The 57,671-nt window shown below is 58.9% G+C and carries 38 protein-coding genes and 13 pseudogenes (1 of these 51 running past the window's edge); 22 read left to right on the plus strand and 29 right to left on the minus strand.

Going from position 1 to position 57,671, the window contains the following annotated elements; all coding sequences use genetic code 11:
- Both LCM4577_RS17580 and istB (LCM4577_RS17585) read left to right on the plus strand, forming a co-directional pair.
- Positions 1–791, plus strand: a 791-nt coding sequence (locus tag LCM4577_RS17580; RefSeq protein WP_071072556.1) for an IS21 family transposase, incomplete at its 5' end; no start/stop codon positions are given.
- The gene (gene istB, locus LCM4577_RS17585; protein WP_071072558.1) at positions 791–1,648 is read left to right on the plus strand and encodes an IS21-like element helper ATPase IstB; all 858 of its coding nucleotides are present in this window, start codon (positions 791–793) and stop codon (positions 1,646–1,648) included. The genes LCM4577_RS17580 and istB (LCM4577_RS17585), both read left to right, overlap by 1 nt.
- 610 nt (positions 1,649–2,258) lie before the next feature.
- Here istB (LCM4577_RS17585) and ltrA read toward each other — a convergent pair.
- Positions 2,259–2,975: a group II intron reverse transcriptase/maturase gene (ltrA, locus tag LCM4577_RS17590; RefSeq protein WP_116390089.1), complete on the minus strand. Its 717-nt coding sequence runs from the start codon at positions 2,973–2,975 to the stop codon at positions 2,259–2,261.
- Between the two features lie 725 nt (positions 2,976–3,700).
- On the opposite strand from ltrA, the gene LCM4577_RS17595 reads away from it, so the two are divergent.
- The 4 genes and pseudogenes from LCM4577_RS17595 to LCM4577_RS17610 all read left to right on the plus strand — a co-directional run.
- On the plus strand, positions 3,701–4,561 hold the full coding sequence (locus LCM4577_RS17595) for a site-specific integrase (RefSeq protein WP_071072560.1): 861 nt from the start codon (positions 3,701–3,703) through the stop codon (positions 4,559–4,561).
- Positions 4,562–4,573: 12 nt separating this feature from the next.
- Positions 4,574–5,157: pseudogene (locus LCM4577_RS17600) on the plus strand (transposase zinc-binding domain-containing protein); the annotation flags it as partial.
- A gap of 308 nt (positions 5,158–5,465) precedes the next feature.
- A pseudogene (locus LCM4577_RS17605) lies at positions 5,466–6,267 on the plus strand (IS630 family transposase).
- Between the two features lie 253 nt (positions 6,268–6,520).
- Positions 6,521–6,770 (plus strand): annotated as a pseudogene (locus tag LCM4577_RS17610) (amidophosphoribosyltransferase); the annotation flags it as partial.
- A 49-nt stretch (positions 6,771–6,819) separates the two neighbouring features.
- Here LCM4577_RS17610 and LCM4577_RS17615 read toward each other — a convergent pair.
- The 5 genes and pseudogenes from LCM4577_RS17615 to LCM4577_RS17635 all read right to left on the minus strand — a co-directional run bounded on the left by LCM4577_RS17615 (position 6,820) and on the right by LCM4577_RS17635 (position 14,046).
- Positions 6,820–6,978: a hypothetical protein gene (locus tag LCM4577_RS17615; protein ID WP_338012036.1), complete on the minus strand. Its 159-nt coding sequence runs from the start codon at positions 6,976–6,978 to the stop codon at positions 6,820–6,822.
- A 6-nt stretch (positions 6,979–6,984) separates the two neighbouring features.
- Entirely contained in the window at positions 6,985–7,770 is a 786-nt protein-coding gene (locus LCM4577_RS17620; RefSeq protein ID WP_071072562.1) for a lyase family protein, read from the minus strand.
- A gap of 156 nt (positions 7,771–7,926) precedes the next feature.
- Positions 7,927–10,401 (minus strand): FAD-dependent oxidoreductase, encoded by a 2,475-nt coding sequence (locus LCM4577_RS17625; protein WP_071072564.1) that lies wholly within the window; start codon positions 10,399–10,401, stop codon positions 7,927–7,929.
- 705 nt (positions 10,402–11,106) lie between these two features.
- Positions 11,107–12,306: pseudogene (locus tag LCM4577_RS17630) on the minus strand (IS256 family transposase).
- A 525-nt stretch (positions 12,307–12,831) separates the two neighbouring features.
- Positions 12,832–14,046: a M24 family metallopeptidase gene (locus tag LCM4577_RS17635; protein WP_371410055.1), complete on the minus strand. Its 1,215-nt coding sequence runs from the start codon at positions 14,044–14,046 to the stop codon at positions 12,832–12,834.
- A 636-nt stretch (positions 14,047–14,682) separates the two neighbouring features.
- Between LCM4577_RS17635 and LCM4577_RS17640 the strand changes: the two genes are divergently transcribed.
- The 5 genes and pseudogenes from LCM4577_RS17640 to LCM4577_RS17660 all read left to right on the plus strand — a co-directional run bounded on the left by LCM4577_RS17640 (position 14,683) and on the right by LCM4577_RS17660 (position 20,777).
- Positions 14,683–16,161: an NAD-dependent succinate-semialdehyde dehydrogenase gene (locus LCM4577_RS17640; RefSeq protein WP_071072657.1), complete on the plus strand. Its 1,479-nt coding sequence runs from the start codon at positions 14,683–14,685 to the stop codon at positions 16,159–16,161.
- Between the two features lie 12 nt (positions 16,162–16,173).
- On the plus strand, positions 16,174–17,577 hold the full coding sequence (locus LCM4577_RS17645; protein WP_071072566.1) for an aspartate aminotransferase family protein: 1,404 nt from the start codon (positions 16,174–16,176) through the stop codon (positions 17,575–17,577).
- A gap of 304 nt (positions 17,578–17,881) precedes the next feature.
- On the plus strand, positions 17,882–18,952 hold the full coding sequence (locus LCM4577_RS17650) for a GlxA family transcriptional regulator (RefSeq protein WP_083354756.1): 1,071 nt from the start codon (positions 17,882–17,884) through the stop codon (positions 18,950–18,952).
- A 287-nt stretch (positions 18,953–19,239) separates the two neighbouring features.
- Positions 19,240–20,262 (plus strand): annotated as a pseudogene (locus tag LCM4577_RS17655) (M24 family metallopeptidase).
- A 284-nt stretch (positions 20,263–20,546) separates the two neighbouring features.
- Positions 20,547–20,777, plus strand: coding sequence for a hypothetical protein (locus LCM4577_RS17660; RefSeq protein ID WP_338012038.1), 231 nt, complete (start codon positions 20,547–20,549; stop codon positions 20,775–20,777).
- Here the strand turns inward: LCM4577_RS17660 and istB (LCM4577_RS17665) are convergent.
- Positions 20,731–21,497 (minus strand): annotated as a pseudogene (gene istB, locus LCM4577_RS17665) (IS21-like element helper ATPase IstB). The gene LCM4577_RS17660 and the pseudogene istB (LCM4577_RS17665) sit on opposite strands and share 47 nt — an antisense overlap.
- Positions 21,475–23,223 (minus strand): annotated as a pseudogene (gene istA, locus LCM4577_RS17670) (IS21 family transposase). The pseudogenes istB (LCM4577_RS17665) and istA overlap by 23 nt, the downstream one beginning before the upstream one ends.
- A gap of 147 nt (positions 23,224–23,370) precedes the next feature.
- On the opposite strand from istA, the gene LCM4577_RS17675 reads away from it, so the two are divergent.
- Entirely contained in the window at positions 23,371–23,751 is a 381-nt protein-coding gene (locus LCM4577_RS17675; RefSeq protein ID WP_338012039.1) for a M20/M25/M40 family metallo-hydrolase, read from the plus strand.
- Here the strand turns inward: LCM4577_RS17675 and LCM4577_RS17680 are convergent.
- The 7 genes and pseudogenes from LCM4577_RS17680 to LCM4577_RS17710 all read right to left on the minus strand — a co-directional run bounded on the left by LCM4577_RS17680 (position 23,729) and on the right by LCM4577_RS17710 (position 30,514).
- Positions 23,729–24,580 carry an alpha/beta fold hydrolase gene (locus LCM4577_RS17680; protein WP_071072571.1) on the minus strand — a complete coding sequence of 284 codons (852 nt, stop codon included), beginning with the start codon at positions 24,578–24,580 and terminating at the stop codon, positions 23,729–23,731. The two genes, LCM4577_RS17675 and LCM4577_RS17680, sit on opposite strands and share 23 nt — an antisense overlap.
- An 889-nt stretch (positions 24,581–25,469) precedes the next feature.
- A pseudogene (locus LCM4577_RS17685) lies at positions 25,470–26,488 on the minus strand (IS110 family transposase).
- A 123-nt stretch (positions 26,489–26,611) separates the two neighbouring features.
- Positions 26,612–27,388 (minus strand): ectoine/hydroxyectoine ABC transporter ATP-binding protein EhuA, encoded by a 777-nt coding sequence (ehuA, locus tag LCM4577_RS17690; RefSeq protein WP_071072672.1) that lies wholly within the window; start codon positions 27,386–27,388, stop codon positions 26,612–26,614.
- A gap of 106 nt (positions 27,389–27,494) precedes the next feature.
- Positions 27,495–28,163 carry an ectoine/hydroxyectoine ABC transporter permease subunit EhuD gene (gene ehuD, locus LCM4577_RS17695; protein WP_071072573.1) on the minus strand — a complete coding sequence of 223 codons (669 nt, stop codon included), beginning with the start codon at positions 28,161–28,163 and terminating at the stop codon, positions 27,495–27,497.
- The gene (gene ehuC / locus LCM4577_RS17700) at positions 28,160–28,831 is read right to left on the minus strand and encodes an ectoine/hydroxyectoine ABC transporter permease subunit EhuC (protein ID WP_071072575.1); all 672 of its coding nucleotides are present in this window, start codon (positions 28,829–28,831) and stop codon (positions 28,160–28,162) included. The genes ehuD and ehuC overlap by 4 nt, the downstream gene beginning before the upstream one ends.
- Positions 28,832–28,909: 78 nt before the next feature.
- Complete coding sequence (gene ehuB, locus LCM4577_RS17705) at positions 28,910–29,794, minus strand: ectoine/hydroxyectoine ABC transporter substrate-binding protein EhuB (RefSeq protein WP_244508357.1); 885 nt, start codon at positions 29,792–29,794, stop codon at positions 28,910–28,912.
- A 402-nt stretch (positions 29,795–30,196) separates the two neighbouring features.
- A complete protein-coding gene (locus LCM4577_RS17710; protein ID WP_131803468.1) occupies positions 30,197–30,514 on the minus strand; it encodes a hypothetical protein in 318 nt (105 codons plus the stop codon).
- On the opposite strand from LCM4577_RS17710, the pseudogene LCM4577_RS17715 reads away from it, so the two are divergent.
- Positions 30,507–31,866 (plus strand): annotated as a pseudogene (locus LCM4577_RS17715) (IS30 family transposase). The gene LCM4577_RS17710 and the pseudogene LCM4577_RS17715 sit on opposite strands and share 8 nt — an antisense overlap.
- 571 nt (positions 31,867–32,437) lie before the next feature.
- Here LCM4577_RS17715 and LCM4577_RS17720 read toward each other — a convergent pair.
- The 4 genes from LCM4577_RS17720 to LCM4577_RS17735 form a co-directional block, all read right to left on the minus strand.
- Positions 32,438–33,454 (minus strand): IS110 family transposase, encoded by a 1,017-nt coding sequence (locus LCM4577_RS17720; RefSeq protein ID WP_071072673.1) that lies wholly within the window; start codon positions 33,452–33,454, stop codon positions 32,438–32,440.
- Positions 33,455–33,620: 166 nt separating this feature from the next.
- A complete protein-coding gene (locus LCM4577_RS17725) occupies positions 33,621–34,790 on the minus strand; it encodes a Xaa-Pro peptidase family protein (RefSeq protein ID WP_071072674.1) in 1,170 nt (389 codons plus the stop codon).
- Between the two features lie 189 nt (positions 34,791–34,979).
- Positions 34,980–36,458 carry an aldehyde dehydrogenase family protein gene (locus tag LCM4577_RS17730; protein ID WP_071072579.1) on the minus strand — a complete coding sequence of 493 codons (1,479 nt, stop codon included), beginning with the start codon at positions 36,456–36,458 and terminating at the stop codon, positions 34,980–34,982.
- 223 nt (positions 36,459–36,681) lie between these two features.
- Complete coding sequence (locus LCM4577_RS17735) at positions 36,682–37,107, minus strand: SET domain-containing protein-lysine N-methyltransferase (protein ID WP_083354757.1); 426 nt, start codon at positions 37,105–37,107, stop codon at positions 36,682–36,684.
- 517 nt (positions 37,108–37,624) lie between these two features.
- On the opposite strand from LCM4577_RS17735, the gene LCM4577_RS17740 reads away from it, so the two are divergent.
- Positions 37,625–38,323, plus strand: coding sequence for a hypothetical protein (locus LCM4577_RS17740; RefSeq protein WP_083354758.1), 699 nt, complete (start codon positions 37,625–37,627; stop codon positions 38,321–38,323).
- 184 nt (positions 38,324–38,507) lie between these two features.
- Here the strand turns inward: LCM4577_RS17740 and LCM4577_RS17745 are convergent.
- From LCM4577_RS17745 to LCM4577_RS17760, 4 genes and pseudogenes are all read right to left on the minus strand, one after another.
- Positions 38,508–39,510: pseudogene (locus tag LCM4577_RS17745) on the minus strand (prephenate/arogenate dehydrogenase family protein).
- Positions 39,511–39,661: 151 nt separating this feature from the next.
- Positions 39,662–40,444, minus strand: a pseudogene (locus tag LCM4577_RS17750) (ATP-grasp domain-containing protein); the annotation flags it as partial.
- Between the two features lie 69 nt (positions 40,445–40,513).
- Positions 40,514–41,713: an IS256 family transposase gene (locus tag LCM4577_RS17755; RefSeq protein WP_071072582.1), complete on the minus strand. Its 1,200-nt coding sequence runs from the start codon at positions 41,711–41,713 to the stop codon at positions 40,514–40,516.
- A gap of 155 nt (positions 41,714–41,868) precedes the next feature.
- Positions 41,869–42,428 (minus strand): annotated as a pseudogene (locus LCM4577_RS17760) (acetyl-CoA carboxylase biotin carboxylase subunit family protein); the annotation flags it as partial.
- 248 nt (positions 42,429–42,676) lie between these two features.
- Here LCM4577_RS17760 and LCM4577_RS17765 point away from each other — a divergent pair.
- Both LCM4577_RS17765 and LCM4577_RS17770 read left to right on the plus strand, forming a co-directional pair.
- Positions 42,677–42,832 (plus strand): hypothetical protein, encoded by a 156-nt coding sequence (locus tag LCM4577_RS17765; RefSeq protein ID WP_157900469.1) that lies wholly within the window; start codon positions 42,677–42,679, stop codon positions 42,830–42,832.
- A gap of 396 nt (positions 42,833–43,228) precedes the next feature.
- Positions 43,229–44,908: a GMC family oxidoreductase gene (locus tag LCM4577_RS17770; protein ID WP_083354759.1), complete on the plus strand. Its 1,680-nt coding sequence runs from the start codon at positions 43,229–43,231 to the stop codon at positions 44,906–44,908.
- Positions 44,909–45,113: 205 nt separating this feature from the next.
- Here the strand turns inward: LCM4577_RS17770 and LCM4577_RS17775 are convergent, their stop codons facing one another.
- Positions 45,114–45,533 carry a DUF2267 domain-containing protein gene (locus tag LCM4577_RS17775; protein WP_071072587.1) on the minus strand — a complete coding sequence of 140 codons (420 nt, stop codon included), beginning with the start codon at positions 45,531–45,533 and terminating at the stop codon, positions 45,114–45,116.
- 180 nt (positions 45,534–45,713) lie between these two features.
- Entirely contained in the window at positions 45,714–46,643 is a 930-nt protein-coding gene (locus tag LCM4577_RS17780) for a 2-oxoglutarate and iron-dependent oxygenase domain-containing protein (RefSeq protein ID WP_071072589.1), read from the minus strand.
- A gap of 808 nt (positions 46,644–47,451) precedes the next feature.
- Between LCM4577_RS17780 and LCM4577_RS17785 the strand changes: the two genes are divergently transcribed.
- Both LCM4577_RS17785 and LCM4577_RS17790 read left to right on the plus strand, forming a co-directional pair.
- On the plus strand, positions 47,452–47,922 hold the full coding sequence (locus LCM4577_RS17785; protein WP_371410057.1) for a transposase: 471 nt from the start codon (positions 47,452–47,454) through the stop codon (positions 47,920–47,922).
- A complete protein-coding gene (locus LCM4577_RS17790; RefSeq protein ID WP_083354761.1) occupies positions 47,840–48,178 on the plus strand; it encodes a transposase in 339 nt (112 codons plus the stop codon). The genes LCM4577_RS17785 and LCM4577_RS17790 overlap by 83 nt, the downstream gene beginning before the upstream one ends.
- 78 nt (positions 48,179–48,256) lie before the next feature.
- On the opposite strand, the gene LCM4577_RS17795 is transcribed toward LCM4577_RS17790, so the two are convergent.
- The 3 genes from LCM4577_RS17795 to ectB form a co-directional block, all read right to left on the minus strand.
- A complete protein-coding gene (locus LCM4577_RS17795) occupies positions 48,257–49,018 on the minus strand; it encodes a LuxR family transcriptional regulator (protein WP_071072675.1) in 762 nt (253 codons plus the stop codon).
- A 605-nt stretch (positions 49,019–49,623) separates the two neighbouring features.
- Positions 49,624–50,466, minus strand: a complete 843-nt coding sequence (locus LCM4577_RS17800) for a hypothetical protein (protein WP_071072594.1) — start codon at positions 50,464–50,466, stop codon at positions 49,624–49,626.
- Positions 50,456–51,715, minus strand: a complete 1,260-nt coding sequence (gene ectB / locus LCM4577_RS17805) for a diaminobutyrate--2-oxoglutarate transaminase (RefSeq protein WP_071072596.1) — start codon at positions 51,713–51,715, stop codon at positions 50,456–50,458. Before ectB ends, LCM4577_RS17800 begins: the two co-directional genes overlap by 11 nt.
- Before the next feature lie 719 nt (positions 51,716–52,434).
- On the opposite strand from ectB, the gene LCM4577_RS17810 reads away from it, so the two are divergent.
- From LCM4577_RS17810 to LCM4577_RS17825, 4 genes and pseudogenes are all read left to right on the plus strand, one after another.
- Positions 52,435–52,608 carry a hypothetical protein gene (locus LCM4577_RS17810; protein WP_244508358.1) on the plus strand — a complete coding sequence of 58 codons (174 nt, stop codon included), beginning with the start codon at positions 52,435–52,437 and terminating at the stop codon, positions 52,606–52,608.
- Positions 52,609–53,588: 980 nt separating this feature from the next.
- The gene (locus LCM4577_RS17815) at positions 53,589–54,386 is read left to right on the plus strand and encodes a glycosyl hydrolase (protein ID WP_071072598.1); all 798 of its coding nucleotides are present in this window, start codon (positions 53,589–53,591) and stop codon (positions 54,384–54,386) included.
- Between the two features lie 204 nt (positions 54,387–54,590).
- Positions 54,591–55,314, plus strand: a pseudogene (locus LCM4577_RS17820) (RNA polymerase sigma-54 factor); the annotation flags it as partial.
- Between the two features lie 294 nt (positions 55,315–55,608).
- A complete protein-coding gene (locus LCM4577_RS17825; RefSeq protein WP_116390091.1) occupies positions 55,609–55,806 on the plus strand; it encodes an ROK family protein in 198 nt (65 codons plus the stop codon).
- 195 nt (positions 55,807–56,001) lie between these two features.
- Here LCM4577_RS17825 and LCM4577_RS17830 read toward each other — a convergent pair whose 3' ends face one another.
- On the minus strand, positions 56,002–57,671 hold the 3' portion of the coding sequence (locus LCM4577_RS17830; protein ID WP_071072600.1) for a molybdopterin-dependent oxidoreductase. 1,651 nt of this gene lie beyond the right edge of the window; 1,670 of the gene's 3,321 nt are visible here — the last part of the coding sequence; the start codon falls outside the window, past its right edge; it ends in the stop codon at positions 56,002–56,004.

A 57,671-nucleotide genomic window follows, 5' to 3' on the forward strand; every position in this document is an offset into this window, starting at 1 on the left:
TGCGTGCGTTCCGGGCCGAGAAGCAGGAGCACTGGTTCGCCGGGATCGAGAGCGCGTTCACGACCTTCGGCGGCGTGCCGGAGGAGGTTCTGATGGACAATCCGCGCGCGCTCGTCGTGCGCCACGACGCGGCGAGCCGGTCGGTTGAGTTCAACGACAAGCTCATCGCGTTCGCAAAGCATTGGGGCTTCCGTCCTCGCGCCTGCGCGCCGTATCGGGCGCGCACAAAGGGCAAGACCGAGAGCGGCGTCGGCTATGTGAAGAAGAACGCAATCGCGGGTCATTCCTTCACGAGCTGGGAGGCATTCGAGGCGCATCTCGCCAGGTGGGAGCGCGAGGTGGCAAACGCGCGTATCCACGGCAYGACCGGCGAGGCGCCGATGGTCCGCTTCGAGCGTGACGAGGCGCACCGTCTGAAGCCGCTCAGCGGGCGGCCGTCGTTCGGATTGTTGCGCGAACTGAGYCGCATCGTCGGCAACGATTGCGCCGTCGAGGTCGATACCAACAGCTACTCGGTGCCGTGGCGGTTGATCGGCGAGCGCGTCGCAGTGACGGTCGCGGCTGGCGAGGTGYRCATCCGTCATGGCATGYGCGAGGTTGCGGTCCACAGGCWATCGCAGGGCCGCCGTCTGCGGATCGTCGATTCCACCCACCTCGACGGGGTTGCCGGTCGCAATGGCGCTGTCTGCCGAGCGGAGATTGCGGCATCGGTGGTGCCGGCGTCGTCGCAAGCGCCCTCGTTGTTGCGTCCTCTTGCCGAATACGAAGCAGCGATCGGAGGGGGCTTCTGATGGCGCGCGCAAACAAAGCAACCGAAGCACCGATCGATCCGCTCGACGCTATGCTGATGCGATTGCAGCTCTTCGGCATCCGCGACCAGCTCGACAGCTTGCTCGACGAGGCGGCGCGCGCGAACCTATCGATGCGCGAGACGCTGATGCTGCTGTGCGAGCGTGAGATCGCGCGCAAGGATCACCGCCGCATCGAGATGGCGCTGAAGCTCGCACACTTCSCGGCCGTGAAGGAGCTTGCGGGCTTCGACTTCGAGGCACAGCCGTCGATCGATCCCAAGCAGATCCGCGACCTGGCCGCGTCCCGCTGGATCGCCAACGGGGAGAACGTGCTGCTGCTTGGCCCGCCGGGCGTCGGCAAGACGCACTTGGCGATCGCGCTCGGGCGAGAGGCGATCCTGGCCGGATATACAGCGCAGTTCACGACGGCGACGACGCTGGTCGCTGGCCTCGCCAAGGCGCAYGGCGAGCGGCGCCTAGACGAGAAACTGCTGGCGCTGTCGAAACCAAAGCTGCTGATCGTCGACGAGCTCGGCTACCTGCCGCTGGAGCCCGACGCGGCGCACCTGTTCTTCCAGCTGGTCAGCCGGYGCTATGAAACCGGCGCCATGCTGATCACGTCGAACCGCAGCGTAGCCGAATGGGGCACCGTGTTCGCCGATCCGGTGGTCGCGACCGCGATCCTCGACCGGCTCTTGCACCACAGCCACGTGCTGACCATCCGCGGCGACAGCTACCGGCTCCGCGCCAAGCGAAACAGCGGCCTCATCAGGCCGCCCGTCGGTGACAGGCCTCCGGTCGGCTCCGCCTCCCTTCGGCCCGTCACCGACGGAACTAACCTTCAACCGACATCATGAACCCGAAGGTGGGGGCAGTTCTTCATGACGCAAAGGGGGCAGTTCCGGATGGCGTTTGACACTGACCCTTTTATAGGCTTCCCACACCTCCCTTTTCGGAATGTCGAACGGCTTTGCTCTATCCATGAAGCTCCTCCCGTTTCCGGTTGGCTCCTGTCCAGAGCTGAACAACGCAACCCCTTCGCTCCAGCGTCATTACAACGCCTTCATCACTACTACGGGTTGCTCCGTCCCTGTGCCCCGCATCGGTACTTTCGTCCTCGCAGGGACCCCCTGCTTGGATTTTTCCCTTCGCATCGGGGCGACAGGTTCCCACGTTCCACCCAAGAGCCTGGCTCCGAGTCACGCCGCCTTCATGCCGGATGCCGTCTGGGCAGCAATCAGGCCATCCCCCAGACTGATCCCGGGGTAACGACTTCCCCCCGGTTTCGACATCATCCATACGCTTTCGACACGTCATCAGCGGTTCGCTTTCGCTCGTCTCTCTGAGCCCTACCTGACGGGATCACGTCCCGCCTTTTCCGCAACGCTCACCACCACGGCTTTTGACCGAAGCAGCTTGCGGTGGTTTGAAGCCTGCCCCTGACGGCCGGCTTCGAGGGACCTGCCCTCATCTCTTGTGCAGTTCCGCACCTCCATCGCTGTCAGTGCGTTCGTGGCACACAGTCGTCGCGTAGCGGCAAAAGCAGTGACCCCGTCGGGCCAGTTCCTTGTCGAGGTCGTCGAGCACGAGGTTACTTAGGAGGGGCGAGAGCGGACCCCCTTGCGGGGTCCCCTCGTCCACCGGACGGACCAAACCGTCCTCCATCACCCCCGCATTGAGGAATGCCCGGATGAGTTTGAGCACACGCTTGTCGGACACCCTTGCGGCGACGCGCGCCATCAGGCTGTCATGATTAACTCGATCGAAAAATCTTTCGAGATCGAGGTCAACCACATAGCTGTAGCCCTCGGCAATGTAGCATTGCGCTTGGGCTACTGCCTGATGGGCGGAGCGTCCCGGGCGGAAGCCGTAGCTGTGCTCGGAGAACGTCGGGTCCCACTGCTCCTGGAGAACCTGCAGCAGGGCTTGCTGGATCAGCCTGTCGACGACACAAGGCACGCCGAGTTTTCTGATCCCGCCGTCCGGCTTGGGGATTTCGACCCGCTTGACCGGTTGCGGCTGGTAGGTTCCCTTGAGCAATCGAGACCGGATGCTTGGCCACTGCTCACGCAGGTAGTCCTTGGCGTCGTCGATGGTCATCCCATCCACGCCCGGACTGCCCTTGTTGCTTCGAACGCGTTTCCACGCTGTTTCCAGATTCTCTCGGTTACACACCTTCTCCATTAGTTGTTCTGTCCAAGCCGGGCTTTCGGGTGTTGGCTTCGCCACGAGTTGGTTCGGCCCCTTGGTATCCGCTGACAGGGGCTTCACCCCGGTCCATCGGTTCCAGAGCCAGTGAATACTGGGTCTTCTGCCGCTTTCCACTCATGAGTTGCCAGTCCTACTTGCCACTTCCAATCGTTCGGGCCTTCGGTCATCGTTCCCGGCTCGGCCTATCCGTTTGCTCCGCCTTTCGGCCTTGGAGTGCCTCACTAGCCTTGCCGACGGCTTGACCTAATACGCCCTCTGCTGACTCCTGCGCCGCGGTCAGGTCACCTTGCGGTTCCCTCAGTTCCAAATTCGGAACATGACGCAGGCCTCCCCAGGTAAGTTCAATCGCCTTCCCCGCGCACCTGCCGGATCTACAGCCCTGCCCCTTGATGGATATGGACTTCGCGACTCGTTGCCCGCTCGTCCGGCCAGGGATGCCTCATATCCGGTTTCTGTTCGTCAGATCGCGGTTTTGCTCCACGCTTCCTTCAGACACCACCTCGCGGTGATACCCTTGCGCTTTGCTAAGCCTTCACCTCCATCAGGTTGGCTAGGGGACTTTCACCCCCAAGCGGTTGAACATGCTGGGCACACAACGAACCCGCTGACGCGGCATTTGGCGGGTCGGTTTGCGGTTGAGGCTTCTGTTTTGAAGGATTGCGGCTGTTGAAGCGCAATCTTGGAACAGGAGCACTGAGATGGCCGAGTTGAGCCCTCTTCGCCGGCGCATGATCGAAGATATGACGATCCGCAATCTGTCGCCGGCCACGCAACGATCCTACGTGCACGCGGTGGCGAAGTTTTCCCGCCATTTCGGCCGATCCCCTGACCGCCTTGGCCTTGAAGATGTCCGCGCCTTTCAGGTGCATCTGGTCTCGACCGGGATCTCGTGGCCGGCGCTGAACCAGACGGTGTGCGCGTTGCGGTTCTTCTACGGCGTGACGCTCGGCCATGCCGAGATTCCGGAACGGATCGTCTATGCCCGCTCGCCACGCACGCTGCCGGTGGTTCTCAGCGCCGACGAGGTCGTCCACTTCCTGGAGGCAGTGCCGAGCCTGAAGACGCGCACTGCGCTGACGACGGCCTACGCAGCGGGTCTTCGCGCCTCGGAGACCGTCGGGCTGAAGGTCGGCGATATCGACAGCGGCCGCGGCGTCATACTCGTTCGTCACGGCAAGGGCGGCAAGGACCGCACCGTGATGCTGTCGGCGCAGCTTCTTCGGATCCTGCGGGTCTACTGGCGACTGGCGAAGCCGCAGGGCTGGCTGTTTCCCGGCCGCGACCCCAATCGCCCCATCGACGTTCAGGTGCTGTATTCGGCCTGCCGCTCGGCGCGCGCCGCCGCCGGCATCGACAAGCGGGTGACGGTGCACACGCTCAGGCACTCCTTCGCCACGCATCTGCTCGAGAACGGCACCGATATCCGCATCATCCAGGTGCTGCTTGGCCACAACAATCTTTCCTCGACAGCACGCTACACCAAGGTCTCGAACGGCCTCATCCGGCGCACGACGAGCCCGCTCGACAGGCTGAACATTGAAGTGGTGCCGCCGGGCTGACCGGTTCCGCCCATGTCGGCGAGACTGGAGGTGGCGGATATCTTCCGCCGCCACGGCGAGGCGTATCGGCAGGTTCATGACGGCCATCTCGGACGTGTCGAGCGGCGTGTGATGAGCGCGATCGAGCTCTGCCGGACGGCCGCGCTCGGCGGCCATGTCGAGGGTTGCCGATCCTGCGGGGCGATCCGCGTGGCCTACAACTCCTGTCGCAACCGGCATTGCCCAAAATGCCAGGGACAGGCCTGCCGCGACTGGCTCGCCGCACGCGAGGCCGAACTCCTGCCGGTTCCCTACACGTCGTGTTCACGTTGCCGGCCGAGGTCGCCGCGATCACCTTCCAGAACAAGGCGGTGGTTTATGCCATCCTGTTCAGGACTGCGGCCGAGACGCTACGCACGATCGCCGCCGATTCCAAACATCTCGGCGCCGAGATCGGCCTCATCGCGGTGCTGCACAGCTGGGGGCAGAACCTGCACTACCATCCGCACATCCATTGCATCGTGCCGGGCGGTGGCGTCTCGCCCGACGGCTCGCGCTGGGTCTCCTGTCGGCCAGGGTTCTTCCTTCCGGTGCGCGTCCTGTCACGCCTGTTTCGCCAGCCTCATAGAAGGCACCACAGCCTGTCCGACGGCACCCGCCATCAAGATGCCGCCCCCCGTCGCAGCGTCCTTTGCCGTCATTGCATCCCGACGGCCCTTGATCATTCCGGCGAAGACTATCCCGGCCACAGCTCCGGGCTACAATCCCCATAGCGCCAGTCCTGCCCGCGACTCCGTTCAATCCGGCTTGCAATGAGGTCCGACAGCCAACCCGGCCGCTCCGTCGTGCCCGCGGACCTCACAGAAGCCTCCAGATTCCGGTAAGGGCTGATTCGTGATTCACTCCCGCCAGGAGGTGATTTGCGATGCCCAAGCCCTATACGCTCGATCTGCGTGAACGCGTAGTGCGGTTTGTAGAGGGCGGTCATTCGCGGCACGCGGCTGCGGCACATTTCGGGGTATCGGTGTCGTTCGTCGTTATCCTGATGAGGAACTACCATGCGACGGCAGCTTGGCGCCCAAGCGGAGTGGTGGGCGTCGCCATTCCAAGCTCGACCCGCATCGTGCGTTTCTGTCGGGCCGCGTGGCCGAGAAGGACGACATCACCATGCCTGAGCTGGCGGCCGAACTGGCCGCTGCTGCCGGCGTCGAGGTGGCTCCCGCCTCGATCTCGCGGTGGTTGATCAGGAATGGCTACAGCTTCAAAAAAACGCTTCTGGCCGGCGAGCAAGATCGTCCCGACATCAGCAAGGCGCGGCAAGAATGGCGCACCAAGCGCCAGCCCCGGATGCGAGTTGAGCCGCATAGGCTGGTATTCATCGATGAGACCGGAACCACGACCAAGATGACACGCCTGCGCGGGCGTTGCCGCAAGGGTCGACGGCTGCGCTCGAAGGCGCCGTTCGGACATTGGAAGACCCAGACCTTCATCGCCGGGCTACGCTGTCATGGGCTCACCGCACCGTCGTCGACGCCCCGATGAACCGGCGCATCTTCGAGACCTATGTCGTGACACAGCTTGCCCCGCTGGCAAAGGGCGATGTTGTCATCCTCGACAACCTCGCCGCCCACAACGCCCTTTGGAAGGCCATCGGCGACATCTGCAATCTGTTCTCCCCAACAGAATGCAGAAATTACTTCTCAGCCGCCGGATATGGACTCACATGAACGTCCGATGCTCTAGATATTACCTAGCAGATGCCGGATGATCATCTCTGACCTCCGATGCGGCAAGAGGCTGATGCATTGGACGGATTTGCCGGCAGAGGAACTTCGCAGCCAACTTCGGCGCCCATGGTCCGATTCAGGCGAAGACGACAGCTTACCTCATCTTGTGCTTCCGATAATGATCATGACAAATGTTTGAGGCAGATGAACTCTTCTATGCGGAGCCGACGATCATTTTCATGACGAATGCGGCATATTCGGATTCTTTGGCCCCTTGGATGCGGCCACTATCGTCACCCTCGGCTTGCATGCCCTGCAGCACCGGGGTCAGGAGGCGGCGGGCATTGTCCTCCTATGACGGCAGGCAGTTCCACGTCGAACGTCATGTCGGCCTGATCGGCGACACCTTTACCAAGCAGCCGGTCCTCGACCGGCTGAAGGGCACGCGCGCCATCGGCCACACCCGCTACGCCACCGCGGGCGGACCAGGGCTGAGCAACGTGGATCGTCTTACCCGAGGACAAGACCTGCTTGGCAAGCTCCGCTGCCCGCTCACAGCACGGCGGTGCTGGCTTCGAGATGTCTGTGGCAATTCTCTGCATTGGCTGTAATGCCCACGACGCACTTCGTGCGCAGCACATCGACGGCATTGGTGAGAAGCTCAAGCGAGTGCAGTATTTTGTGGGCGATCACCGGCTCCATCACGTTCAACTGCAGCTACCCTGCTTCGGAGGCAAGAGTGATCGTGAGATCGTAACCGATGATCTGGAAGGCGACCTGATTGACCACCTCCGGCACCACAGGGTTGACCTTTCCGGGCATGATAGAGGAGCCGAGCTGAAGGGCTGGCAAATTGATTTCGTTGAAGCCCCCACGCGGCCCGCTGGAAAGCAGCCGCAGATCGTTGCAGATCTTCGACAGTTTCGTGGCCGTCCGTTTCAGCATTCCCGAGAAGAGCACGAAAGCGCCGGTATCCCAGCAGGCTTTGATCAAATTACCGGCCGAGACGATGGGCAGGCCGGCAATCGCACGCAACTCCGCGACAGCTGCCGGCTGATAGTCGGGGTTCGTATTGATGCCCGTGCCAATCGCCGTGCCTCCGAGGTTGATTTCATGGAAGAAGCTGGCAATCTCACCGTGCCGGGCTACATCTTCCCGCAGCATCGGATGTTCATGTTGGTCGAGGTACCGGCACCGCCCTGAAATACATCGAGGGGGAATTCGCCAAGATGCATGCCTGTCGCGATTTCGTCGCAGACCTGACAGATTGATGTCTGCCTTCTGCTTGTCCAGATCGTCGAGCGCGGCGTTGGCGCGGGCCGCTGCCATTTTCACATAGGCAAGCGCCTTGATGAGGTTCGGGAAATGGCTGATCCGCATCCCCGAAATCGGGAAGTTGGCAATGCCCCGCGCCGTCCGCGGGCCGTAGTAGGCATCGACCGGAATGCCCACCGACCCGAGCGGATCTTTCTCAATGCGCTCGATTTGTGAACCTTTCGTCACGATGATTACCTCGTCATTTCACCGCCGCATCTGGTCGAAGGTGCGTGTCAGTTGAAGCTCCACGCCAGAATGAGAGTGAGCTCGCCCGGCTTCGAAAGTGGTTGCGGGGCGGAACTACCTGGGATGGGGGGCTTCCGCTTCCATAGCTGCGCACACCTATTGCTTTGCCCGATCCCCATTTGGATCGAAAAACGCCCGCAGAGATGCGTCTGCTTCGTAGAGCTTGCCGGCGATCTCGATTTCCCACCGACTGTTCTCGATCAAGTCCTTCGTGACACCGGCGGGATGGTTCACATAGCCCAGTCCGATTGAAGTTCCGATTGTAAAGCTCTTCACGCCAGAGGAAATATACCCGACGATCTTGCCGTCGCAGCGGATAAGCTCTTCATGGAAGAGAACCGGATTCGGATCGCGAAGCTTGAATGATACCAGTCGTTTTTTTAGCGGCCCGGCATTTTTCTGAGACGTCAACGCCTCTTTTCCGATAAATCCGCCTTGTTTATTCCAGTCAACTGTAAATCCAAGGCCAGCTTCAAGCAACGTGTCAACTGGTGTAAGGTCAAGCTGATATTCTCGGTAGGCACGCTCAGACCGCAGATGTTCAAGCGCGTGGTATCCTGCGGCTTTGAGGCCATACGCTCGGCCGGCCTCCCAAACAACGTCAAACACGTGCTGTGCCATCTCGGTTGGAATATGAAACTCCCAACCAAGCTCTCCGACGTAAGTCAGTCGATTGGCTATTACGCGAGCATACCCGATGTCAATTTCCTGACTGGTGGCGAATGGGAAGGCCGAGTTGGCCAGATCTGTATCCGTTACCAGGGATAGGATTTCGCGCGATCGCGGGCCTTGCAATGAAAGGACCGCGTACCCGGATGTCAGATCAGTTACCGTGACGTTCCATTCATCGGTAATATGCTTTGAAATCCATGCCTTATCCCTGGGATGGACGGTCGCTGAGGAGATAACTAGGAACTCCGTCTGCGACAAGCGGTTTACGGTGATATCCGTTTCTATCCCGGCCCTTTCATTGAGCATGTGGGTATACACCAGTTTCCCCACAGCAACATCTACATTGCCGGCGCAAAGCCACTGGAGGAAGCGGCAGGCGTCGCGACCCTGAACCAGATGTTTGCCGAAAGAGCTTTGGTCCAACAAGATAGCATCGTTGCGGGCAGCCTTGCACTCCTGACTGACATACTTGAACCAGTTCGGCTCGTCGTAGGAGTAGATGTTTTTGGTCGACTCCCCCTCGCCTGCGAACCACATGGGACGCTCCCATCCCATTCCTTCACCAAAGCTGGCTCCAAGCCTCGCCCACCGGTCGTGAAGCGCGCTTTTGCGAACCCCTCGGGATGTCTCAGGCTGGTAGGCTGGCCAGTGCATCTTGTAGTGAAGGCCCAGCACTTCGGCTGTGCGATCGTGCAAATATCGCTTGTTGACCTGGAAGGGATGAAATCGGGCGACATCAACGAAGCTGATGTCCATTTGAGGCTCGCCCGCGATGATCCACTCTGCCAGAGCTCGCCCGGCTCCTGCGCCGAATTCAATGCCCTCTGAGTTATAACCCGTAGAAACGTAAAGGTTTTTCAATCCAGGAACTTCACCGATCATGAACAGAAGGTCGGGGGTGAAACTTTCCGGACCGTTGAAAAATTTAGCAATGCCGGCGTTCGCGAGATCAGGGACAATTTCTATCGCCTTGGTCATCGGCAGTTCAAAGTGCTCCCAGTCTTCCGGAAGCTCGATGAAGGCGGTGTCCTTCGGAAGCTTCCCCATCGGCAAAGGTTTTCCCCAAGGCTCGAAGGCACCAACCAAGAGCTTTCCTGTATCTTCCTTAAGATACACATGCCCATCGGTGTCGCGCAGCACTGGCAAGGTGGGCGTCACGAAATCCATGGCTTCGGTCACTACATAAAAGTGCTCTGCCGCGTATATCGGAATTCGTGCCCCCAACTTCGACGCAAGTTCTCTGGTCCAAAGCCCACACGCAAGTACGAGAATTTCAGCTTCAACAACTCCGTCATTAGTCCGAACTTGGTAGTGCCCATCTGCTGTACACCAGAGGTCGGTCACTTCCGCTTTTTCGGCGATTTTTACGCCGTTTTTCTTGGCACCAAGTGCTAGCGCCATGCAAGTGTCAACAGGATTGGTTTGGCCGTCGCCCGGAATAAAGACTGCACCTTCGATGATCGAGGCGTTAAGCGCCGGATAGAGCTTTTTCGCCTCGCTCGGCGAGATAATATTGGCCTCAAGGCCAAAACTCTTGGCGATCGATGCGTTGCGAGCGGTTTCGTATAGGCGCTCTTTGGTTCTGGCGACCCCGAGCGTGCCATTTCGTTTGAATCCGGTAGCTTGCCCGGTCTCGGCCTCCAGAGCGGAGTAGAGTTCTGCATTATACTTTGCGATCTCCGTTAGCGCGTGGGTGCCACGCGTCTGCATGATCAAACCAGCAGCGTGCCAAGTTGTTCCGGACGTAAGGCTGTTGCGCTCCAGAAGCGCAACGTCCTTCTTACCGTTCTTTGCAAGGTGAAAGGCAATACTTGCTCCCGCAATGCCTCCACCAACTATGAGAATCTCGTGGTGGCGAGTGGGTACCTCATGAGGACGGAAGGGCGGATTCGTAATCATATGTATCCTTTTTCGGTTTCACTCGATGCAAGCGGCAAGGGGTCAACCTGTTTAGCCAGATTGAGCTTCTATGGCAGCGTTTCCGCGCATTTCCGGCCCACGATTCAGATATCGATTATTTTGGAACAGACTAAGGGGCGGAGCTCGCGGAGAGCCTGCTAATGGGACGCAAAAACGGTGCCATTCTGCATATTACTCAAGTTCAGCGCTGAATTATTGCGCCCGTGGGCGGCGCGGCGGCAATCAAACCCAGTATAATGCCTTGCACGGCATGTCCAATCGTATCCTGCACCTTCTTCCCGACTCGGTCCTCGACGCAGACGGTTGGGGACCACCCTCGCCGCTTGGCCGAGCCTCCGGAAGCTCTAGAACGAGCCGACCAGTCGGCGGATCTATTGAGGGTAGTAGCGACGCGGTCTTTGCAGATGGTACATTAGGTCCGCATTTGAATTTCGCTTGCTCTGCGTTGACGCGGTCTGGGTGCAGATCAGAAATGAAGGTCTCGTCCGCAATGGGCTATCAAATCCAGCCGGGCACCTTAACCGGCGGCGCCAAAGGAGGTGGAGCAACTGAGGAATGAAGGGGCGAGCAGACTGCCACATGAGCGGCTTAATACCAACACACCCAACGCGCTCGGATCATGTCCCGCGGGGTGGTGTAGCTGGCGGCATTGGTCGCCGCGCACTCCGGCATGGGCCGGGCTGATCAGCGCGCCACGGCTGGCAGGCTGATCAGGGGATCATCGCTCATCTGGCTGATCGTCTCAAGGGTCATATAGCGGGCTCGCTGGACGGCCCATTCATCATTCTGTTCGAGCAGCAGCGCCCCGACGAGGCGCACGATCGCATCGTCGTTCGGGAAGATTCCGACGACCTCGGTGCGTGGCTTGATCTCGCCGTTGAGATGCTCGATCGGATTCGTCGAGTGGAGCTTGGCGCGATGTTCCTTCGGGAAGGTCATATAGGCCAGCACGTCGGGCTCGGCGTCATCCATGATTGTCGCCAGCTTAGGGACCTTGGGCCGGATCTGATCAGCGACGGCGCGCCATTGGGTGCTCGCGGCCTCGGGCGTTTCCTGGGCGAAGGCGGTGGCGATGAAGGCCGAGACGACCCTGCGGCCGCTCTTGCCGGCGTGCGCCAGCACGTTCCTCATGAAGTGGACGCGGCATCTCTGCCAAGTGGCGCACAGCACCTTGGTGACGGCCGCCTTGAGACCTTCATGTGCGTCTGAGACGACGAGCTTGACGCCGCGCAGGCCGCGACGTGTCAGCTTGCGCAGGAACTCGGTCCAGATCGGCTCGGCCTCCGAGGCGCCGATCTCCATGCCAAGCACCTCGCGCCGGCCGTCTGCGTTGACGCCGACGGCGATGATGACGGCGACCGATACGATGCGCCCACCGCGGCGCACCTTTAGGTAAGTGGCATCGATCCACAAGTATGGCTAATCGCCCTCGATCGGCCGCTCGAGGAAGGCTTTCACCTTGCCGTCGATCTCCTCGCACAGCCGCGAGACCTGGCTCTTGGAGATGCCGCTCATGCCCATCGCCTTGACCAGGTCGTCAACCGACCGGGTCGAGATGCCTTGCACATAGGCTTCCTGGATGACGGCGGTCAGCGCCTTCTCGGCCATGCGGCGCGGTTGGAGGAAACCCGGGAAGTAGCTTCCCTTCCTGAGCTTCGGGATGCGCAGTTCGACCGTGCCGGCCCGCGTCTCCCAGTCCCGGTCGCGGTAGCCGTTGCGTTGAGCGAGCCGCAGCGGGGTCTTCTCGCCATAGCCGGCACCGGTGGCCGCGCCCACCTCCAACTCCATCAGCCGCTCGGCGGCAAAGCCGATCATCTCGCGCAGCAGATCGGCATCCGGGGTCTTCTCCACGAGCGTGCGCAGGTTCATCATGTCGTCGGTCATCGGTGGTCCTTCCGAAATGGGTTGGCGTCAACAACCAAACCCTACCGGAAAGCGCCGATGACCACCGACAGGCCGCTCACTCGCTACGGCGCTACTAACGGCGCGCTCGCGAGCGGCTTCATAACCCGCAGCTACACCACCTAATGGGACACGACCCGCGCTCCTCTTCAAGTGGAAGCTTCGACAGGCCGGGAAGAGCCGCCTTGCGCACAAATTCTCGACGGCCCGCCTGTCGAGCGCGACGACTGTCCCCGGCGACAAATATACCCATCTGTCCGTTAATCGGCCTTGGTCTGCGCAGAGGCAAATCAATGCGGTCTTCGACTCGCCGGCCCGTAGCGCTTGCTGGATAGGTGGACGGCGACGAACAGCGCGGGCGGCTCGCGTCTCCCAGGTTGCTCGGCGCCGCGCCTACTGCGGAAACTCAGCGCCTGAAACCGCTGGGAGAGATGGGACGAGGATTGGGAAGCAGAGCACAAAAGCACATCAGTGAAACTTCCCAATCCGATTATGCTAAGCTGTCAGCTAGTTCACGACTATCAACTCGCGGGCAACATCAGCTAGCCGCTCGCCACCTTTTTCGGTAACAACAATCGACTCCGATATTGCGGCTCCGAACGCAGGCGGCYTGACCCCAGATTGGAAATGGAAGCACATGCCCGCCTGGAGCACAGTCTTTTCTCCGGCGCGAATGCTCACGGTACGTTCGCCCCAGTCCGGCGGAAAATTCATGCCAATTGAGTACCCGGAGCGGCCTTTCTTGGTGTACCCATGGCGGTTGAGAACGCTATGCCAGACGGCATTCACCTCGTCGACGACTACACCGGGCTTTGCCATTTCGAGTACAGCGTCGCCACCTTCCACTATGGCATTGGCAAGATGCCTGACCTCTGCGGGTGGCTTTCCCATATAAATGGTACGCGTTAGCGGCGCATGATAATGACGTCTCGCTGCCGCAACTTCCAAGAGAATCAGTCCCGATGACGGCAATGGTTCATCCGACCACGTGAGGTGCGGAGCGTTCGTCTTTTCGCCAACCTGAATCAACGGACAAAGGCTAGTATAATCGCCGTATTTTCCGCCAACACCTCTTGTTTGAGAGGCGTAAATCTGAGCGACGATTTCGTACTCCGGGACTCCCGGCTTCAGATTTTCGATCGCCGTTCGCATGGTGTGGCTGACAATCAGGCCCGCTTCTCTCATATAAACGAGTTCAGCGTCGGATTTAACTAGTCTCGCCCAATTAACCAGTCCGCGGCTGTCGGAGAACTTTGCATTTGGAAGCCCTTTAACAAGGTGCTGGTGTGCTCGCGCAGTATAGAAATGCGCATCGAGTTCGACCCCTATGCGATCGGATCCCCATCCACGTAATTTTATGATTTCGCTGACTTCGTCGTAGGGATGCAGCTCCACATGATGGAGTCGGTCATCGGAAAAATTGATGATGTTCTCAGCAGGCAGATCCGTCGTAGCATGAGCACCGTTTACGTCAACCAGCCGTCCAATCCACATCGGCGATTCTGATTGCAGGTGCAGTAGGACAACTTGGGGCGTGTAGAAGGACCAGGCGTCGTAACCGGTCAGCCAACACATATTTGCGGGATCTTGGCAGATTAATAGGTCCAGTCCTGCTTGCTCCATCCGTGTCTTCACGTCATGAACACGGCGTTGGTACTCCGCAGGCAGAAAGGGTTTCTGATACGTCATTTCGTAGTCGTCCTCTGCACCTAGATCGGCCAAGCATTCTGCTAATGCCATCCGTACTAATCGAAACAACATAGCATGCCTCCCAGGACTACTTGGCGCGTACCCAGCGGGCCAGCCGCAGAAAACCTGCGTTTTTGGCGTCTTGCGCGCAGTTTGGCTTCCCGTTGTGAGAGACTTTGGCGCCGCGACCGCGGCTCTTCTTGCGCCGGCAGCAAGGGAGGAGGTGCGAGCGTAGGTTTGGCACCTCAGATTTCCAGATCCATCGCGACGATCGCTCAGAGCGACCTCTCGAATGAAGTTCACTCACCGGGTCGCCCGGATCGTTCTTTGAGTGATGCACTCTTGGATGACGAAGCGCCACTACAACTGGGCCGTGCATACTGCGGAATATACGTGTCCGGCACACCCGGCCACAGCGCGGTCGACGAAACTTACCAGCTACGCCGCGCTCGAGACTTGACGCGTCGCTGTCGTCGCCCATGCGTAGACTGGTACGAATGCCACCTCCTTTGATGGTCCATAAAAGCAAGCGGGGAGAGCAGACGGCGAAAAACTCAGCAGAACCTCATTATTCGCAGGAGAACGTCCTGGCAGCGCAACACAGCGCTGCCAATCCTCGCAGTCGTGGCACTAGTTTGGTGAAGACGAGCAGCCGATATGGAGTTACACATGAAAGGTTCCGCGACCGCAGCATTAAAGAGGCTCAAACGGCAGAACCTTCTGCAAAAATGCGCCTATGTGAATGGCGCTTGGCTATCAAAGGTTGAAACAATCTCGGTCGTGGACCCGGCTACTGGCGAGGAACTGGCCCAGGTGGCAGCCTGTGAGAGATCCGATGTAGATACTGCAGTCAGCTTCGCGATCACCGCATTTCAACGATGGCGCGATGTTCTTCCTTCGGAACGCGGCGCGCACCTGCGGAAATGGGCCGCAGGTATGCGCGAGAATGCGGAAGACCTTGCCGCGATCATGACTGCCGAGCAAGGCAAGCCATTGACCGAGGCGCGCAGTGAGATTTCATATGCCGCTAGTTTTCTTGACTGGTTTGCAGCGGAGGGTGAGCGGGCATATGGCGAGACCATCCCGAGCCATCTTGCGAGAAGCCGACTCTCTGTGCAGATGCAGCCGGTCGGAGTGACGGTCGCTATCACCCCTTGGAACTTTCCGTCGGCGATGATCACCAGAAAAGCAGGAGCCGCGCTGGCTGCCGGCTGCACCATGATTGTCAAGCCGGCCCCGGAAACGCCCTTGTCAGCTCTGGCGCTTGCTCGTCTTGCCGAGGACGCGGGAGTTCCCGCCGGCGTGTTTCAAGTGATCACGGGAGAGGCTGCCCCGCTCGCAAAACGGCTATTGGATCACAGCGATGTGCGGGCATTCTCCTTCACTGGCTCGACCGAGGTCGGTCGGGTCTTGCTCGAGCAGTCGGCAAAAACCCTGAGGAAGGCTTCACTTGAGCTCGGCGGCAATGCTCCTTTTATCGTTTTCGATGACGCCCCTTTGGAGACTGCCGTAGCTGGATGCATGGCAGCCAAATTCGCCACGTCCGGTCAGGACTGCCTGGCAGCCAACAGGATCTATGTCCAGGGGGGAAGTTATCAGCGCTTTGTGCACGAATTCGCGAAGGCCACCAGCAAACTGAAAGTCGGGAACGGATTCGAACCCGGTGTCCACATTGGCCCAATGACTAAACCATCTGTCGTCGAAAAGTGCAGGCGACAGATTTCTGAAGCTCTTTGTGCCGGAGCCCGCATCGTTGTTGGTGGACAGGACAGTCCTCTCGGGGGAAATTTCGTGACCCCGACTGTTCTCGCCGACGTCACGGACGGCATGCTGATCGCCAAGGAAGAGACCTTTGGGCCGGTGGCTGCAGTCCTTCCGTTCGATAGAGAGGCGGAAGTGGTTGCGCGAGCTAACAATTCGGAAATGGGCCTTGCGGCTTACGTTTACACAAGAGATCTGAACCGCGCCATGCGGGTGACCGATCAGTTGGAGTACGGCATGGTCGCGGTCAACACCCCGAAATTCACCGGCGCTCCCATACCGTTCGGCGGGTGGAAGCAATCTGGCCTCGGCCGCGAGGGCTCAAGACATGGTATCACCGAATATCTCGAACCCAAATACGTGTGCATCAGTAACATCGCAGACTAAAAGGAAAGCCGTATGACTATCGACATCAAGGATATCAGCGAGAAGGATAGAAACGCTGTCCTGCATCCTTTCACGCAACTGAAGGATTTTGCCACCGGCAAGCTTGGTGATCCGACCATCATCGAGACGGGTGAAGGCATTCGCATCCAAGATGCGCATGGCAACCGACTAATCGACGGATTCGCCGGCCTTTATTGCGTCAACGTCGGGTATGGCCGCACCGAAGTCGCCGAGGCGATTTCCCGCCAGGCTTTCCGTCTGGCCTACTACCATTCCTACGCTGCCCACACAACGGACGAGCTCGCAATCCTTTCCGATCGCCTCGTAAAGATGGCGCCGGGCAAGATGAGCAAGGTCTTCTATGGCWTGTCCGGCTCGGATGCGAACGAGACCCAGGCCAAGCTTGTCTGGTACTACAACAATCTACGGGGCAAGCCGAACAAGAAAAAGATCATCTCGCGTGAACGCGGCTATCACGGGTGCAGCGTCGTGTCCGGCTCAATGACGGGCATGAGCTTCTATCACGACCATATGGACCTGCCGCTCTCGCAGATCGTTCACACCGGTGTTCCACATCACTACTGGGGCGCCAACCCTGGTGAGTGCGAACGCGAATTTTCAGCGCGGCGCGCCGAGGAACTTGATCAGCTGATCGAACGCCTAGGCCCGGACGATGTTGGCGCCTTCATCGGCGAGCCGGTGCTCGGCACTGGCGGCATCACGCCTCCTCCGGAAGGCTACTGGGAAGCAGTCCAAGCCGTGCTCAAAAAACACGATGTACTGCTCATTGCAGATGAAGTCATCACCGGCTTTGGTCGGACTGGCTCCATGTTCGGCTCGCATCACTACGGTATAGAACCAGACCTCGTCACGATCGCAAAGGGTCTTACGTCGGCCTATTTCCCCCTTTCCGCGGCACTCGTCGGTGAAAAGATCTACAAGGTCCTCGAGGACGGGGCGGACAGGGTAGGCGCATTCTCGCACGGTTACACCTATTCAGGTCATCCGATCGGGGCTGCCGCGGCCAACGCGGTACTGGACATCGTCGAGAAAGAAGACCTCCCGGGGAACGCTCGCGAGGTCGGTGCATTTTTCCAAGCGCTGCTGAAGCAAAAATTCGCGCAGTTGCCTATCGTCGGCGAAGTGCGCGGCGTCGGCCTCATGGGCGCAATCGAGTTCGTGACCGATCGGGACAAAAAGAGGCGTTTTGATCCCGCCCTCAAGGTAGGTGCACGAATTTCCAAGGCGGCGCGTGAACGCGGGCTTATCGCTCGCGCCATGCCGCATGGTGACATTCTGGGCTTCGCTCCTCCCTTGGTGACAACCAAGGCTGAGGTCGAAGAAATCGTTGGCATCGCAGAAAGTGCAGTGCGCATCGTTATGGATGAGCTCACGCGAGATGGGCTGTACATCTGAGGCGAACGGCTGCCGGGCTTGAGGGTGTCAGGACACACCGCTCTATCGAGCGATCACCCGATGGCGAGGCGCGGTGGGCCGGCGCCGGAAAAAAGCGCCCGAGAGCGGAGCTCAGCCCCGCTCTGGAATCCGGCGCGATCGAGCTTTCGACGCAGCTAGCACGGTTTTTTCGCCAGAATGCTGTCGAACAGGTTCGATAGCCATTTTGCATGCTGCTCTGGTCCCCAACGAAGGAGTAGTCGCGCAGTTMGCATGATGCCGTGGGAAGCACGACAGACCAGGCTAGGAGAAAGGGAACCCGGGGATGCTAGACTCACAGTCCACATGCCGAAATTTTTGCTTTTACCTCCTGCCGGCCTTTTCGCTCCAGGCCTTCTCGTCGGCTGTAGAAGCGTTGAGACTCGCCAACGAAGTGTTGGGGCGGGACGTGTATAGGTGGCAGGTCATTTCAGACGACGGGGAGCCCGTGGCCTCAAGTTGCGGGTTGTTGGCATGCACCGGATCGTCGTTGTCCTTCGAACGTGAAAAGAGTCGTCGATTAATCTCGGCACCGGCCGTCGTTGTCGTCGGCGGTCAGAATGCTCCTCGCCCACACAAACAGCTTGAAGCCTGGTTACGAGAGTGTCGCAATCGTCGCAGCAGCCTTGTAGGGATAAGTAGCGGCACGATTGTGCTCGCTCGAGCCGGACTTGCAGAAGGGCGGCGTTGCGCGGTTCACTGGGAACAATTTCCTATATTTTCGGAGCGTTTTCTCGGCGTAAGTGCCACTCAAACCGCCTTCGAGCGGGATGGGGACCTGTATACCTGCGCCGGGGGAGATGCTCCCTTTGACATGTTTCTAGATTTGATTGACCACGACCATGGGACGATAGTCGTCAATCGCATTTGCGAAAAGGCCATCGCGTATAGGACCCGTTCTGCGGGTGACCGCCAACGTTTGCCTATCCATTCTCGAGTGCGACTAAACCATCAAGCAGTTATCAAGATAATCGACAAGATGGAGGCAAACCTCGCGGAGCCACTGCTATTGGACGAGCTTGTGGGACTAGCCGGCCTTTCCCGCCGTCAAATCGAGCGGCTGTTTAGGCGGGAATTGGGATGTTCTCCGAGCCGCTACTATTTGGATCTTCGTCTGGAACGTGCGCACCTGCTGCTCATCAGCTCGCGCCTGCCAGTCGTCGAAATCGCGATGGCTTGCGGCTTTGTCTCTGCATCGCATTTCTCAAAATCGTATCGCGACGCGTACGGATGCGCGCCGCATCAATCACGATTGCCAGTTTACCAACGAGAGATAGTGCGGTCGGACGGGTCGGAAAATAGAACCCGGCAAATCGATCGGAGGCTAAGTAACGAAAGAAGGCCTAACTGCCACTAGGAGAGCGCCGCATTGTTTCTCTAGATAGAGTATGGCGCTCCATTTGCTGTCAGAATAACCAGCCCGGGGGGGACCAGAGTTCGAACTGGTCCGGCTTATACCAGCACTTCTCCAATGCCCCGTTGTAAGCCGGGTCGGCCCAGCCTGTTTACTCGCATGGCGTTAAGTGAACACACTCGGCCACGATAGAACTCGGGCATCACGATAGAATAGGATGATTCCGTACGATCCAATTGCCCTTTGCGCTCAGCTAATACCGCAGCAGGCTTTCCGGCGTCCGCGCCGAAATGGCGCGCCGCAACCTTGACCTTGCTGATGGTGAACGATGTCGCCAACCAGCACTACATCACCGACGGCTGGTCGTTTCTGCACGCCGCAAATGGTCCTGGTGCACTCGCCGACGAGGAGCCGGTCTGGTTCGGTCGCGCCATGGATGCCGCTGGCGGGTGCTGACGGCGTGGATGAAGCCCGAGAACGTCGTCGGCTTCCCGGAAGATCATGTCCATCGCGCCGACCGCCATCCGACGGAATGGGATTGCCGCCTGGATTGAACGGAAGGGCTGGGGGCGCGGCAATATAGCCATCGAGCTCGAGGCCCACTACTATTCCCCGAAGGCGCATGCGCGGCTAACCGCGGGCCTCCAATGCAATCTTCCACGATGCCGACCTTCTGGTGAACTTGATCCGCAGCGCCGGGCGTGCGCGAGTGCGACGCCATCGCCAAGATGCAGGCCGCCCAGATAGCCGGCTCGCGGGATTTCGCTGGCGACATCACCGCCCTGCGGCCGACCATATTGGGTGGCGAAAACGCCTCGGCACCGCACATCATGTGCACCGCCGCTTTGGCGACAACGAAATCGTCGCACTCGAACTCGCCGGGGTTGTGCGCCGCTACGCCGCAGGGCTGGCGCGGACGCTTCAGCTAGGCGCGATGCCTGCCAAGGTCGGCGACACCGGCAAGGCCGTGCTCGAAGGCATGAAGGCCGTCCTTGCTACACAGCCTGGTGTTGTGGCGGAAGACGTCGAGGCGACCTGGCGCAAGGTCATCCAGCGCTACGGCCTGAAGAAGGAGTCCCGCATCGGCTATTCGATCGGAGCCGCCTATCCGCCAGACTGGGGTGAGCACACGATCAGCCTGCGCCAGGGCGACAAGACGATTTTGAAGTCGGGCAACGTCCTTCATTCCATCCTCGGTATGTGGATGGATAGCGGATAGCTGGGGGATCGAAGTGAGCGAAACGATCATCGTCACCGCCGACGGCTGCGAGACGCTCACCAGCTTCCCGCGAGAGATCCACGCCAAACTCTGAAACCGGCAATGGATTGATGGATGCCGCGCTGGAGCGCAGGATGATCGAGATCCGCCGCCACCTCCACCGCAATCTGGAGCTCTCGAACGAAGAGCGCGAGACGCAGGCCTATCTCAAGAGGCCGGGTTAAGCGGAATCAGGCCTGTGGCAGGCTTCGATCAGGCCGTCGATGTCGTAGGTGCCGCCGGTCCCTCGAACCGCAAAATCGTGATCCGCGCCGACATCGACGCGCTACGATCACTGGAACCCCGGGCGTGCCGTTCAGCTCCGAGCGTCCGGGCGTCATGCATGCCTGCGGCCAGGACGCTCATACAGCGATGGGCTATGCGGCCAGCGTTCTTCTGGAGCGCCAGAAGCAGTCGTTTAGCGGCATCGTCAGAATCATCTTTCCCGCAGGTCACTTCAAATTCCCCCGGTTGGGTTCAGTCAAACTCCCCCACCTGCAAGGCAGGACAGGAAGTGGATTTGTTAGTTTGACTTTGTTTCCCGGGCAAGGGCTTCAGCGGCTTCTTTGAGGCGATAGCTGCGGCCATCGAACTCAAGCAGATGGCAATGATGCATCGCCGATCGAGTATCGTCGTGCTCATGGTGGTGTCTCGCAGGTACGTGCCCCAGTCCTGCACCACCCGATTGGAGGTGACGATGACGCTGCGGCGCAGTTTGTAGCGCTGATGGATCAGGGTCTGCAGCCACGCGCCGGCGTCGGCGGGGATGGCGCGTGCGAGGAACAGATCGTCCAGCACGAGGAGATCGCAGTCAATGATTGTTCGCATCCGGGCCTCGCGTTGCGCGGGGGCGTTCAGAGCGTGGCGGTGGAAGAAGTCGTCGGTCTCGAGATACTGGACCTTGTGGCTGTGCAGGATCGCCTGATAGGCAATCGCCTTGGCGATGTGGGATTTCCCGGTGCCGGGTTTGCCGACGAGCAGGGCGTTCTCGCCGGCGGCAACGAACGCCAGTGTGTGGAGCTGGAAGCAGGTTTGGCGCGGCAATTTGGGATTGAAGGACCGGTCGAACTTGGCGAGCGTCAGTTTTTCATCGAGCCCGGATTGCTGATATCGCCGCTCGATAAGTCGGGATTGGCGACGGTCCAGTTCGTCCTGCAGGATCAAGGAGAAGGTTTCCAGGAAGGGTTGGTTTGCGCCCTGCGCCTGCAACACGCGCGTCCGCAGCGTGTCGCGGACGCCCGAAAGGCGCAGCTGTCGCAGGCAGCGTTCAATTTCGGGTATGGTCATCATGGGATTGGGTCTCCAGTTTGAGGTGAGAAGGCGCAGCGGCAGCGCTCGTGGCGCCGAAGCTGGTCGGGGTTGCGCAGGCGCCACGAGCGTGGATCGCAGGGGCACGGTCGTCGTGGGCGTCGGCCTGGGCGCCATCGTTGCCGGCATCGTGTCGCGCAGCTCGGCTGAAGAGGTCGCCATATTCCGCGGGGGCGCGGATCAGTGGATGATCCTGGGTGAGCTGCGAGGCCGGCTGTGGAGCTTCTTCAACCTGTTCCAGCGCCTGCTCGAACAGCCGCTCGACAGTCGCGCGTACGTGCCTGTAACGGTAGATGCCGTTGCTGATGGCATGAGCACAGGCTTGCTCGCCCAGCCGTGTCGGATATTTCCGGCTCAGCCCGACAATGCCCCACATTGCGCGCTGTCCGGGGCGTCCCTCGGCATCGAACATGTGTTGTCACAGCGCCCTGGTTTGGGGACCGATGCGACCGGCGTTCGCCAGCAGCACGGCGGTTTGCCGCGAGGGATTGAACGGCCGTTCGTCGGTCGGCAGGACGACAGAACCGGGGTGCGTCATCCGGGAATGAACGCGCAGCAGCGCATGGGTGTGGCGATCACGGATCTCGATCGTGGAAGCGTAGACGCGCACGTTGACCTGACTGCCGATGAGCGCCGGCCGCGCGGCGTAAAAGCTGTTGTCGACGCGAACGGTGGTGTCGTCGCAGACGGTCCGAACCACTTCAGTGAACATGCGGAAGGGTGCGATAGGCAGTGGCCGCAGGTGCGGCTTTTCCTCCTGGAACATGGCCTCGACCTGACGACGAGTGCTGCCGTGGATGCGCTTGGAAGCCCAGTTTTCCTCCCAGTGCCGCAAGAACTCGTTCTGGGCTTCCAGCGTCTCGAAGCGCCGTCCGGTCAGCGCGGTGCCCTGGGTATGTTGAATCGCGTTTTCGACGCTCCCCTTCCGATTGGGGTCCGCCACGCGGGCCGGGTCGGCGACGACGCCGTAATGGGCCAGCATCGCACTGTAGATCGGATTGAGCTCGGGTTCGTACAGATCGGGCTTGAGGACGCCTTCCTTCAGGTTGTCGAGGACGACATAACTGACCACCCCGCCAAAATATCGAAATGCCTCTTCGTGAAGCTGCGCCCAGACTTGCTGGCTGGATTTCCAGACCACTCGCCGGAAGCTGCGCCGCGAATAGCGCAGCGTCATCACGAACAGGCGGGGCCGGCGATATCGGCCGCTCTTGGGATCGATCGTCAGCGCGCCCTCGCCATAGTCGACCTGGGCTTCCTCGCCGGGAAGGAATTCAAGGCGATCAAACTGCTCTGGATCGCTGTGTCGCAACGTGCGCACAAACCGCTTGACGCTCTGGTAGCTGGACGGAAAGCCAAATTGATCGACCAAGTCCTGGTAAATCGCTTGCGCATTCCGTTTCAGGCGGACCTGGTCTTCGATCCACGTCCGATGCGGTTCGCAGGCCGACCGGGCCAGGCTGCTGGTGACCGTCGCTCCCGACACTCCAGAAGCCGGTGGTCGGGGTGGAGGAATTTGGTCCTCCGCGCTTGCCGAGCCGGTGGTCACTTGCCCGGGGGAATTTACCTCCGCACCGTCCCGCTGTGCCTGGTAACGCCGTATCGTCTTGCGATCGACCCCCGTCAGCCTTTGAATCTCGCGTTGGCTGGTGTTGCGATCAAGTAGCGTCAGTACGGTGCTTTGCAGATGTGCCTTCAAGACGTTCAACTCCCGGTCCCCCTTGCGGTATGGAAGGGGGCGAAAATAAACGTCCTGCCTTACCGGCTACCGCTGTTCAGCAGCGCTGCCAGTGATCATCAGGTGGGGGAGTTTCAAGTGACCATACCTGGGGGATTTTGACCGACCCACGGGGTCATCTTCCAGCCCGCCGAAGAGGCGGAACCGCTCGGCGGCCGCCGGGTCGTCGCGGAAGGGCTGCTGGACGATGTCGACGCGGCGATCGGCATCCATGTCGATCCCTCTACCGCGACCGGAAAGATTGCGGTCGGCGCGGGGCCGCATACGCTTGCCTGCGATATTTTCGACATCACCATCACCGGCAATTCCGCGCATGAGGCAAAACCGTCCGTAGACGCGCATTGCGGTGGCCGTCTCTTCGGGATTGCAGACTGCACATGGCCAGGTGCAGCGGTTGCCGTCGTAGCCCGCGAGAGCAGATGCGCGTCCGGGAATGTTGGCTGTAGAGCAAAATGGAGTTCTGTTCGCTGCCGATTTAGACATACCTTTGACGGATGAGTCTGTTGACAGCTTCGCTCTGATCGATGTGAACGGCATGCCCTGCATTGTGCAGCAGGTGGAAATCCGAATTCCTGATCAGCTTTGCCAGCTTCAGCCCTTGTTCCGGCGTTACGGTTGGGTCGTCCTTCGACCAGATAATCAACGTCTCTGACTGAAGCCGATCAAGATAGGGGAAGATGTATCTTTGTTGTAGCGCAACATAAAGACGCATATTGGTTTCTTCTTCGGGCAGTTTCTGGAATATCTCCCATTGTCCGCGAGCGGTAGCTCGTCGATAAGCCTCTCGCTTCGCGTGTTCCACATCCTGCCCACAGGCGCGGGTGCCTTTCCACCATCTACTAACGTATTCCTCTTCGCTTGGCATCGGTCCCGAATAGTCGTAAGCCTGCTGGCAGGCCTGCATCCAAGCATCGTCACGGTCGTCTCCAAACGCTGGTGATACGGAGTTGGCGGTCAGCAGTACGAGCTTGGAAACAAGATCGGGACGCACGATCGCGACCCGCGCGGCGACGAATGATCCTTCTGAATTACCTACCAACGTGATCTGCTTCAATCCGAGCGCTTCGATGAAGCCAAGCACGTGATCCACACGACCCAGCCGGTTGATGTATTTGTGATCAGCGGGATAATCCGTCCCACCGAAATGGAGCTGGTCAACCGCGATCACTCTGAACTGGTCGGATAGGCCGTTCAGCTGCCGAACGAAGGAACTCTTTCCCTCCGCGCCGAATCCGGCACCGTGTAGAAACACAATCGGCTCACCGGCTCCGGCCTCGCAATATGAGGTCGCGATATCTCCAACCCATATGCGATGTTGAGTAATCATTTGATTCCTGGCAAAACTGGTCGTGTCAGGTTCGGCTTGGATATCGAGCGGACCGCTTGTTCATGAGTATACCAGCCTCACTGGGGCGCCCTTGCGCAAATCATCTTCCATCAGCGCAGGAAATCAATGCTACATCGCTGATTGCGCACACAACCACCGTTCGTTGGTGGGCCTGGAAGAGTCCTCGCTACCGGTATTCGCGTTCGATCATTACGAATTGTGGACATATGTCCGTGCCCACGATCGCTTCGGATAAGCCGTTGCTGTCTCTGGAGCGGGACATCAGCTAGCGGCGGCGACGGTAGCGCACTTCCCTGCACGGACCTCGTAGCAGTTGCGACTAGAGCCTCGGAGAATCCGCTGCGTGACTTCTTGGGGAAGGCCGCCGGGTTTCTGGTAGCCTGGCGAAGGACCATGCCTCGGACGGGCGGCGACTGTGAGGCCGTCTCTCGGCCGGCATACGGCCGCCGGATCAACTCGGAGCAGCATAAGGGCATCTAAAGTCGGTGGCCGAGAGCAGCACGCTATCGCAATTCGACGACCGGAAGGCGCGAACTGATGAGCAGCAAAACAGTTGAGAGCGACGCGCTCGAGCTCCCACTGTCCCCCTAAGACGGCGCTTCTTCTGTAACGGGCCTCGTCTTGGCAATCCCTCGTAACTTCGTCCGATGCCGGGTCTTGCTTCTGTCCGCAGTCGGCGCTTTTGGCCGCTGCCTGATGGGATCTGATCGGGATCGGCTGGCCAATCTAGGGACGCGCAGTCATCAAACGAACTGCTCCCTGCTTAGCGGAAACGAATCCAACGTTCCGGCAACGGACGTCGTAACGGCAGGATCTGGTGTCGACGCCCGCCGTGTTCCTCCTTATCCTTATCCTCTCATCGAACGCTTCACGAAACGACTGCCGCAGGACGGCCTGTCGTCAGAAAGCGCTCAGCGCTGCGCATCATCTGGTGCAGAACCACCGCCAGCTGCGCGCGAATGCAGCCTTGGCCTTTCGCATCCCGGCCCGCTTCGCCACCACAAGCGCCCAGGACTTCAAGGCAGAGCCCTTGACCTGTCGCGTCAGCATCACGTTGGCCGCCTCGTAGAGCGCCACACCCAACCCCATGGTCGCCGACCTTGGAGATGCGCCCCGCCAGGCCGGCCTCACCAGGCTGGTACTTCCTCGGCGTCAGGCCGAAATGGGCGCCCACCATCCGGGACGAGCGAAACCGCGACGGGTCGTCGATGGCCGCCGAAAATGTCAGCGCTACCAAAGCCCCGACCCCCGGGCACGCTCATCAGGTTGCGCACCTGCCCATCGCGACTTGCCAACCCGACAAGACGCTTCTCGATCGTCTCGCACAGCAGCACCGCTCGGGTCTTGAGAAGAGCCTCGGCAATCTGCTGCAGCGTGTCATGATGGGCGACCAGTTCGCGAAGCGGCCGCTCAAACGTCTTCGGCGTCGTCGGGCCAACCTTCAGGCCAAAGCCGCGCAAGACCCCGCGGATGCTGATCTCGGCATCGTGCCGCTTCGGCTGCAGTGGCTTGCGCGTGGTCAGCAGGGCGCGGACCTCCTGTGCCGGCAGTGATTGCAGTGCACGGGGCGGAACCAGCCAAGCCGCATGAGCTGTGCAATGCCACGCGCATCTTTGCGATCCGTCTTCACCGGCATCGCCTTGAAGGCGTCGCGCACGTGGCGCGTCGCGAGAAGCTCCACTGCCAGGCCGAACGCCTGCAGCCCAGCAAATAGCCATTGCGACAGCGGGTCTGCCTCTAGGCCAATCCGCGCAAGCGGTACTTCGAGCGCCGCAAACCAGGAGATCAGCGTCTCCGGCTCGCTCGCCACACGATCTTGCCCTGCCCATCAACCACACAGACACTTGAGCATTCCAATGACACATCAATCCCGGCATAATAATACACCGTCGTCCTCTTTGATGTTTGGCGCTGGCTTCGGCCATGACGCCGTTCACACCGTCATTGTGAGGGACGACCGCCTCGACCGAAGGTCTGGCCGCGGCGCCAGAGGCCCGTTACCCCATTTAGTTATTTCGCCTCCAGTACGGCGCTGAGGAACTGCCGCGTCCGCTCGTTCTGCGGATTGCCTAAGAGCTGGTCGGGCGGGCCCTGCTCGATGATCTTGCCGTCGTAGAAGAAACAGACCCGGTCGGAGAATTCCTTTGCGAAGCCCATCTGGTGCGTGACCATCAGCATAGTGAGGTCATGCTCGGCGCCGAGCTTGCGGATGACGCTGAGCACCTCCCCGATCAGCTCCGGATCGAGCGCCGAGGTCACTTCGTCGAACAGCATTACCTTGGGCCGCATGGCCAGCGCACGAGCGATCGCCACGCGCTGCTTCTGTCCCCCGGAAAGCTGGATCGGGAAGTGATTCTTCTTGTCGCTGAGCCCCACCATCTCGAGCAGTTCGGCTGCGCGCGCCTCGGCGTCCTTTTTCGGTAGCCCGAGCACGGAAACCGGCGCCTCCATGCAGTTTTGCAGCGCGGTCATGTGCGGGAAAAGATTAAAGTGCTGAAAGACCATGCCGATCTTGCCGCGCACGCGCCTGAGATGCCGATCGCTCGCCAACACCATCTGACCCCTCTTCTGCACGTGCGTCAGCGGCTCACCGTCGACCCATATCACCCCCCCGTTGATGCGCTCCAGCGTCATCAGCACGCGCAGCACCGTGGTCTTGCCCGACCCAGAAGGGCCGATGATGCAAACTTTCTCGTTGCGGGCGATGCTGAGATTGAGTTCGTTAAGCACGGTCAGCGCGCCGTAACGTTTTGTGACGTTCTCGAACCGGACCATGGGTTCGTTCATGACCTTCCCGTTGCACGGGATGTCGGGATTGTCCAGCACGGTCAGCGCCCCATAACGTTTTGCGATATTCTCGAAGCGGATTCTTGGCTCGTTCACGACGGACCTCCTACTGCAAATGATAGCGGCGGTTGAGCCACAGGCTAACCGATTGCACGATGGCGGAAGCGACCAAGCTGAACACGAGAAAGAAGAAGCCGGCCATGATTATGGCCTCGGTATAACGGTAGTGCTCGGCCCCGAAATTCTTCGCCTGTTGCAACATCTCCAGGATCGCAATGGCCGCTAGGATGGGCGTTTCCTTGAACATGCCGACAAAGTAGTTGCCCAGGCCGGGCACGATGGGGGGGATCGCCTGCGGCAGGATGATGGCGCGCCAGGTTCGTTGCCGCGACAGGTTGAGCGCCGTGCAGGCCTCCCACTGGCCTTCTTCCACCGCCAGGATGCCGGCGCGATACACCTCTGAGCAATACGCGGCGTAATGGATGCCGAGCACGCCGATGCCAGCCGTCCAGGCGGGGATGACGACACCGAACTGCGGTCCCACGAAATAGACGAAGAACACCTGCAGCAGCAGCGGCGTGGAGCGGATGAACTCCACGATCTCCGTCACGGCTATGGACACGTAGCGGTTCGGCGACTGGCGGATCAGCGCGAAGACTAAGCCCAGCACCAGCGCGATCGCGAAGCCGAGCAGTGTAGACTGAACCGTAACTATCGCGCCGCGGTAAAGGTACGGCAACGCTTCCCACACGTAGGACCAGTCCCATATGCTCATGACAGCACCTGCCGCACAAAGCCACTTGATAGACGACGCTCCAGCCAACGCACGAAAGGCGTGATCAGGGCGCGCGCGATGACGTAGTAGCCAAACAGCGCCACCGCGAAAAACAGCAGGTAGTTGCCGGTGGCGTCGGCTGCCAGCTTGGAGGCTGCGGTAAGCTCGGTGATGGTAATGAAGAAGATGAGCGAGGTCGACTTAAGCAGCTCGATCAGTAGGTTGCCCCAGGGCGGCAGCATGATCCGGACCGCTTGCGGTAACACGATGCGGCGCATCATGGTGAGCCGTCGGAAATTGAGCGCGATGCTCGCTTCATACTGGCCACGGTCGACGGCCTGGATAGCAGCGCGCACCAGCTCGGCGCCGTATGCGGAGACGTTCATGCCGATGCCGAAAATTGCGACGGTCCACGGCGCTAGGGCGACGCCGAAGATTGGCAGCACAAAGAACAACAAGTACACCTGCACCAGCAGCGAAGTTCCGCGGAAGAATTCGATATAGCCAACCGCAAACCAGCGCAGCGGCCAAAGGGGAGAGACCCGGAGCAGGCCAGCGATCAGCCCGAGTACGATCGAAACCACAGATGCGCCGAAGGTTACGACAAGCGTGGTCAGAGCGCCCTTGACGAGCGCCGCCACGCTGAAGCCAAGCGCGAATTCGTTCATGTCCTTGCTCCCCGCCGAGCGCCTCCCGGGCCATGACCGGGGAGGCGCATCAGGTGTGGAAACGGCTGACGCCGGGCATCACTCCTTGCAGAGCTCGGCGGTCGTGGTGCCGTCCGGCAGGTGGATTTTGGTGTAGCCGTACTTGCCGACCGACTTCATCATCTCGTCTGAGCCGATATAGTCCTTCAATACCTTGTTGAAGGCGTCGACCTCGGCCTGCTGGTTGGGCAGGAAGGCGATACCGGAGTAGCCGGGTTTTTCCGACGGGCTGTACGGATTGGCCAGTTCGACGCTGGCGTCCTTGTCGGCGAGATCCTTAACGGTGAAGTAGAAGGCCGAGCCCCCGGCGGCGCGAYCGGCTTTCACCGCCTGCAGGATTTCGGCCGGGCCGGCGACCTGCATGATACGATTTTCCGGAATGCCGACGTCTTTGGCAGTCTTAACCGTCTCGTAACCGGCGGCGGTGACCAACGTTAGGCCCTTGTCACGGATATCGCCGAAGGAGTGCAGGTCTTCAGGGTTGCCCTTCGGCACAATTAGGCCCTCAGTAAACTTTCCGATCGGTTCGGAGAACAGCACATTACGGCAGCGCTCGGGTAGGATGTACATGCCACCGGTGATGATGTCGAAGCGGCCCGCCTGCAGGCCAGGAATGAGCGAGCCCCATTCCGCCACAATCGGCTCGACCTTGGTCGTGCCGAGCTTCTTGAGGATGTCGAGGGTGATGGCGTTGAAGAAGCCGAGCGGCTCGTTGTTTTTGCCCGGATAGGCGGAGGGAGGGGTGTTGGAGAAGCCGATCCGGATCGTCCCTCCGCTCTTGATCTTCTCGAGTAGCGTCTGCGCCGAGGCGGAACCGGCGAACCAAGCGGTTGCCAGCGCCACCACACCCACCGCAGCCATACCCTTCAGAATAGCACGCCTGAAAAGACCACCCCTGTGCTCAATGTATTGCCACTTGTTCATTAGTAATCCTCCGTTCTTTCTCGCCGCTGGTCACACCAGCACGCACCGTGAGGCGACTTCATATCCATCTGTTGACATAAATTATGATGCGGCGGTTCCCTTGCTATGCGGGCTCAACATTGCGCCTCGGTAACCTGGTTCGTTCCAACTTGCCCATCCTTGATACCGGGCCGCTCAGTGCCCACTTTGTGAATATAGCAGCACAAAGGGGCCGCTTTGTGCGAAATATTGTTAACATACGCAGTGAATCGGCGTTTTCTCTGTCTAGCGTAGAGGCCGACGATTCTGCTGCTGGAGTGGGAGATCCCTCGCTGTACGCAACATCACTGGGTGGGCACACGCTAGAGCGAAGGGGCCAATCCTGCGCCAGAGCTCGAGTACGCCCCTGAGGGTGGACATTGATCAGGCTGCTGTTTTGCCAGTCTGCCGGATGTGTTGATCCTCGAACTGCTGTGGGCTGAGATATCCCAGCGCCGAATGGAGCCTGCGCTTGTTGTAGACCTCCTCAATGAAGTGAGGAAGGTATTCGCGACTTCCTCGAATGTTTCGAAGGCCATGGGATAGACCGCCTCGGTCTTGAGCGTCTTCATGAAGCTCTCTGCGCCCCATTGAGCCGATCAGACCATTACAGCTCAGTGTCTCGCGGTAGAGCTCGGCCGCATACTGGGCGGATTCAAGCGGTCGTCGCAACACCTGAACGAAGGAGGTTTCGATGGGCATTGGAAAGCGACGATCACACCGTTCTGGACGGGCGTCGTTGCCATCACCGGGACGTCCGCTGGTCAGCCTCTGCGCTCTCCCCAACCAGAATCGCTGCAGTTCAGATCGCCCCGTCACTGGCGAAGATGCTGCGCTGGCGGCTGGTATGTCGCAGCCTGTTGGAACCAGATTGTTCCGACAGGCGGGCGGCATGGCACCAGCGATGTTCAGATCTTCCACCAAGCCGCCGTCAGAGCGATACCTTGCGTTTGCGGAACGTGAGGAGATCGCACAGGGCCTTTTCGAGACGCGAGATCGGACGCCGACTTGACCGATCCGCCTCGACATCTCCCGTGAGCTACGACGCAATGCCGCGACCCGCAGCGGCGGGCTGGAATATCGTCCATCGACAGCCCAATGGCACGCCGACCGATCGGCCCGTCGGCCCAAACCGACCAAGCTTGCGCTCAACACAACCTTGCGCACTTATGTGGAGCAGCGACTGGCCGGCGTCGTCATGACCCCAAGTGGCGCAGCCGTTCCTGGTCCGGCCGTTCGGTGGAAGGGCCGCCGGCACGGCCCGCGAAAGGATCGGCGATGGGCCAGGGCTTGGAGCCCGGAGCAGATCGCCCGACGCTTGCCGATCGACTTCCCGGACGACAAGACGATGCTCATCAGCCACGAAGCCATCTATCAAGCCCTCTTCGTTCAGGGTCGGGGAGCGCTACGCCGCGAACGGTCGGCCTGCTTGCGAACGGGGCGCGTGCTGCGGGTCCCCAGGGTCCGCGTACGCAGTCGAGGTAAGAGCTTTGTCTTGCCGGAGATCATGATCAGTCAACGCCCCGCCGAAGCGGCCAATCGCGCGGTGCCGGGTCACTGGGAGGGAGACCTCATCCTTGGCCTTGGCAGCTCGGCGATCGCACGCTGATCGAACGTACGACACGCTTCACGATGTTGCTGCATCTTCCCCGGCTAGCAGGCATGGCGAAGCTCCGCGCGTGAAGAATGGCCCTGCTCTCGCGGGACATGGGGCCGAAGCCGTGCGCGATGCGATTACCCGCACCATCATTACCTTGCCCGAAGAACTGCGCCGTTCGCTGACGTGGGATCAGGGAGCCGAAATGGCTCAGCACGATCGTCTCAAGATCGACGCGGGTGTCCAAGTCTACTTCTGCGATCCGCAAAGCCCCTGGTAGCGCGGCAGCAACGAGAACACCAATGGACTGCTGCGTCAGTACTTCCCGAAGGGCACCGACCTGAGCGTCCACAGCGCCGATGAGATCGCCGCCGTGGCCGCGGCCCTCAATGCCCGACCTAGAAAAACCCTGGGCTGGAAAACGCCGGCGGAGGCGCTTGACGAGTTGCTGTCGTGAGTGAACACAATCAGTGTTGCGACGACCGCTTGAATCCGCCTTGGACGCCTCGGTCGGAACGATGGATCAGGCCTGGCGGCGGCTCTCTGCGGTCGATAGCCGCCATCAGAGCTTTGGTCGTGAGGTGCGGGTCGATCGAGCGGCCGATGGCGTATCCGGCGAGCGCGACTACGCGTCGAGAACGATGGCGACGTAAACGAAGCGGCCCGGCACAGCCACATAGGTTATGTCGGCGACTCAAAGCTGGTTTGGACCGGTCGGAACGGCGTCCTTTGCCAGATTGGGGGAAGATCGGGCTGTCATGGTCGCCGTCGGTGGTGGCAATGAAGCGCCGCCGGACCTTGGGCTGCAGATCATGCGCGCGCATCAGGCGCCTGATCTTCTTATCGTCTAATCGCAGTCAAGCGCTGAGGTTTTGGACCTTGTCGTCTTCGGGGTCGACACTTGTGTCGCCGCATCATGGCCCACGTCAGTGGATCTCCCCATGTGATTCCCGCGATCGTCGTCGCGTAAGAAGTTTCGGGATGATCCTGCCGGCGTCCTCCTCAGGACGACTACGATGTGCAATTGATTAACGTGCTCCTTCGAAGGCCGTCCCGTCCGTCCAAATGCAATGCAGGATGACTGCGAGCTTACGGGCAACGGCGACCTTTGCTTTCTTGGCGCCGATCCGGATCATGAGAGCCAAGCCCCATTGGCGCAAATCGCTATCTTTTTTGGCTCGCGTCAGCAACGTATTGGCAGCCTCGAACAGCAAGCTGCGGGCAGCACGATCGCCCGACTTGGAGATGCGACCGGCGATATCGACCTCTCCCGATTGGTAGCGTCTAGGCGTTAGGCCCAAGTACGCACCGACATCGGTTGATCGGCCAAAGCGTTTTGGATCATCGATTGTCGTCGCGAAGGTCAACGCGGTGATCGCGCCTACTCCGGGGACGCTGGTCATTCGATGACATACCTCGCTTGCCCTGGCTATACGAATGAGCTGCGCATCGAGCGCGCGTTGGCGTTCACCAGCAACGCGCCAGGCGCAAAGCAGCGCCTCGATTGCGGACCGTACTAACGCGTCTTCGGGGCACCTCGACAACACCATCTTATCGAACGTTCCGCCCTTTCCGGGAGCGAGAACAACGCCGAATGTCTTCAGCAAACCGCGGATCTGGTTCGAGAGGGTTGTCCTGATGGATACCAGCTGACCGCGCGCCGTCAGAATTGCTCGTATGCGACAACTCGCCAGGCTCTTCACCGCAACGGCGCGATACCAACCCGAGCGCACGACCTGCGCAATGCCATGCGCGTCGTTGGCATCGGTTTTGTTCACCTGCAGCGACAGCGCAGCCGCGACCCGGCGAGCATGGATGCAGTCGACCTTGAGGCCGAGCGCCCGCAGTTCGCGCCAGAGCCATATTGAGAGTGGACCAGTCTCCATGCCGATCCTGACAGCGCCGCCAGCATGCTCTCTAAGTGCGACAGCGATGCTGTTCGGCTCCGTCCGGCACTTGCCTCGCCAGATCCGACGTCCCTCGACATCCACCACACAAATCTCAGTCTCTTTCTGCGAAACATCCAGGCCTACATATGTCGACATCGCGCTCTCCAATGGCATCATTGACACGAGCAGCTTACTCGATGCTCGCATGCCGATTAGGCCATGTGGTTCACGACCAGGCCCTGTTGGGGCGCCGCGTCGTCCGGGCGCTCCGGAATGACTGCGCGGCAGGATCTTGGGCGTTTGAGCGACGCTGTTCGCGCGCTCAGTCCAATATGAAAAGTTGACGCGGCGCCTTTGTGAGAACCTCGACGCCGGATTCGGTGACGAGAATGCTTTCGCTAAGCACATAGCCGAAGTCTTCCTCGACCCAGGAACCTAGATGCAAGTGGAAGGTCATGTTTGGCTCGAGAACCGTGGTATCGCCCAGCTTTAGGCTGGTCGTGTTTTCCATCCAGTTGATACCGATGGAGTATCCGGCGCGCGACCGCTTCTTGAATCCGTGCTTCTCGGTCGTGCTGTGAATCACTTTGGCCACTTCTCCGCTGACGGCGCCGGAGCGTATTACATTAAGCCCCGCCTCGAGGCCGGCGAGTTGGGCTTCATGGATACGCAGCAAGCGATCGGACGGTTTGTCCAGGATATAAGTCCGGCAGATTGGAGCGTGGTAGTCATGTCGGACGCCAGCTATTTCGAGATTGACCTGTGAACCTTCCCGGAGGATGTCCTCGCTCCAGGTGGTATGCGGATTTCCAATTCGAGACGTGGCGCAGAGGTAGGGCGTTGCGATCCAAGTTCCGGGTTTGCCGTTCGCTCCGCGGGCGAGCGTCCGAACAATTTCGGCGATGGCATCTGCCTCCCTGATGCCGGGGCGCATAACTTCGGCGGCCCTAAGCACACCTGCGTCCGAAATGGCAGCCGCTTCGCGCATGACGCTGATCTCGAGATCCGACTTGAGCGTGCGAATTCGGGTTACCACGGTCGAAAAGTCATCCATGCGGGCCTGCGGCAAACGGCACTTAAACTTTTCACCCGAGTAGAGCGTCAAGTTGCACAGCTCGAACCCAATACTGCACTGCCCCAATCCCTGATCCAACAGGAAGTCAATTACCGCATCGTGACCGTCCTTGTCCGGGTCACCCACCAAATCTTCTGTGTAGCCTATGATGCTGTCACGTTCCATGAAGGTTTCCTGGACGGCCGCAGCAACGTCCATCCAACGCAGGATGAAGACCGGTTCTTCCCGTGAGCTCAAGATGACAAGACCGCGCGTGTCATAAGAGCGAGCAACCGACCCCGTGAGGTAAGTTATATGTGCGTTGTCTGTGATGACAACCGCGGCGGTGTCACGCTCAGCCATCCTCGTTTTCACCGCATTAAGCCTGCGCAGATATTCCGAGCGCGGGAATACCTGCGGACCTTTGACTACTTGCATCAAAAACTCCCTCGGATGTACCTCAGTGTGTGTCTGACCAGGGCTCATGCTCCTTGCCCTGGGCGCACGCCGCCCCTATATTGCTCTCGATCTCGGCACCTACAATTCAACAGCTCGATAGGGACCGCATCTCCGCCGCAACACTTTAAGACTGGCGGATAACATTGCGAGCAATGACGATCAACTATGTCATTTTGCGCGCCTCTGYCTATTGCTACTTGACGGTTGCGAGATCCGGATGCCGACGTTTCTCGTCTGAACGTAGCCGTCCAGTGCTTCCCTCCCCTTCTCCCTGCCGTAGCCGGACTGTTTTACCCCACCGAACGGCGTCTCGACGCCGCCGACGTACCATCCGTTCACGTACACTTGGCCAGCCCAAAGCAGATCCGCGGTCCAAAGGGCTCGGTCAATATCCCGCGTAAACACGCCCGCAGCCAAGCCCTGATCGGTGCCGTTCGCGAGATCGACCGCCATTACCGGATCATCGAACGCAGTGACGGCAAGAACAGGGCCGAAGACTTCTCTCTGGAAGAGGCTACTCTCTTGCCCAACATCGGCAAAAACCGTCGCCGCCATGAAATAGCCGCACCGCTCGGAAAGTGCAGTTCCGCCGATCACAAGCCGTGCCCCTTGCGAGAGGGCAGTCTGGCAAGCTCGCTCGACTCCCTGTCGCTGCTTTTGCGAGATCAAGGGGGTGATTTCGAAGTTCTCGCGTCCTGGACCAACCGACAGTCCTTCGACGCAGACCTTCACTCTCTCTACTAGTTCGTCTGCAACAGAGCGTTCCACGAGCAGTCGTGTAAGGTTATTGCAATTCTGGCCGGCATTTAGAAAGGTCCCGATCCGCACGGCTTCTACAACGCCGTCAAGATCGGCGTCGGGATACACAACCGCAGCCGACTTGCCGCCCAGTTCCATGATACAGGGTACTATACGGTCCGATGCGGTCTTGAGGACCATTCGCCCGGTTGCCATCGAGCCTGTGAAGACGATGTGGCGAACATCGGAATGGTTGATCAGCGCCTGGCCTGCCGTTTTCCCGTAGCCGCTGAGCACATTGACTGCTCCGGCAGGCAACCCCGCGGTCTCGCAGGCGCGTGCGACTTCAATTCCGGACAAGGGTGCCAGCTCTGGTGACTTCACCACCACGGAGTTGCCGGTTGCGATAGCGCACGCCAACGAACGAGCTGTCAGCTCTAGTGGACCATTCCACGGGACGATCTGAGCGGACACGCCGAAAGGACTTCTGACGGTGTAGTCGACTAAATTGGCTCCGCGCGGGATCGAACGACCTTCGAGCTTGTCGGCCAGGCCACCATAGTACCTCAGGTATCTAATGGCGGTTCGAACTTCGTCGTGGGCGAGATCCAGTGCCTTCCCCGTCTCGGCGCAGTTAATTGTCGCGATCTGGTCGCTGCGGGCTTCGAGTGCGTCGGCTACGCGAAACAACATTCGTCCACGATCATAGGGATGCATATCTATGAGGACGCGGTCGCGAAAGACGCGATGAGCGGCAGCAACGGCGATTTCGACATCTTCGGGCCCTGCTTCTGCTACGACGGCGATCGTCTCGGCATTCGACGGGTCATCGACCTCGATCCGTGTACCGGACAAGGAATCCCGCCACGTGCCATCGATGTAATTTTTGGTCACCTCGGCGTTAGCCATTCTAGTCCTCTTTCGACTTCTCATCGGCGCGTGCCGCTGCTTGACGTAGTGACCTCCTCGGGGCGGATTGGGTTGTCACCCGATGGTATGATAAGGCCTTAGCTTAACCGTGACGCCGGTCACGACCGACAAAGGTGGCCGCTAAATGTGGAGCGAGTGCCCTGAAGCTTACCCGCACCTCTGGGCGGTGAAGGCTCTATATCGCCGCGCATCATCTTTGCGCTCATTCTATGAATTTGACAGTTGAAGGGTAATCTGGGATATTCTTATAGTGATGAGTAATTTCTTCGCCAACGATTATGTCTTTTATTGCGACAATACTCGCCCACGCGCCGGCGTCTCCATCGGTCCAGATTGTTTCTGCGTTTGGGTTCGCGGAATGATTCACTAAGGAGATGAAACCGAAGACAACGTAACCCACCACCCGATTAGGTCCCTCTCGCAGATCCAGATCATCTCTCACAAAGTAATATTCGAGCAATCCTGTACGATTCAGCATGTTTGCGTCATCACCTTCGAATCCCCATGTTGGGGCGCGATCAATTACGTCTCCCGCCTTGAACGGAATATTTGCAAACACGCCGCGACCTTTGCGGGGAACGTTTTTAACATACACTGCATTGCRACGATCAAAGATCCTGTCGACCATCTCTGGTTACTCCTGGGTGATGGAACGTTCCTAACGTTGTTCACTAGGGTGAATTCAGTCTCCCGGCCCCGCTTCAGCAATAATGCTGACTTCAAAGAAGTCGACATTCGCACTCGCCTAGGAGGATCGCTGTATCCGTCAGGCGCGGCAAATCCAGGTTTCACCATCGGCACCATGCCTCCCATACGGGCTAACTCACAACGAGGCAGCTCCTCGCTCACCCGACACATTGCTGGGGCGGCAGTGCGCGTCTTCTACCGGAGAAAGCCAAGGCACTATGTAGTCCGTATTCCCCTTGGTGAGACCTACCAAAACGCGTGGGTGATTCTCAGGTCCGTAAGACCTATCGTGCTGACGTACCGGCTTCTGACGCGTCCCGTCGCTGGCATCGGATGGAAACCTCGAAAACCTGGCCTTCGATTCTTTGCTCCGGTGATTTGCGTGGAGACGGCGGATGCGGACAGGTTGAGTCTATGGCTGCTCCAGAGAATTGGGCCTCAACGCGAGGAACCGGTAAATGAACGATCACGTTACAATTCTTGTCGCATCAAAATACATCTCGTTGCTTGATGAGGCAGCGCGCAATTCTGGTTTGCTATTCAGGATGGGTGAGAATTTCGAAGAATACGCCGAGATTACCGCGGGTATTGCCGGAAAGGCCCGTACAGATCCGAACTTCCGGCCAGATTGTTCGCAGCTTGATGCTGGTCGTGCGTTTTGGATCGTCGGAGAAGACCGGTCTGGCAAAGTAGCGCATGTTCAGGCACTTCGGGTGGACGATTTGACGGCCACCAACTTGGCTAGACATCTAGAGTCATTGAAAGCCTTCTACGCGAATCCAAAGAGCCTCGCCGGCCGAGGCTCCTCATGCATTTGCCGGGCACCCACCGCTCAAAGAATAACTCGACTGGTAGCTTATCACGGCGATATATGGCTCCGAGAGGATTTTAGGGGGCAGGGGTTACCGAGAACGTTTGCGGGTATTGCATTTGGGCTGGCGTGGGTGAAATGGACACCCGATTTCATTTATGCCCTTGTCCCTACTTGGTCAGTTGAGAAGGGAGTTGCGGATCAGTATGGCTATCTCCACCGAGAGGCGAGCGGGGCCATTTTGAGTCTACCTGACCGAGGCATCGAAGAGGATGATTGGCTTGTTTGGCTAACGCGACGCGAATTGTCCCGGCTCATTAAAGTTACCGGTGGCTCAAGACGCTAGAGCCTTCTGATCTTGCGCATACGCCCGGAGGGCATTCCCGAAATAGTTGGCACATTCCAGCGGAGTGAAGATCTCGGGAAGCTGGACGATCGCGACGAGGACAGTTTCGACCGTGCAGGCGGGCGGCCGCAAGGTCCCTGAGTTCTGCGAAGACCTGCTCGATGGGGTCAGATCGGGCGAATATTTAGAGAGACGGATCAAGTTGGCACCGGCCTTGCGGGTGTCGTGGCGAAGGGGCTGTTTGTTGTGCGAGCGACCTGCGGATCCCCGACTGCCTGGCCGAAGTAATATAACCGGACGCGTCGATATTTTGCCCCTCCTCAATGATAGAGCAGCGGATGGCGCGCGCGCGAGTGAAGAAATCGAACAGCTTGTCGTCTTCGCCCCAGCGGATCGCCCGCTGCAGGTGGGCTAAGATCCTCCAAGAAGCGAGCCAGCATTTCGAGGATCGCGTCGCGATTGTGCAGGCACATGTCGTGCCATGTTCTGGGATCGGAAGCGGCGAGGCGAGTAAAATCGCGGAAACCGGAGGCGGAATATTTGATGACCTTGCTTTTTGTGACCGTTTCTAGGTCGGCTGCCGTGCCGACGATGTTGTAGGCGATGATGTGCGGCAGGTGCGAGACGAGGGCCAGGGTCGTGTCGTGGTGCTGCGGGTCCATCGTGCCAATGTTGGCGCCGCAGCGGCGCCAGAATTCGGAGAGCTTCTCCAGCGCAGTGAGGTCGGTGCCTTCCAGCGGCGTTAAGATGCACCAGCGGTTCTCGAACAGATCGGCAAAACCCGCATCACCTGACTTCTCCGTGCCGGTCAGCGGATGACCGGGGATGAAGTGTACGCCCTCCGGCACGAAGGGCTGCATCTGAGCAATCGCGGAGACTTTGGCGGAGCCGACTTCGGTTAGGATAGCGCCCTCCTTAAGCGCCGGCTCGATTTCCTCAGCCACGGCGCCTGAGGCCCCGACGGGCACTGAGACGACAACCAGGTCGGCCCCGCGTACCGCTTCGTTCGCCTCAATCGTATAGGTATCGCCGAGCTTCAGCTCCTCGGCGCGTTTCAGGGTCTCGATGCCACCACTTGCGATGGCGATATGGCCGGCCAACCGCTCACGGCAGATGACCCGCGCCAACGATGAGCCGATCGGGCCGATGCCGACCAAGCCGATCTTTCCAAACAAACGTTTCGACATGGCCATCTTTTCAAGAATTTGGTGCCTGCGGCGACAATTCCGCCTAATGGATCGCTTCGGTCCCGACCGTCATCCGCAACGCATTTGAACAGCCGCAGCCTGCAACGCGCGCGCGGACATGTTGCTTGATCTGGTCTAGGCTGAGGGTCCGCTAAAACCCGCCCCTCTCCTGTTCTCGATTGCACTGATGTTTGGCCACGATCATCCCTTTAGTGGCGCAACCTGCGCTGCCTATCCGTGAGAGGGCAACTGATTGTTCTTGTTCCCCAAGGCTCGGAAATGGTGAAATCGACCAATCAATGATGTCGACGGCCCGTTCAAGTATCCCCGCAGTCTGAGTTTGGCTTGGTGAAGCGGCGATGACATGTCCGATACGGTCTTGGTAATCGCCTTTCCTGACGATCGGCGTCTTGGGGTTAACATACATTGCGACCTCGGCGACACCGGGTACAGCAGCCGCGTGACCGTCGCCACCGATCCAATCCAGGATGCCATCTCTATCCGCGATCAGGAATCGGGCGGCCGCAACGTTCGAATGCCGTCTGCTCAAATCCCATTCCTCGCCGATAGCAAGCTTGATATGCTCGGTGACCAGATCGACACCGTAAGCCAGCTGAACCAGCCGAGGATTGGGCCCACCCGCAAGACGCGGATTGACTTCAATGACGACTGGTCCACGCTTCGTCCACCGGAATTCAATGTTCGTTGGCCCCCAGCCAAGGTCGAGAGCTCGCAAACAGCTCAGCGAAACGTCTGCGATACGTTTATAGTCCTCATCATTCAGCGGGGCCGGATGACTGTACCCGCTAAAGACGAAATGCGGTAGGCGGCCGAAGTCACCAGCGGCAATTCCAATCACTTCATTGCCCATTATGTCAGCGCTATAATATGGGCCTTGTGCGAATTCTTCCACCAGTATCCTAGGCGAAGATCGGATCATGTCCCGGGATGTGGTGTAGCTGGCGGCATTGGTCGCCGAGCTCTCCGGCATGGGCCGGGCTGATCAGCGCGCCACGGCTGGCAGGCTGATGAGGGGATCATCGCTCATCTGGCTGATCGTCTCAAGGGTCATATAGCGGGCTCGCTGGACGGCCCACTCATCGTTCTGTTCGAGCAGCAGCGCCCCGACGAGGCGCACGATCGCATCGTCGTTCGGGAAGATGCCGACGACCTCGGTGCGCCGCTTGATCTCGCCGTTGAGACGCTCGATGGGGTTCGTCGAGTGGAGCTTGGCGCGATGTTCCTTCGGGAAGGTCATATAGGCCAGCACGTCGAGCTCGGCGTCATCCATGATTGTCGCCAGCTTCGGGACCTTGGGCCGGATCTGATCAGCGACGGCGCGCCATTGGGTGCTCGCGGCCTCGGGCGTTTCCTGGGCGAAGGCGGTGGCGATGAAGGCCGAGACGACCCTGCGGCCGCTCTTGCCGGCGTGCGCCAGCACGTTCCTCATGAAGTGGACGCGGCATCTCTGCCAAGTGGCGCACAGCACCTTGGTGACGGCCGCCTTGAGACCTTCATGTGCGTCTGAGACGACGAGCTTGACGCCGCGCAGGCCGCGACGTGTCAGCTTGCGCAGGAACTCGGTCCAGATCGGCTCGGCCTCCGAGGCGCCGATCTCCATGCCAAGCACCTCGCGCCGGCCGTCTGCGTTGACGCCGACGGCGATGATGACGGCGACCGATACGATGCGCCCACCGCGGCGCACCTTTAGGTAAGTGGCATCGATCCACAAGTATGGCCAATCGCCCTCGATCGGCCGCTCGAGGAAGGCTTTCACCTTGCCGTCGATCTCCTCGCACAGCCGCGAGACCTGGCTCTTGGAGATGCCGCTCATGCCCATCGCCTTGACCAGGTCGTCAACCGACCGGGTCGAGATGCCCTGCACATAGGCTTCCTGGATGACGGCGGTCAGCGCCTTCTCGGCCATACGACGCGGTTCGAGGAAGCCCGGGAAGTAAGAACCCTTCCTGAGCTTGGGAATGCGCAGTTCGACGGTTCCCGCTCGCGTCTCCCAATCCCGCTCGCGATAGCCGTTGCGTTGAGCGAGCCGCAGCGGGGTCTTCTCGCCATAGCCGGCACCGGTGGCCGCGCCCACCTCCAACTCCATCAGCCGCTCGGCGGCAAAGCCGATCATCTCGCGCAGCAGATCGGCATCCGGGGTCTTCTCCACGAGCGTGCGCAGGTTCATCATGTCGTCGGTCATCGGTGGTCCTTCCGAAATGGGTTGGCGTCAACAACCAAACCCTACCGGAAAGCGCCGATGACCACCGACAGGCCGCTCACTCGCTACGGCGCTACTAACGGCGCGCTCGCGAGCGGCTTCATAACCCGCAGCTACACCACCTGATGGGACACGACCGAAGATCGCGATATAACCTTCCCACCCAACAGATAGGTCGTGTGTTCGGCTAACTCACCGGAATCACGGCACAATCGTACCCCTATGCTGCCGTGGCCTACCGCTGGCTTATAATCACCGGCAGACCGATCTCCGCACCAGCTCGTTCTGCCTCCTTTGCATTTGCTGCCAAGTGATAAGCAGGCACTGGAATGCCGGCGTGCGCAAGGAGTTGACGTTGAGTGAATTTGTTGCAACACCGCTCAATAGATTCAGGATTCGGCCCCGGCAGGTTGAGATGTCGGCAGAGCTTGCCAACTGTCGCATAGACCAACTCGTCTGCGCTCGTAATGCCGGCAAGCCCATAGGTCGCATGCAGCAGCGAACATTCGTGGATCAGCGCATCAAGCTTATTTGTGTCGACACGGATCGCTTCAACGCTTACTGGGGCATGATAGTCGTAGCGAGCTGGATCAGCCGACAGAGTAATCGGATGAAGGCCAAGACGTTGGGCCGCTTTGACGTATAGCGGGCCATTGCTCCTTGTGCCTTCAATTAGGATGAGTGCTCTTCTTGCCATCGGCGGCAACCTCCTTGGCGTGCGGTGCAGTGGTCCGAGCCTGAAATCGCATCCAGCTTTCTTTCGTGCCTGACCCCAGACTGTGCGGTGAAACTACCACGGTCAGCTATCTGCATTCGTAAAAGTTCCGTAAATTTAACTGAAGGATCTTTTGCACTGCTTTGTTTGCCGGTGAGGCACGGACCGTTCAAGGAATTTTGGGGGTGCAATGTTCGAGAGCGCTAGTGCGACGTGGAAAGTCTAAACTTATGACCGACAGCGTCACAAACCTCGTATGGGTGATATTCCTCAAGCTCGATCCCGGTTTGTTTGTCTCATCTCCGGGCTCGGCGGATGCGACCCTCTCCTCGTCCGACCTGCCCTTCGCGCCGGGCGGCGCACCCTGTGACGGTCAAAAGACGTAGCCGCGAGGCCTGATCGCGCAGCGACTTGTCCATGACTGCTCACGTGCACGGAAGCTTGGCTCGCGAGACTGTCCCGGGACCGGTAGACTTTCGAGGCGAGCTCGCCTTAGTGACACGAGCATACACAACGGATTGCATTCTGCCGGTCCATCTAGGGTTCGGAAGTTGCAGCCATGCGCCTCGACGGCGGAGCTCCGGACAGCGAGTCTAACGCGCGGCTTGGAGTGGCGGCGGTACAAGTCGGCCGATCGCGATCAACCTTTCATTCTTGCTGATTCTCGACCGCTCGCCAACTACTGATGTGCAGTGTGGATTCATGCCTTACGGGAAGGCAATTTGCTCAAGTCACACCTGCTACCCTTGTCGGGGCATACAGATGGAAGCGAGGGACCGGATTTGTTATTCGACTATATAATCGTCGGCGGGGGCTCCTCCGGATGTGTCATAGCGAACAGGCTATCGGCCAACGGAAGTCGCGTCCTGCTCATTGAGGCTGGTCCTGACTTTTCCCCAGATGCCATCCCTGATGATATCCTCGATGGCAACCCTACGAGGGCTTACTACAATCCTCGTTATCAGTGGCCCTCACTCAACGCGACCATAGTGCAGGATGTCAGCAGGCGCACCCACTATGAGCAAGCCCGAGTCATGGGCGGGGGCTCTAGCATTAATGCACAGGTGGCTAATCGGGGAGCCCCCTCGGACTATGACGAGTGGGCGTCTATTGGTGCGACGGGCTGGGATTGGGCAGGTGTTCTTCCATATTTCCGTCGACTTGAATGCGATTTAGACTTTGAGAATGAATTTCATGGCAACAACGGTCCACTGCCGATTAGCCGCGTGCGTAAAGCAGAATGGTCTGGCTTTATACGCGCTGTATCGACGGCTTTTGAAGACAGAGGTATACCGTTCCGGCCAGACTTTAACAGCGGGTTTGGCGATGGCCACTCAGAGGTTCCATTGACGAACCGCAACGGTCGTCGCGTCTCAGCTGCAATGGCCTATTTGTCAGAGAGCGTCCGAGCTCGGCCCAACCTGACAATCCTGCCCGAGACCACGGTCGTACGGTTAACCTCTTCAGCACGTCAAATAACTGGCGTGGAGACCGAAAGTAAGAATGGTCGGCCCTCCTCCTATCGCGCGTCAACGGTGGTCCTGTGTGCCGGGGCCATTCATTCGCCTGCCTTACTGATGCGATCCGGGATCGGTCCAGCTGAGCAGCTAATAAACCTCGGCATTCCAATAGTCGCAGACATAAAAGGCGTCGGGAAAAATCTTCAAGAGCACCCCGGGGTCGCCATCTCAGCGTATCTGAGTCCGGACGACCGCATGGCGGCTAACGCGACCGGCTATATTCAGATGCATGCTCGTTACTCGTCAGGCTACGAGGGCTGCCCGTCAACAGATATGGCCATCTCAGCCCTCGCAAAGTCTGCGTGGCATCCGATCGGCAGGCGCCTTGGCAGCTTGGCTTTTTGGGTCAACCGGGTCTACTCAACAGGAACTGTTTCGCTCAAGAATTCTTCACATGCTACCGAGCCGGAGGTGAATTTCAATATGTTGAGCGACAAACGCGATGCTGAGCGACTGAAGGAGGCGTTTCGGTTTGTAGCACATCTGCTTGAGCACAAAGCACTGGTACCGGTCGCGCTCGATCCGTTTCCTTCTGCCTGGACTGGGCGAGCAAAGCGGATCAGCAAGTACAGTCGCCTCAATTTGGGGCTTACCTCCATTGTCGCCACGCTTATGGATAATTCCCCGTGGTTGCGTCGAAACCTCATAAGGTCTGCGATCGCCGATGGTCACACCATATCAACACTTCTCCAGAGCGACGAGCTTCTTGACCAATTTATACGCCAGAATGTCTTTGGTAATTTCCATCCGACTTCAACTTGCCGGATGGGAACTGTTATGGACCCAACTAGTGTTACGGATTCGTTCGGTCGCGTCCACCGAGTGGGGGGGCTGAGAGTTGCCGATGCGTCGGTGATGCCATTCTGCCCTCAAGCAAACACGAATATCCCAACAGTTATGGTCGCAGAGAAGATTTCAGACGCGATGCTTAATGTGCGTTAATGGAGGCGTGGGTGCCGTAGCGGTTGGTGTCGCAATTCGGCCGCGCAGTCTCCGGTAGGTTGAATGCGGTGAGGTTAACCTGGGTGTTGATAGGATTGATGGCCAGCCTGTGACAGCTCGATTTTTCGTATCGAGCTTTGCCGGTCGGGGAAGGTTCCTAGCGGCGGCTTCCTAGACAAGCACGGGCAGACGTCTGACGTCTGCCTCAGTCTGGCCAAAGGTCGTGCAGAACTCTGGGAGTTGCAGCCTTAGCCTCTTCGATCTCTGCTGCAGACAAACGGTCCGCCAATTGGCCTAGGACCGAGCGGGCGACCTCTTCCGGATCCGCTGCCGGGTCGCGGTGGACGCCGTCGTGGATCCGATTGAGAAACGAGTTCCGGTTTCTGGCTATGGCGCGGCGGCCGGGGTGCCAACTCTCGTAGTAAAAGCCGCGCAGTAAGGCTGGCAGCTGCGCGCCCATGTACACGGCCTCGTCGCGACCCAGGCAGTCGCGCAGCGCGTGCAGCGTCGCAATCAAAGCTAGGAAAGCCCGCTCGCGATCATGCCAACGAAGTCTCCACGCCAAATCGCTGACCCAATTCTGGGTCGCCTGCAACGCATAGGTGAGATCATGACCCACGAGCATGAGTATTTTTCTGTTCTTGAAGGTTGTTAGCGGAGCACGGAATAACGGCTTCCGTTTGCCAGCCGCCGCGCTATACGCGCGACGCGCAAGGATAGAATTTGGGCGAGTTCTTTCGGCGTATCAACCGAGGTGCCCGGGCTCGTCGCCATGCAGTTTACAGACGCCCGAGAACACCAGACACTACTGCAACTCTCGCGCGCGTCCGGCGCCATTCCCGGTTTCGACTGACTCGTAATTGCGCAGCATCATTTCCGCGACGCTGAACGCGTGGCGCCCTTCCCGCGAAGCCAGGCGCGCGTCGACGTCGGGATAGATAAAGAAGGGAAGCGAAATTCGGTCGGTCAGACCATTGTGCGCGACCTGATGCGGCGTACTCTTGAAGCGRTCGTCGCTCAAAGCTTGAAGCATATCGCCCAAATTGACTACGAGACTGTCGGGCAAGCTTGGCACTGGCATCCAGCGCCCGCGCAACCACACCTGCAAGGACCGGGTGGGGAGTTCCTCCTGCAGCAGCAGCGTGAAAAAGCCACCATCGGTGTGCTTGGCGCACGTGCCACCGCGAGCTGGATACCGAATTACGCGCTGCTCGAGCGTCGGCGGGCTGAAATACTGTTGGAACCAGCCCTGCTCCATACCGATCACGTCGGCAAGCGCGGTTCCGAGCTGCGGGACGACTTCGCGGAGCACGGTTGCCTGCAGGGCAAGCAGGCTCCGCGCGAAACCAGGGGCCAAGGCCTCATCCGGAAACAGCGTGCTCCCTCCAAACGGACGGCGGTCGCCTTCGTTGTCGATTCCGAGATCGAACACTTCCTTCGGATCGCCGCCGGCGTCGGGATGCAGGATTTCCCCGTGTAATGGACTGTATCCACGGGCGATAGTGGGATAGATCCCTTGAGCGGCGTGACCAAAGCGTTCCTTCATCGACTGTGGCAACGCGAAGAACCGTCGGGAGGCCTCGATAGCTCGCGCGATCTGTTCCTTTGGGATGCCATGCTGGACAAGGTAGAAGAATCCGTAATCCTCGCATGCCATGCGTAAGCGCTTGCGCTCTTCGGCCCGCGTTTTATCGGTTGCCAGATTTTCCAGTGATATTTGTGGTAGTGTGGTCATAATTGTTCATCCTTGGTCCATTGGCCTGTAAACTTCGTCGCAAACTCAGTAGGTTCCGGCACAACGCAACGTGCTCACATCCTTGGAGAGCGACGCCGCTGCAAACCGGCTCGCACAGCCAATCCGACCGGACGTCGCTGCACGAAAGACGCGTCCACCCGACGTATTCCAGGCCTGTCTATCAGGATCGACGCTGATTTGGACATGTCGGTTGCGGCGGGGTTCCTTTCAGGCCATCCACGGTAAAGCGTACTTCCATTGTGTTAAGTACATGATGGCTTACTCCATTCGTCGGAATGCACATGGGTGCGTTCGGCGTCTTTACCTATATATCCACCGAATATCCGGCTATATCAATACAAGATAAGATAAGAATTTGTTGCAAAGCCATTAAATCCAGCCACCACCGCTTAACATTTCTCATTTTGTATTCCGATTTCAGAAGGCGGCGGTAAAGGGCTTTTCCTAGTAATGATCAACGAAAGCCTGGCAGGGTTCACCGAAAAAAGCCAGAACTCGCTCGATGTCGTACCTTCCCAGGATCTGCACCTCACAACAGATTGTATAGTGCCCCCGAAGGCCTCAAGGCGGCCGTCAGCAAGGCGCTGTCGGAGACATGGCAACCTCCGCATCCACCTCATGCGAAGCGTGCTGGACTCTCCCGGCAACGATTTGGCGTAAGTCAGCCCTGCCACCACTTCCCGCAGAGCCTCACCGCCATGACCGACGATACCTTGCTGCCGCTCTCATTCCAGACGTTACGCGCAAGAAGATCACAGCTGATTTGATGGCGGACCCATCACCTCGGATGGCGGCGTCATGCTTTTGGCCGGGGCCGAGCGAGGGCTTGCAACTGGCCGACAGGCTGGCCACTGCGATCCAGGATTCGCGAAATCCACAGCGGGTGACACACGCCATGGCTGAAATTCTGCGCGCCCGCATCTTTGCGACCGCCAGCGGCTACGAGATGCCGACGATCTCGATTGGCTGCGCACCGACCCGGCCCTCAAGCTCGCCTGTGGACGGCCGCCCGACAGAGGGAATTGATCTGTGCTCGCAGCCGACCTGCTCGCGCATAGAGAACCTGCCAGACCTGCTCACCGTCATCAGGCTCGGGTGGGTGCTGGTCGATTTTTGGCTGTCGAGCTATGCCGCGCCGCCCAAAAGCGTGACGCTCGACATCGCCGACACCCTTGATGTCGTTCACGGCCATCAGCAGCTCTCGCTCTTCAACGCCGCATTACGACCAGCGCTGCTTCCTGCCGACCCACATCTGTGACGCCGCGACCGCCGTGATCCTGCCTCCTGGCAAGACCCCGCCCGGCAAGGAGATTCGCGGCCATCTGCGCTGCTTGTCCAGCGCATCCACGCGCGCTGGCCGGCCACCCAAACCCTGGTCCGCGGCGACGGCCAGCTATTGCCAGGCGCAGGTCATGGCTTGGTGCGATAACAACGCGCTCGACTACCTCTTCGGATTGCCCGGTAAGAAGGTTCTCCCGCGTCTCGCCGATGAAGCCGCCAACGATATCCCCTAGTGTAAGAGTGCCGTTCTCCATCACAACACGCCACCCCGTGACTGCGGTATAACAATATTTTTGCGTTTTCAGATCAAATCATAATTCTATTATCCCGCGCTTTATCACTTCTATGGCCGCGGTTATTCTGTTATTGGCGTCCATTTTTCTCATCACGTTTTTTATGTGGAAATTAACGGTATTTAGAGATATCCCTAAAATCTTTCCTATTTCCCACGACGATTTTCCTTTTGCCGTCCATAGGATGCACTCTTTTTCTCTTGGGGAAAGGCTAGAGGTGCTCTCGACGCATGTCGAATTAGCGAATTCCGCAACTCTCAGATGAAAATGTAACGCCGCAAGCTGCAAGTACGTGATTGTTCTATTTCGGAATTCACCGTCCCAGGCCCGGGCAAAGTTCATGATTGCAAAGCTGCCATCGGGGCCGTGCAATGGGACGCTAATGCCTGACCTTAAGCCAAAGGTGGCAGCCTCGTCCAAAACGCGCCGCTCGTCTTCAGTCGTGCTTTCGTCGTTGTAGACCTCGCTCCAACGAAAGGCTTCTATTCGGCCCCRACTTCTCTTGATAGTAGGGTCTATCTTGTCATAGCCCATTTCGAAATAGCGCTCCCGCCATCCATCAGGGTAATTCAGCATGACCGCCGGATCGCCTCGCACCGGCTTTAAGCCTTTTTGGTCTCGTGCAAGAGAGCCATAGGCGACCCACGGACAATCAAAATTCAGGGCAAAAGCAGATAGCAGGTCGAACAACTGCTTGGGTTTTCCGATACCATAAGTCAGGTCGAGAAAACGGGCTAGTTCGACCGCAAGCGCCTCCCTGGCAGCCCCAGGGAAATTCATCCTGGGTAACAAAGCTGGTCGGACACTCTAGGTGAGAGCTCTCGAAATTCAGTGACAGCAGTCATTCGCCGGTGTTGCATAGGCTCTGCTCCGTAGCCATTCGTTTGGATCTTGCCCCTTTGGCGCACCACAGATTCCGACCCTTTGCCAGCGTCGGAGCGAGCTGCGTTTCGACGTAGGCCTCAAAGATGCGCCCAGTTCATCGGGTTCCGACGACGAGAGGGGCGATGAGCCATGGCAGCGCAGCTGGTCGGCGCCTTTAAACCGTTGCCTTTCAGGCAACGGCCGCGCGGGCGCGTCGTTCCATCGTCGATGAGCACCACCAGCCGATGCGGCTCGAGCCGCATCCACGGCTTGCACTTCTTACGCCACCCCTGCTGATGTCGAGACGACTGCTGGCCAGCAGCGCTTTTTGAAGCGGTAGCCGCTCTAATGAGCCAAACGTGGTCAAGGCGAGAGCGACCTGCACGCCTTTTGCAGCAGCAGTCAGTTCGGCAAGTTCCCGGCCGGTCTTTGGATCAGCCGAGGGCTGCGACTGAGGGACCCCTCCGTTGGCGGCCGATGTGATAGCGCGAAGATATTGGTCAGTGGCTGCGACATGCACGTCAAGTCCACCAGAGCACAAGATCCGGCCGCGCAAACCCGAAAAAGCTGTTGAGCACSAGACGACGTTTTCCGTTGCCTGATTGACCCGTAACCCCATGAACGAAACCGCCATCAATCAGGGCGATATCCCCGGCCTTGAGTTGGATTTCGCGACTAGGCACCGCATCGAGATAAGCTGCGGAGTAGGGATATCCCGTGTTCTCCACGCCCTGCGACTTTCGATCCGCGACTGTCGGCTTGTGACTCCAGAGCCTCAAGTTTCCACCTTCATCAGGCATGCTGGGATAAAAGTTGAGTGCTGCGACGATGTTGTGCGCCACCGCAGAAAGCTCGTAATCGTTCCCGGCACGTAACACTTGAGCGACATCGTCGTGAGGGTCCAAGGAATACGTGCCGCTGCCAGACCAGCTGAGACCGCGACAAACATTGGCCTTGCCATGTTCTGAACAGGCCAGCCGCAATTCAACGCCCTGTTTGTGAAGCTCGCGCTTCAACGCGTCGAATAGGGCTCGGACCGGGTCAACTAAATTGCCCAAAAGGGCGTCAACGTGCGGCCGCGCATTTTCCGCCTCCTTGAAATAGGTGGCTGCATCCTTCCTGTAGTGGGATGCGCCCACATATTGTCCGGGGACGCCGTCTTTACGCTCCTTGAGACCGGGACTGCCAACAAAGTTCGTGGTGATCTCCTCGGCTACATCGGGGCTGAAAGCTTGGCTGATGTGCAGTGCCGTGATCTCACCCTTCAGGACCGAGATGATCTCCGCGGTGCTAATCGAGCCGGTTCGTTCTTTGATTGTAAGAGGCGAGATGGCCGGCGTTTGAGCTACTTGGTTAGTCGCCATTGGTTTTCTCCTGTAGTGCGTGATCGAGGATGGCAATGCCGTGATCGAGTTCGTCATCTGAGATGTTTATCGGTGGAAGGACTTTGATAACGTCGCGATTTGGCCCCGAGGATTCGATCAGCAAGCCGTTTTCGAACGCGACATCGTGCACACGRCCAACATCGGCCTGTGAACGGCACTTAAGACCGGCCATCAGCCCACGGCCGCGCTTTTGCTCGATGCAGTTGGGGAATTTCGCAACGAGGCGATCAAGGTGTTCTTGAAGTTTGACGGCCATCCGCTCGACGCCTGTAGTAAACTGCCTATCGGACCACATTTTGCACATGGCCGCGGAAGTCACGAAGGCGAGATTATTGCCTCTAAAGGTGCCGCTATGTTCTCCCGGATTCCATATGTCCATGTCGGGGCGAATCAGAACTATGGACAGCGGATTACCTGAACCGCTTAGGGATTTGGAAAGGGTCACTATGTCGGGTTCGATTTTCGCGAACTCGAACGAGAAGAAATCGCCCGTTCGTCCCGAACCTGCCTGAATGTCATCCACGATGAAAACAACGTCGTGCTTACGGCAGATGCGCTGAATTTCTGAGAGCCAAGGTGCGGATGCGGTGTTCATGCCGCCTTCTGCTTGGATGGGCTCTAGGATAATTGCGGCTGGCTTTTCTATCCCGCTGCCTGGGTCGCCCAACACGTGGTCAATGTAACTCGCGGAATCGAAAGTTTGGTTCGGATAGTTCTCGTAAGGGACACGGATCACATCGTGGCGAGCAACCCCGCCAAGCTGTCTGGTTGACGCTGAACCCGACACCGCTAAGGAGCCGAGCGACATGCCATGGTACGAATTTGTGAAGGCCATGACGCTAGAGCGGCCGGTATATTTTCGCGCCAGCGCCAACGCCGCTTCGTTAGCGTTTGTCCCGGTCGGCCCAGGAAACTGTATCTTGTAAGATAGGCCCCGGGGCTTCAGGATCGACTCGACAAACACATTGATGAAATCACGCTTTGCGGCTGTATACATATCAAGCGACAAAACTATATTTTGATCGACGAGGTATTTAATTGCCGGTGCCATGATATCTGGATTGTTATGACCGTAGTTAAGCGCACCGGACCCAACAATGAAATCAATAAACGGTGTGCCAGCCTCGTCACAGATTGTCGCCCCCAGAGATTTAGTAAATACTGTTGGGAACGATCGTCCATAGCGACGAACGTTAGACTCGTAAGCTTCGAAAATGTCGATGTCCATGAAAGGGCCTCTCTGTATACGGCTTGCGATCAACGCTGCAGGTTCTATGTTCACGCATTCCAAACCACTGAGTCAGACAACTAGCTACGGCCAATTTCGGCTTAAAGCGAACGTATCATTGTCAGCGACTTGCATTCGCAAAGACTCTGTAAATTTGTTTGACGAATCTGTTTCAGCGCTTTCGTTGGTATCGATAGCGTGACAGTCAGTGCGCGCCTTTGCGGCAACGCTATCGGCGGCGTTGTTGGCGGGGGCAACCGGCACAATCGCACCGGTTTTCCAGCATGTGTGCAACCACGATGCTTTGGTATTTCTCTACATCGGCCGTGACGGGATCCTTGCCGACGAGTGGCTGTGACAGATAGCGATTTCTCCTGCGATGTGACGGCGAGACCGGTGCTCGCTCGAGTTTTGTCCTGGAACGCGGAGGAGCCAGACAGCGATTCGCGACAGAACTGGAACTGACCGCGGCTCGTGGCCGTGGCCCCGTGGTCTGCCAAACACCACTCTCGTGCTCGGGCGGTGCCTGAAGTGCGGTAGTCACCTCGCGAGGACCGACTGGGACATTGTAAATGCCATGAAGCCAGGAGGTGGGCCAACGCGCCGCCTAAGGAACAGGACCCACCCACGAGCTGACGCATACGGCGCCTGCTTCGAGAAGGCGCGATCGAAGCGGTTGTCGACAATCCCTGTGTCCCCTTCAGATCACCGATCAGGACATGGCGAATTTTGTCGCCGCCCTGCCGCCGCACACGAAATACTCATCGCTCCACAGCCTCATCCTGGAGCGCGGCTTGCGGCTGATGACCGAGTTCTTCTGTGCTGCGAGGCTGGCTTTCGAGGAGACACCAGGATTCTCACGCCTCGTCCTCTTCAAGGCATCGTCGCCATGAGCGACGTGATAGCGGCGTTTCTCGTGGTGATAGACTCGAGGTCCCAGAGACCCTTCCCCGCAGGCTCCAGCCGCTGAAACCTGATTCCGCGTGGAGTTCGGGCGGGTGGGTTTTCGRCATCGGGCAACGACGGTGGAACGAGTTGCAAAACGTGCAGCGGGACATTTCCCACCTATTACCGCATCTCGTAAGCCAGGCGAGATGTTCCCTTGCTCACTCGAAGGCCAAAGTCATATGCGGTCAAGGAAATTTTCTACGCCCTTCAAGGTGAAGCACGAAATGCAGGGCTGGGCTGCCGTATTATCAACAAGTCGCCGCGCTTGCTCCGGAACACGAACCGCCCCCCGGAGAAGGGATCGGTGACTAGCCCGTTCGGGACCTGGGCGGCCAAGCCATCCCTTTGCGCATATCGCCGGACGGCGCTCAGTAAGCTCCACATATCGGCAGTTTAGGCGCTGAACAGTATCCTAGTTGGTCGCCATTTATCAAGACGGTGGACGGGCGCCGATAGGGCAACCGCAACTTGGATCCATTTCTCCCACCTCCCAAGCTGCCAAGCCAGTTCCTCTGAGCGACGCAATTACCGGACCAACAACGAAATACTTGGGCACCGTGCAAAAGATTTTGTGCATTGCGATGAGCCCTTCGATCTGTAAGGTCCCGGTGTCGGCATTGCATTGTCCCTGAAGTGCATGCCGGCGTGAATTCAGCGCTGTCCCCTCGGGCGCTGTTTTCGATGCGAGCCCGCTGTCGCCTTCCGGCAGCGGGCTTCTTACCAGGAAAGAGTCGGCTGTCCGAGCGAAGAGCTATGCGAGCCGAATGCGTTTGGCTTCCAGAAAACTCGTCAGCTTCTCGACAGTTAAGCTCCCTAGCATTCGAACTTGGTCTCCAGATGCGGATGCCTCAACTGGTGACGGACCCAAGTACTCGCCACACGGATCGGTAAGAGATCGTTGTTCCCGTAACAGAAGGAGAGCTTCATGGATTCCACTCGGATAAACGGTACCGGATCGCTGCCCTCCCCGCCGGGGTACGTCGACAGACACGATGATGATCTCTTTAGGCAAGCTTTGAACCAAGCCAGGTCATCGACAGTCGCACTTGTCTCGGCAAACGCTCCGATCTGGAGGTCGAGCGCTCCATACGAAGACTTTTCACATGGCGGCTATTCCTGGAACAATGATATCTGGGGAGGAAAGGGCGCAGGGCCTCAGACAATTTCCGTGTATGCAGACAACCAGTGGAGCGTGTGGTCGAACCAGCCTAATACTGGAGGTATCAAGAGCTATCCCCACCAGGCATTCAATGTCGGGAAACCGCTCAGTTCAATTAAAACTCTGACTGGGAGCTTCAATCAGGATGTTCCTTCTGGCGGCGCCTGGGACACCGCCTACGACATCTGGGACAGCTCACATCAAAATGAGATAATGCTCTGGACAAACCACACCGGAAATCCAGACGGCAGCGGCAATGTTAAGCCGATCTCAAGTCAATATGACCCTTCCGGTGCGGCGATCCCGGTCTTCAGCAACGTCAATGTAGGCGGGGCGAATTGGAATGTGTTTGAAGGCTCCAACGGCCAAAGGGTAATCTCACTGGTGCGCACTTCGAAGACCGACAGCGGGGCGGTGGACATCAAGGCTGTCCTGGAATGGCTCAAGTCTAAGGGTTACTTTGGCGATATAAATGTCGGAAGCATTCAATACGGTGTCGAGATTACCGGGTCTCCCGGAGGATCGAACTTCAACTTCAAGAACTGCTCTGTGACTTCGACGTGATACATATACGGGTCGCGGATCGCCTTAATGGGTCTCGACCAAGCATGTCGGCCTCCCATCGCGTGTACGATCAAAAAAAGACGCCCTGATCGAAGGCTATGACTGCCGGGCATCTTGGATGAGCCGTGACAGATGTCGATCGCCGCCGTCAACGCCGTCAACTCGCTCGTTTGCGCAATTGCTGGCCACGGGCGACTACCATGCGTCGACGAGGAAGACCTTCGATATATATTGCGCGAAATTGGTGCGCTCGATCCAAGCCTGGAAACCAATTCCATTCCGGGGGGCCGGAAGTAATCATAGCCGATGTTTTGATCCAGCCCCGCCCGGCGGCGGGTGGCAAATCGAACTCAATCCGGAAACGCTGCTGAGCCCCTGATCAACCGCATTTTGTCGAAGTCTCACGTCTCACCGCCAACAACGCGACCACAAAGCATTCCTCAATGAATGCTTCAACAACGCGAACTGGCTGATCCGTAGCCTGGATCAGCGCGCCAACACGATCCTCAAAGTAGCGGCTGAAATAGTCCGTCAGCAGGACGCGTTCCTGAAACACGGCGTTGCCACTTGCAGCCACTCAATCTCAGAGGCGTCCCCGCGGCGATCAATATGCATGCGTCGATCGCAAGCCGGATGACGTCGACGTATATGCTCACGCCACCTGTTGTATTCGAACCGAAGTATTTCTTCACCGCCGCGATCGCTTCCTCCCAAGGCCGCACGGCGCACTCCGCTGAAGCGTTCGCCACCAGATCAAAGCAATGCTATCGACGGAATCGCTTCATGAGGTACTCTCCGGCGACGACATTGCCTTCAGGCTCAAGGAAATCGGCATCGATATTGCGCGTCGCACTATCACGAAATATCGCGAAGCGGTGAACATTCCTCCTCGGTGCAACGCCGCCGGCGAATACGCGCGTCAGCCTGATTGCGATCGGGGTCAACGGGCGCGGCCGGTGTGGTCGCCATGGAGTTGCTCTCGTCAGCTCGAGTTGCTGAGATACTGTTATCACGCGCAGTGACCCGTTAAACCTGATCCAGTTATACCGGCGCAGGGGACGGTGCGACGGTTCGGGTCGGCAGTCCGGCTTCGGCATTCGGGCGTTAGACTAGCCCGTCTTCTAGGCGAAGCGTCTTGCGCCTTTTGCGTCCGGCTTATGGCGGGGATTTTAGGATCGACAATTTCATCGCGCGCGACAGGAGGGGGACATAGGCTGCCGCCATGTCGTTGCGTTTGGCCGGCATTCTCGGTCGAGCGATCGCGGGTGCATGTAATATTCTTAATCCAGAGGTCATAGTGGTGGCCGGCGACTTCCTTCCAGCGGGCGAACTCTTCGTGCAGCCGCTTCGTGAAGCGTTCTCACGCCACGCTAATTCGCCTCGACGAATCGGAAATGGGTCCTACGATAGGAATTGTTGATGGCCAGCTTTGGTGGCGATGCCTCAGCGCTCGGGGCAGTGGGCGTAGCACTCCATCAGATTGGAATTTAGACGCATTTCGGGGCGCCAGGAGCAACCTGCCGGACGCGCGATAGGAATGGCGCGAAAACAGGACCGCAAGATGCCCGCAGTTCGAACCCACGCAGCGAGGAACGGCGCCCGGCACTGCGGGGCTTCAGGCCTCAAGAACCAGGTCGGATAGCGGCAGAGCCTGGCAAGCCAGACACATGCCCTCCTCCAATTCCGGTTCCTCGATCAAGTGTCGGACACGGCCCTGCAGGATCCTAACCGCACAGCTTTCGCACTGCCCGACGCGGCAGCCGCTGGGCAGTTGCTCGCCCTTCTTCTCCGCAAAGTCCAAAAGCACACCTGAGTCCGGTTGCCATCGCAATGTTCGGCCAGATCGGGAAAAGCAGATGTAGCACGCAACGGACTCACTGGTCAGCGGCCTGGTCGGCGCGCGGAACCGCTCGGAGAATATCTCGAACTTGGGCACCTTGCGAGCTAACAGGTTCCTGGTGACCTCATCCATCATCTCATTGCCCGCGCACAGATAAAACCGCGGCCGGCGCAGGAGCAAGCTTTCAGGTATCTCATCGACGGTGAACCTACCGCTTCGAGAATCTCCAACAGGCTCCGCGGGCCGGCTCAGGTAATTCACGACATGGAGATTGCTCAGGCGGCGCGCATGATGGCAAAGACGTGCGTGGAAGGGCCGAGATTGGGCATCGCGGCAGGTATAGTAGAGGGTAACTTCGGGCTCGCCGGGGGCACCGGTCAGGCTTTCCAGGCACGACAGAAAAGGCGTTATGCCGATGCCTGCCGCGATCAAAACCACGGGAAATTCGTTGACGAGCGGCAAGATAAAGCGACCAGCCGGAGCCTTCAGAGAGATCACGTCACCCTCTTTGACGACGGATGTGAGGTAGTCAGAAACTGGGCCGTCCAAGATTCGCCTGACCGCGATAGAGTAAGAATGCGGCTCCTCGCTGCTGCCACCGATCAAGGAATAGCAGCGCTCGTTTCCATCGAGCCTGATCGTCACATGCTGGCCAGGTTTGAACCCGGATAGCGGCAGTCCGTCGACAGGTTTGAACTCGAGCGAAACGATCTCGTTTGCCTCGGCTCGCCGGCCAACAACCTGGAAATTGCGCACCGCCCGCTCGGATGAAGTCCGAACAAGCTGAATGCTGCAGGCAAGCGAGCGCATTGGCAGCGAGCCACTGATTGGGTCCCGATCACGCTCCGGCACCAGGGCGTTGTAATTCGCCCCTTCACCGTCTGCTTCTAGACCATATCCCGGCAAACCGAGATCCGGCGCAGACTGCCACCAGCCATAGTCGGCGACCACCACGTCTGGGGCAAGGCCGTCATCCAGCGAAGCTTTCAGAATGATCGATCCAATGCGCGTCGAAACGCGCACCTGATCTCCCTGATCAATGCCGTAGGTTGCCGCCAGATCGGGATGCATTTCCACTAGCGGCTCCGGCCGTTTCCGTCTCAGGGACGACATGCCGCGGTCCTGGCTGTGGCGGAAGTGGCCGGTGCTGGCGGCCATCAGCACCAGGGGAAAAGACTGATCACCGCTGTCAGGAGAGGGCACGAATTCTGGAACTGGACCATAGCCGTGACGCAACAATTTCTCCGAATAGAGTTCGGCCCGGCCCGTTTCAGTCGGGAAGCCTTGCTCACGGTATTTTTGATAGCGTCGCGCGATCGGGACCCTCACCCCTTGCGGGTTCGCGCGCAGCGTCTCGAGGTCCAAATTGAGCGGGGCGAGCTGATATTTCCAGGCAGCTTCGATGTCTCCATCAAAGAAGAGCTCGCTCAGTCCGAGCCTTTTCG

The sequence above is a fragment of the Mesorhizobium sp. LCM 4577 genome (genome assembly GCF_001854795.2).
GTDB lineage: Bacteria > Pseudomonadota > Alphaproteobacteria > Rhizobiales > Rhizobiaceae > Mesorhizobium > Mesorhizobium plurifarium.

Excerpts from the sequence above, each read along its gene's own strand:
- LCM4577_RS17825 (WP_116390091.1), top strand. The coding sequence starts at position 55,609 with ATGTCGTTGCGTTTGGCCGGCATTCTCGGTCGAGCGATCGCGGGTGCA.
- ehuD (WP_071072573.1), bottom strand. The coding sequence starts at position 28,163 with ATGAGCATATGGGACTGGTCCTACGTGTGGGAAGCGTTGCCGTACCTT.
- LCM4577_RS17790 (WP_083354761.1), top strand. The coding sequence starts at position 47,840 with ATGTCGTTCACGGCCATCAGCAGCTCTCGCTCTTCAACGCCGCATTAC.
- LCM4577_RS17815 (WP_071072598.1), top strand. The coding sequence starts at position 53,589 with ATGGATTCCACTCGGATAAACGGTACCGGATCGCTGCCCTCCCCGCCG.
- LCM4577_RS17710 (WP_131803468.1), bottom strand. The coding sequence starts at position 30,514 with ATGCCCATCGAAACCTCCTTCGTTCAGGTGTTGCGACGACCGCTTGAA.
- ehuC (WP_071072575.1), bottom strand. The coding sequence starts at position 28,831 with ATGAACGAATTCGCGCTTGGCTTCAGCGTGGCGGCGCTCGTCAAGGGC.
- LCM4577_RS17775 (WP_071072587.1), bottom strand. The coding sequence starts at position 45,533 with ATGCTCGTGGGTCATGATCTCACCTATGCGTTGCAGGCGACCCAGAAT.
- LCM4577_RS17785 (WP_371410057.1), top strand. The coding sequence starts at position 47,452 with ATGGCGGCGTCATGCTTTTGGCCGGGGCCGAGCGAGGGCTTGCAACTG.
- LCM4577_RS17725 (WP_071072674.1), bottom strand. The coding sequence starts at position 34,790 with ATGCAAGTAGTCAAAGGTCCGCAGGTATTCCCGCGCTCGGAATATCTG.
- LCM4577_RS17765 (WP_157900469.1), top strand. The coding sequence starts at position 42,677 with ATGACCGACAGCGTCACAAACCTCGTATGGGTGATATTCCTCAAGCTC.
- LCM4577_RS17595 (WP_071072560.1), top strand. The coding sequence starts at position 3,701 with ATGGCCGAGTTGAGCCCTCTTCGCCGGCGCATGATCGAAGATATGACG.
- LCM4577_RS17740 (WP_083354758.1), top strand. The coding sequence starts at position 37,625 with ATGAACGATCACGTTACAATTCTTGTCGCATCAAAATACATCTCGTTG.
- LCM4577_RS17720 (WP_071072673.1), bottom strand. The coding sequence starts at position 33,454 with ATGTCGACATATGTAGGCCTGGATGTTTCGCAGAAAGAGACTGAGATT.
- LCM4577_RS17625 (WP_071072564.1), bottom strand. The coding sequence starts at position 10,401 with ATGATTACGAATCCGCCCTTCCGTCCTCATGAGGTACCCACTCGCCAC.
- LCM4577_RS17660 (WP_338012038.1), top strand. The coding sequence starts at position 20,547 with ATGCATGCCTGCGGCCAGGACGCTCATACAGCGATGGGCTATGCGGCC.
- LCM4577_RS17650 (WP_083354756.1), top strand. The coding sequence starts at position 17,882 with ATGCTAGACTCACAGTCCACATGCCGAAATTTTTGCTTTTACCTCCTG.
- LCM4577_RS17755 (WP_071072582.1), bottom strand. The coding sequence starts at position 41,713 with ATGACCGACGACATGATGAACCTGCGCACGCTCGTGGAGAAGACCCCG.
- ehuA (WP_071072672.1), bottom strand. The coding sequence starts at position 27,388 with ATGAACGAACCCATGGTCCGGTTCGAGAACGTCACAAAACGTTACGGC.
- LCM4577_RS17810 (WP_244508358.1), top strand. The coding sequence starts at position 52,435 with ATGGCGAATTTTGTCGCCGCCCTGCCGCCGCACACGAAATACTCATCG.
- LCM4577_RS17680 (WP_071072571.1), bottom strand. The coding sequence starts at position 24,580 with ATGATTACTCAACATCGCATATGGGTTGGAGATATCGCGACCTCATAT.
- LCM4577_RS17640 (WP_071072657.1), top strand. The coding sequence starts at position 14,683 with ATGAAAGGTTCCGCGACCGCAGCATTAAAGAGGCTCAAACGGCAGAAC.
- ltrA (WP_116390089.1), bottom strand. The coding sequence starts at position 2,975 with ATGGAGAAGGTGTGTAACCGAGAGAATCTGGAAACAGCGTGGAAACGC.